General features: G+C 62.5%; 54 protein-coding genes, 1 pseudogene and 1 riboswitch (1 of these 56 cut by a window edge). Of the genes and pseudogenes, 30 read left to right on the top strand and 25 right to left on the bottom strand.

All coding sequences use genetic code 11. The features are described 5' to 3' along the window. Positions 1 to 95: 95 nt before the first annotated feature. The gene (gene ybgC, locus P3T20_RS07190; RefSeq protein ID WP_074265789.1) at positions 96 to 575 is read right to left on the bottom strand and encodes a tol-pal system-associated acyl-CoA thioesterase; all 480 of its coding nucleotides are present in this window, start codon (positions 573 to 575) and stop codon (positions 96 to 98) included. A 57-nt stretch (positions 576 to 632) separates the two neighbouring features. Next, entirely contained in the window at positions 633 to 1,379 is a 747-nt protein-coding gene (gene ydfG / locus P3T20_RS07185) for a bifunctional NADP-dependent 3-hydroxy acid dehydrogenase/3-hydroxypropionate dehydrogenase YdfG (protein ID WP_429286540.1), read from the bottom strand. Between the two features lie 286 nt (positions 1,380 to 1,665). Further along, a riboswitch (ZMP/ZTP riboswitch) is annotated at positions 1,666 to 1,765 on the top strand. Between the two features lie 175 nt (positions 1,766 to 1,940). Here ydfG and glyA point away from each other — a divergent pair. From glyA to P3T20_RS07150, 7 genes and pseudogenes are all read left to right on the top strand, one after another. Next, positions 1,941 to 3,188: a serine hydroxymethyltransferase gene (glyA, locus tag P3T20_RS07180; RefSeq protein ID WP_429286539.1), complete on the top strand. Its 1,248-nt coding sequence runs from the start codon at positions 1,941 to 1,943 to the stop codon at positions 3,186 to 3,188. Between the two features lie 3 nt (positions 3,189 to 3,191). After that, on the top strand, positions 3,192 to 3,674 hold the full coding sequence (nrdR, locus tag P3T20_RS07175) for a transcriptional regulator NrdR (protein ID WP_074265786.1): 483 nt from the start codon (positions 3,192 to 3,194) through the stop codon (positions 3,672 to 3,674). A gap of 150 nt (positions 3,675 to 3,824) precedes the next feature. After that, positions 3,825 to 4,390, top strand: a pseudogene (locus P3T20_RS07170) (GspH/FimT family pseudopilin). Then, on the top strand, positions 4,387 to 4,812 hold the full coding sequence (locus P3T20_RS07165) for a type IV pilus modification PilV family protein (RefSeq protein ID WP_429286538.1): 426 nt from the start codon (positions 4,387 to 4,389) through the stop codon (positions 4,810 to 4,812). The pseudogene P3T20_RS07170 and the gene P3T20_RS07165 overlap by 4 nt, the downstream one beginning before the upstream one ends. Then, positions 4,809 to 5,618, top strand: coding sequence for a PilW family protein (locus P3T20_RS07160; RefSeq protein ID WP_429286537.1), 810 nt, complete (start codon positions 4,809 to 4,811; stop codon positions 5,616 to 5,618). Before P3T20_RS07165 ends, P3T20_RS07160 begins: the two co-directional genes overlap by 4 nt. After that, on the top strand, positions 5,615 to 6,220 hold the full coding sequence (locus P3T20_RS07155) for a pilus assembly PilX family protein (RefSeq protein WP_429286536.1): 606 nt from the start codon (positions 5,615 to 5,617) through the stop codon (positions 6,218 to 6,220). Before P3T20_RS07160 ends, P3T20_RS07155 begins: the two co-directional genes overlap by 4 nt. Before the next feature lie 12 nt (positions 6,221 to 6,232). Beyond that, positions 6,233 to 6,715: a type IV pilin protein gene (locus P3T20_RS07150; protein ID WP_429286535.1), complete on the top strand. Its 483-nt coding sequence runs from the start codon at positions 6,233 to 6,235 to the stop codon at positions 6,713 to 6,715. A 72-nt stretch (positions 6,716 to 6,787) separates the two neighbouring features. On the opposite strand, the gene P3T20_RS07145 is transcribed toward P3T20_RS07150, so the two are convergent. From P3T20_RS07145 to P3T20_RS07135, 3 genes are all read right to left on the bottom strand, one after another. Further along, positions 6,788 to 7,249: a DUF3318 domain-containing protein gene (locus P3T20_RS07145; protein ID WP_429286534.1), complete on the bottom strand. Its 462-nt coding sequence runs from the start codon at positions 7,247 to 7,249 to the stop codon at positions 6,788 to 6,790. Between the two features lie 72 nt (positions 7,250 to 7,321). Beyond that, on the bottom strand, positions 7,322 to 7,708 hold the full coding sequence (locus P3T20_RS07140; RefSeq protein WP_429286676.1) for a phage holin family protein: 387 nt from the start codon (positions 7,706 to 7,708) through the stop codon (positions 7,322 to 7,324). A gap of 121 nt (positions 7,709 to 7,829) precedes the next feature. Further along, positions 7,830 to 8,132 carry a DUF883 family protein gene (locus tag P3T20_RS07135; RefSeq protein WP_008919742.1) on the bottom strand — a complete coding sequence of 101 codons (303 nt, stop codon included), beginning with the start codon at positions 8,130 to 8,132 and terminating at the stop codon, positions 7,830 to 7,832. Between the two features lie 346 nt (positions 8,133 to 8,478). Between P3T20_RS07135 and P3T20_RS07130 the strand changes: the two genes are divergently transcribed. Continuing rightward, positions 8,479 to 9,117: a peroxiredoxin gene (locus P3T20_RS07130; RefSeq protein ID WP_074265781.1), complete on the top strand. Its 639-nt coding sequence runs from the start codon at positions 8,479 to 8,481 to the stop codon at positions 9,115 to 9,117. A gap of 102 nt (positions 9,118 to 9,219) precedes the next feature. Here P3T20_RS07130 and P3T20_RS07125 read toward each other — a convergent pair whose 3' ends face one another. Next, on the bottom strand, positions 9,220 to 10,410 hold the full coding sequence (locus P3T20_RS07125; RefSeq protein WP_074265780.1) for an acyl-CoA dehydrogenase: 1,191 nt from the start codon (positions 10,408 to 10,410) through the stop codon (positions 9,220 to 9,222). 103 nt (positions 10,411 to 10,513) lie between these two features. Between P3T20_RS07125 and P3T20_RS07120 the strand changes: the two genes are divergently transcribed. Further along, entirely contained in the window at positions 10,514 to 11,299 is a 786-nt protein-coding gene (locus P3T20_RS07120) for an IclR family transcriptional regulator (RefSeq protein WP_429286675.1), read from the top strand. A 109-nt stretch (positions 11,300 to 11,408) separates the two neighbouring features. Here P3T20_RS07120 and P3T20_RS07115 read toward each other — a convergent pair whose 3' ends face one another. Continuing rightward, positions 11,409 to 12,242: an EAL domain-containing protein gene (locus P3T20_RS07115; RefSeq protein ID WP_429286533.1), complete on the bottom strand. Its 834-nt coding sequence runs from the start codon at positions 12,240 to 12,242 to the stop codon at positions 11,409 to 11,411. A 279-nt stretch (positions 12,243 to 12,521) separates the two neighbouring features. Here P3T20_RS07115 and P3T20_RS07110 point away from each other — a divergent pair, with 279 nt between their 5' ends. The 3 genes from P3T20_RS07110 to fahA all read left to right on the top strand — a co-directional run bounded on the left by P3T20_RS07110 (position 12,522) and on the right by fahA (position 16,697). Further along, a complete protein-coding gene (locus tag P3T20_RS07110; RefSeq protein WP_429286532.1) occupies positions 12,522 to 13,877 on the top strand; it encodes an MFS transporter in 1,356 nt (451 codons plus the stop codon). A 112-nt stretch (positions 13,878 to 13,989) separates the two neighbouring features. Beyond that, a complete protein-coding gene (gene hmgA, locus P3T20_RS07105) occupies positions 13,990 to 15,384 on the top strand; it encodes a homogentisate 1,2-dioxygenase (RefSeq protein WP_429286531.1) in 1,395 nt (464 codons plus the stop codon). Then, positions 15,381 to 16,697 carry a fumarylacetoacetase gene (gene fahA, locus P3T20_RS07100; protein ID WP_429286530.1) on the top strand — a complete coding sequence of 439 codons (1,317 nt, stop codon included), beginning with the start codon at positions 15,381 to 15,383 and terminating at the stop codon, positions 16,695 to 16,697. The genes hmgA and fahA overlap by 4 nt, the downstream gene beginning before the upstream one ends. Positions 16,698 to 16,718: 21 nt before the next feature. Here fahA and P3T20_RS07095 read toward each other — a convergent pair whose 3' ends face one another. Further along, positions 16,719 to 17,885 carry an MFS transporter gene (locus tag P3T20_RS07095; RefSeq protein ID WP_429286529.1) on the bottom strand — a complete coding sequence of 389 codons (1,167 nt, stop codon included), beginning with the start codon at positions 17,883 to 17,885 and terminating at the stop codon, positions 16,719 to 16,721. A gap of 186 nt (positions 17,886 to 18,071) precedes the next feature. Further along, positions 18,072 to 18,881, bottom strand: a complete 810-nt coding sequence (locus tag P3T20_RS07090; protein WP_429286528.1) for a crotonase/enoyl-CoA hydratase family protein — start codon at positions 18,879 to 18,881, stop codon at positions 18,072 to 18,074. Between the two features lie 205 nt (positions 18,882 to 19,086). Here P3T20_RS07090 and P3T20_RS07085 point away from each other — a divergent pair, with 205 nt between their 5' ends. After that, on the top strand, positions 19,087 to 19,578 hold the full coding sequence (locus P3T20_RS07085; RefSeq protein WP_367946958.1) for a plasmid fertility inhibition factor family protein: 492 nt from the start codon (positions 19,087 to 19,089) through the stop codon (positions 19,576 to 19,578). Here P3T20_RS07085 and P3T20_RS07080 read toward each other — a convergent pair. Next, complete coding sequence (locus P3T20_RS07080) at positions 19,575 to 20,573, bottom strand: 2-hydroxyacid dehydrogenase (protein WP_429286527.1); 999 nt, start codon at positions 20,571 to 20,573, stop codon at positions 19,575 to 19,577. The two genes, P3T20_RS07085 and P3T20_RS07080, sit on opposite strands and share 4 nt — an antisense overlap. A gap of 30 nt (positions 20,574 to 20,603) precedes the next feature. After that, complete coding sequence (locus P3T20_RS07075) at positions 20,604 to 21,680, bottom strand: LysR family transcriptional regulator (protein ID WP_429286526.1); 1,077 nt, start codon at positions 21,678 to 21,680, stop codon at positions 20,604 to 20,606. Positions 21,681 to 22,222: 542 nt separating this feature from the next. Between P3T20_RS07075 and aspT (P3T20_RS07070) the strand changes: the two genes are divergently transcribed. The 5 genes from aspT (P3T20_RS07070) (at position 22,223) to P3T20_RS07050 (ending at position 29,509) form a co-directional block, all read left to right on the top strand. After that, on the top strand, positions 22,223 to 23,905 hold the full coding sequence (gene aspT, locus P3T20_RS07070) for an aspartate-alanine antiporter (protein WP_429286525.1): 1,683 nt from the start codon (positions 22,223 to 22,225) through the stop codon (positions 23,903 to 23,905). Between the two features lie 213 nt (positions 23,906 to 24,118). Next, entirely contained in the window at positions 24,119 to 25,804 is a 1,686-nt protein-coding gene (aspT, locus tag P3T20_RS07065; RefSeq protein WP_429286524.1) for an aspartate-alanine antiporter, read from the top strand. A 121-nt stretch (positions 25,805 to 25,925) separates the two neighbouring features. Then, positions 25,926 to 27,575, top strand: coding sequence for a bifunctional aspartate transaminase/aspartate 4-decarboxylase (locus P3T20_RS07060; protein ID WP_074265770.1), 1,650 nt, complete (start codon positions 25,926 to 25,928; stop codon positions 27,573 to 27,575). Between the two features lie 233 nt (positions 27,576 to 27,808). Further along, complete coding sequence (locus P3T20_RS07055; protein ID WP_074265769.1) at positions 27,809 to 29,038, top strand: pyridoxal-phosphate-dependent aminotransferase family protein; 1,230 nt, start codon at positions 27,809 to 27,811, stop codon at positions 29,036 to 29,038. A gap of 231 nt (positions 29,039 to 29,269) precedes the next feature. Beyond that, positions 29,270 to 29,509, top strand: a complete 240-nt coding sequence (locus P3T20_RS07050) for a DUF6900 domain-containing protein (RefSeq protein ID WP_429286523.1) — start codon at positions 29,270 to 29,272, stop codon at positions 29,507 to 29,509. 48 nt (positions 29,510 to 29,557) lie between these two features. On the opposite strand, the gene P3T20_RS07045 is transcribed toward P3T20_RS07050, so the two are convergent. Then, on the bottom strand, positions 29,558 to 30,769 hold the full coding sequence (locus P3T20_RS07045) for an MFS transporter (protein ID WP_429286522.1): 1,212 nt from the start codon (positions 30,767 to 30,769) through the stop codon (positions 29,558 to 29,560). A 379-nt stretch (positions 30,770 to 31,148) separates the two neighbouring features. Between P3T20_RS07045 and xdhA the strand changes: the two genes are divergently transcribed. From xdhA to xdhC, 3 genes are read left to right on the top strand one after another with little or no spacing between them, the layout of a single operon-like run. Then, on the top strand, positions 31,149 to 32,666 hold the full coding sequence (gene xdhA / locus P3T20_RS07040; protein ID WP_429286521.1) for a xanthine dehydrogenase small subunit: 1,518 nt from the start codon (positions 31,149 to 31,151) through the stop codon (positions 32,664 to 32,666). A 31-nt stretch (positions 32,667 to 32,697) separates the two neighbouring features. Then, entirely contained in the window at positions 32,698 to 35,073 is a 2,376-nt protein-coding gene (gene xdhB, locus P3T20_RS07035; RefSeq protein ID WP_429286520.1) for a xanthine dehydrogenase molybdopterin binding subunit, read from the top strand. 15 nt (positions 35,074 to 35,088) lie between these two features. Next, on the top strand, positions 35,089 to 35,658 hold the full coding sequence (xdhC, locus tag P3T20_RS07030) for a xanthine dehydrogenase accessory protein XdhC (protein WP_429286519.1): 570 nt from the start codon (positions 35,089 to 35,091) through the stop codon (positions 35,656 to 35,658). A 27-nt stretch (positions 35,659 to 35,685) separates the two neighbouring features. On the opposite strand, the gene P3T20_RS07025 is transcribed toward xdhC, so the two are convergent. The 3 genes from P3T20_RS07025 to P3T20_RS07015 all read right to left on the bottom strand — a co-directional run bounded on the left by P3T20_RS07025 (position 35,686) and on the right by P3T20_RS07015 (position 39,078). Then, positions 35,686 to 36,672 (bottom strand): LysR substrate-binding domain-containing protein, encoded by a 987-nt coding sequence (locus P3T20_RS07025; RefSeq protein ID WP_429286518.1) that lies wholly within the window; start codon positions 36,670 to 36,672, stop codon positions 35,686 to 35,688. Positions 36,673 to 36,854: 182 nt separating this feature from the next. Then, on the bottom strand, positions 36,855 to 37,490 hold the full coding sequence (locus P3T20_RS07020; protein ID WP_074265762.1) for a 2-hydroxychromene-2-carboxylate isomerase: 636 nt from the start codon (positions 37,488 to 37,490) through the stop codon (positions 36,855 to 36,857). A gap of 145 nt (positions 37,491 to 37,635) precedes the next feature. Next, positions 37,636 to 39,078, bottom strand: a complete 1,443-nt coding sequence (locus P3T20_RS07015) for a TAXI family TRAP transporter solute-binding subunit (RefSeq protein WP_429286517.1) — start codon at positions 39,076 to 39,078, stop codon at positions 37,636 to 37,638. Between the two features lie 684 nt (positions 39,079 to 39,762). Here P3T20_RS07015 and P3T20_RS07010 point away from each other — a divergent pair. Further along, positions 39,763 to 40,116: a BON domain-containing protein gene (locus P3T20_RS07010; RefSeq protein WP_074265760.1), complete on the top strand. Its 354-nt coding sequence runs from the start codon at positions 39,763 to 39,765 to the stop codon at positions 40,114 to 40,116. A 363-nt stretch (positions 40,117 to 40,479) separates the two neighbouring features. Further along, positions 40,480 to 40,734: a hypothetical protein gene (locus tag P3T20_RS07005; protein ID WP_074265759.1), complete on the top strand. Its 255-nt coding sequence runs from the start codon at positions 40,480 to 40,482 to the stop codon at positions 40,732 to 40,734. 102 nt (positions 40,735 to 40,836) lie between these two features. On the opposite strand, the gene P3T20_RS07000 is transcribed toward P3T20_RS07005, so the two are convergent. The 3 genes from P3T20_RS07000 to P3T20_RS06990 form a co-directional block, all read right to left on the bottom strand. After that, positions 40,837 to 41,625, bottom strand: a complete 789-nt coding sequence (locus tag P3T20_RS07000) for a sulfite exporter TauE/SafE family protein (RefSeq protein ID WP_074265758.1) — start codon at positions 41,623 to 41,625, stop codon at positions 40,837 to 40,839. Between the two features lie 151 nt (positions 41,626 to 41,776). Continuing rightward, positions 41,777 to 42,409 (bottom strand): LysE family translocator, encoded by a 633-nt coding sequence (locus P3T20_RS06995; RefSeq protein ID WP_429286516.1) that lies wholly within the window; start codon positions 42,407 to 42,409, stop codon positions 41,777 to 41,779. A gap of 123 nt (positions 42,410 to 42,532) precedes the next feature. Next, positions 42,533 to 42,673, bottom strand: a complete 141-nt coding sequence (locus P3T20_RS06990) for a hypothetical protein (protein ID WP_166660659.1) — start codon at positions 42,671 to 42,673, stop codon at positions 42,533 to 42,535. 401 nt (positions 42,674 to 43,074) lie between these two features. On the opposite strand from P3T20_RS06990, the gene P3T20_RS06985 reads away from it, so the two are divergent. Further along, complete coding sequence (locus P3T20_RS06985) at positions 43,075 to 44,547, top strand: hypothetical protein (RefSeq protein ID WP_429286515.1); 1,473 nt, start codon at positions 43,075 to 43,077, stop codon at positions 44,545 to 44,547. Positions 44,548 to 44,644: 97 nt separating this feature from the next. On the opposite strand, the gene P3T20_RS06980 is transcribed toward P3T20_RS06985, so the two are convergent. The 4 genes from P3T20_RS06980 to P3T20_RS06965 form a co-directional block, all read right to left on the bottom strand. Next, positions 44,645 to 44,899: a hypothetical protein gene (locus tag P3T20_RS06980; RefSeq protein ID WP_429286514.1), complete on the bottom strand. Its 255-nt coding sequence runs from the start codon at positions 44,897 to 44,899 to the stop codon at positions 44,645 to 44,647. 129 nt (positions 44,900 to 45,028) lie between these two features. Further along, the gene (locus P3T20_RS06975; protein WP_429286674.1) at positions 45,029 to 45,538 is read right to left on the bottom strand and encodes a lytic transglycosylase domain-containing protein; all 510 of its coding nucleotides are present in this window, start codon (positions 45,536 to 45,538) and stop codon (positions 45,029 to 45,031) included. 174 nt (positions 45,539 to 45,712) lie between these two features. Next, entirely contained in the window at positions 45,713 to 46,060 is a 348-nt protein-coding gene (locus P3T20_RS06970) for a hypothetical protein (RefSeq protein WP_429286513.1), read from the bottom strand. 13 nt (positions 46,061 to 46,073) lie between these two features. Then, positions 46,074 to 46,442: a hypothetical protein gene (locus P3T20_RS06965; protein ID WP_429286512.1), complete on the bottom strand. Its 369-nt coding sequence runs from the start codon at positions 46,440 to 46,442 to the stop codon at positions 46,074 to 46,076. Positions 46,443 to 46,756: 314 nt separating this feature from the next. On the opposite strand from P3T20_RS06965, the gene P3T20_RS06960 reads away from it, so the two are divergent. The 3 genes from P3T20_RS06960 (at position 46,757) to P3T20_RS06950 (ending at position 50,026) form a co-directional block, all read left to right on the top strand. Next, positions 46,757 to 47,263 carry a cupin domain-containing protein gene (locus P3T20_RS06960; RefSeq protein WP_074265752.1) on the top strand — a complete coding sequence of 169 codons (507 nt, stop codon included), beginning with the start codon at positions 46,757 to 46,759 and terminating at the stop codon, positions 47,261 to 47,263. A gap of 204 nt (positions 47,264 to 47,467) precedes the next feature. Beyond that, on the top strand, positions 47,468 to 47,935 hold the full coding sequence (locus P3T20_RS06955) for an N-acetyltransferase family protein (protein WP_429286511.1): 468 nt from the start codon (positions 47,468 to 47,470) through the stop codon (positions 47,933 to 47,935). 30 nt (positions 47,936 to 47,965) lie between these two features. Continuing rightward, a complete protein-coding gene (locus P3T20_RS06950; RefSeq protein ID WP_429286510.1) occupies positions 47,966 to 50,026 on the top strand; it encodes a M3 family metallopeptidase in 2,061 nt (686 codons plus the stop codon). A 51-nt stretch (positions 50,027 to 50,077) separates the two neighbouring features. Here the strand turns inward: P3T20_RS06950 and P3T20_RS06945 are convergent, their stop codons facing one another. Then, the gene (locus P3T20_RS06945) at positions 50,078 to 50,812 is read right to left on the bottom strand and encodes an SDR family oxidoreductase (RefSeq protein ID WP_429286509.1); all 735 of its coding nucleotides are present in this window, start codon (positions 50,810 to 50,812) and stop codon (positions 50,078 to 50,080) included. Between the two features lie 74 nt (positions 50,813 to 50,886). On the opposite strand from P3T20_RS06945, the gene P3T20_RS06940 reads away from it, so the two are divergent. After that, positions 50,887 to 51,555: a TetR/AcrR family transcriptional regulator gene (locus tag P3T20_RS06940; protein ID WP_429286508.1), complete on the top strand. Its 669-nt coding sequence runs from the start codon at positions 50,887 to 50,889 to the stop codon at positions 51,553 to 51,555. A gap of 544 nt (positions 51,556 to 52,099) precedes the next feature. After that, the gene (locus P3T20_RS06935) at positions 52,100 to 54,328 is read left to right on the top strand and encodes an NADP-dependent isocitrate dehydrogenase (RefSeq protein WP_429286507.1); all 2,229 of its coding nucleotides are present in this window, start codon (positions 52,100 to 52,102) and stop codon (positions 54,326 to 54,328) included. Positions 54,329 to 54,521: 193 nt separating this feature from the next. Here P3T20_RS06935 and P3T20_RS06930 read toward each other — a convergent pair whose 3' ends face one another. After that, entirely contained in the window at positions 54,522 to 54,749 is a 228-nt protein-coding gene (locus P3T20_RS06930; protein WP_074265746.1) for a hypothetical protein, read from the bottom strand. Positions 54,750 to 55,251: 502 nt separating this feature from the next. Here P3T20_RS06930 and P3T20_RS06925 point away from each other — a divergent pair. Further along, positions 55,252 to 55,635 carry a hypothetical protein gene (locus P3T20_RS06925; RefSeq protein ID WP_429286506.1) on the top strand — a complete coding sequence of 128 codons (384 nt, stop codon included), beginning with the start codon at positions 55,252 to 55,254 and terminating at the stop codon, positions 55,633 to 55,635. 90 nt (positions 55,636 to 55,725) lie between these two features. On the opposite strand, the gene P3T20_RS06920 is transcribed toward P3T20_RS06925, so the two are convergent. Then, positions 55,726 to 55,784 carry the final stretch of a lanthionine synthetase C family protein gene (locus P3T20_RS06920; protein WP_429286505.1) on the bottom strand. 1,060 nt of this gene lie beyond the right edge of the window, so the window shows 59 of its 1,119 coding nt (coding positions 1,061-1,119); the start codon falls outside the window, past its right edge; its stop codon occupies positions 55,726 to 55,728.

Below are 55,784 nucleotides of genomic sequence, written 5' to 3'. Positions count from 1 at the left end.
CCGTGAGGAAACCGGAAGCTTCGGCAGACCGCGGGCCGAACCATGCTTTGTGTTGCTTGATCGATACGAGTTCACTGGCCCCGTAACAACGATGTTCAACCGTTGTCCGTTGACACGTTGCACATACTTACATCGGCCCCTCGACGCAATGCGGCGAGGACAGATGCAGGAATCGCGGCAGGGCGCAGCGTTACCCGGTCGACGCAGCCGACCCGAATGGTCCCCGTAGCAAGCAGCGTGCCCTCGCGCCAGGCCTCCTGGAAGAAATCGACCGACGCGCGGCCAATTCGTTCTGGGCGGCTAACAATTTTGACGAGATCGTCAAGCCGGGCGGGCGCGAGATAGTCGAGCGCGGTGCTGCGTACGATGAACAGGGCGCCCGTTTCCTGCACCAGGCGGTCCTGCTCGACGCCGCATGCTCGTAGCCATTCGGTACGTGCCCGCTCGAAAAACTTCAAATAATTCGCGTAGAACACGATGCCGCCAGCATCGGTATCTTCGTAGTACACGCGAATCGGCCAGATGAAGCCGATTCCCGCATCGGGCTCGCTGGGGGACATATTCATGCGGCGCATTTTACCCGGAACGCAAAACCCCACGTTATTTCGTGGGTCAGTCCGGATAAGGCAGCCTCAGCCGCGATGCACCGACAACCCCGCAAACGACTGCGCGACGGGCATCAGTTCGATCGTATTGACGTTGACGTGTGCCGGGCGCGTCGCGGTCCAGTAGATCGCATCGGCGATGTCTTCGGCGGTCAGCGGCTGCACGTTCTGGTAGACGTTGGCCGCCTTCTCGTCGTCGCCGCGAAAGCGCACGTTGGAAAACTCGGTACCCCCGCACAAGCCAGGCTCAACATCGGTTACGCGCAACGGCGTGCCGGCCAGATCGGCGCGCAGGTTCAGGCTGAACTGCCGTACGAACGCTTTAGTGGCGCCGTAGACGTTACCACCCGCATACGGCCAGTTTGCCGCCGCCGAACTTAGGTTAAACACATGGCCGCATTTGCGCTCGACCATCCCGGGTAGCAATGCATGCGTGACGTGCACGAGCCCGGAGCAGTTCGTGTCGATCATGGTTTGCCAGTCGTCGAGGTTCGCGCGTTGCGCAGGTTCAAGGCCAAGCGCGAGGCCCGCGTTGTTCACCAGCACGTCGATCGCCGCAAAGCTCTCCGGCAGCGCAGCGGGGACGGCGGCGACGGCGGCACGGTCGCGCACGTCGAGCTCGAGCGGCAGAAGCGCTTCACCAAGTTCGTCGGCAAGCGCCTGCAGACGGTCTTTACGGCGCGCGGTGGCGACGACGCGATGGCCGCCCTTGACGAAAGTACGGGCGATGGCAGCGCCGAATCCTGCGGACGCCCCGGTGACGAAGACGATCATTGCGTTTTCCTGATGGGGAGAGGGGAAAGTCGCCAAGCCTACTTGCAATGCGGCGCTGCGGCAAGAACGCCCTTGCCGCCAGTGGAGTGTCTCCAGACGCGCGGATGCGACGTGAGAGACCGGTGAGTCATTCACGGCCTGGCCGTCGGCCTCGGCGGGCGCTACGGATGGCGGGACGGCTCCTGCTCGTAGTGGAATTTCGTCTGATGTTTGCAGAGCGCTTGCCCTTGCGGCCCACGCGGCGGGCCGGTTGCCTATTCCAGGCGGTTCCAATAAACTAACGCGCTCATCCCTGCGTGACTGGCGATAGAACCAAACAGGTTCAAGGTGGAGCGTCCCACCGTGAAGCGCAGGGTGCCGTTTTGCCGTTCGCCTGGGCAGCCGTGATCCGCGCGCAGTCAATTGCGCCGCCGGTGGCTGTCCTGCCTCGCGTGTGCGGCTTATCTTCATCCGCCACGTCAGGGCTGGCACAGCCGCCAGCAGCGCCGCGTACCCACTACGCTTTCTGCACGAAATTCGGCGCACGATCCGGTCAACCTGAAAACACTCAACGGAACCCGTATGTTTGACAGAGCCCAAAGCACCATCGCCAACGTCGATCCTGAACTCTGGAAAGCGATCGAGCAGGAAAACCGCCGTCAGGAAGACCACATCGAACTGATCGCGTCGGAAAACTACACGAGCCCGGCTGTCATGGCTGCGCAAGGCTCGCAACTCACCAACAAGTACGCGGAAGGTTATCCGGGTAAGCGCTACTACGGCGGCTGCGAATATGTGGACATCGTCGAGCAGCTCGCTATCGACCGCGTCAAGGAACTGTTCGGCGCTGAAGCTGCGAACGTGCAGCCGAATTCCGGATCGCAGGCGAACCAGGGCGTGTTCTTCGCCATGCTCAAGCCGGGCGACACGATCATGGGCATGAGCCTCGCGCACGGCGGCCACCTCACGCACGGCTCGCCGGTCAACATGTCGGGCAAGTGGTTCAACGTCGTCAGCTACGGTTTGAACGAAGCGGAAGACATCGACTACGACGCGGCTGAGAAGCTCGCCCAGGAACACAAGCCGAAGCTGATCGTGGCCGGCGCCTCGGCCTTCGCGCTGCGCATCGACTTCGAGCGTCTGTCGAAGATCGCCAAATCGGTTGGCGCGTACCTGATGGTCGACATGGCGCACTACGCCGGTCTGATCGCCGCGGGTGTCTACCCGAACCCGGTGCCGCATTCGGACTTCGTCACCACCACGACTCACAAGAGCCTGCGCGGCCCGCGCGGCGGCGTGATCCTGATGAAGGCCGAGTTTGAAAAGGCGATCAACTCGGCAATCTTCCCGGGCATCCAGGGTGGTCCGCTGATGCACGTGATTGCCGGCAAGGCCGTTGCGTTCAAGGAAGCGCTGTCGCCGGAATTCAAGGAATACCAGCAGAAGGTCGTGGACAACGCCCGGGTGCTGGCCGAAACGCTCGTGAAGCGCGGTCTGCGCATCGTCTCGGGCCGTACGGAAAGCCACGTCATGCTGGTCGACCTGCGTGCGAAGCACACCACGGGCAAGGCAGCGGAAGCGGCGCTCGGCGCGGCGCATATTACCGTCAACAAGAACGCAATTCCGAACGATCCGGAAAAGCCGTTCGTGACGAGCGGTATCCGTCTCGGTTCGCCTGCCATGACCACGCGCGGTTTTGGCGTGAAGGAAGCGGAGCAGGTGGGTAACCTGATCGCTGATCTGCTGGACAACCCGGAAGACGTGGCGACGATCGAACGCGTTCGCACGCAGGTCGCCGAGTTGACCAAGCGCTTCCCGGTCTACAAGTAAGCGATGCGCTGCCCCTTCTGCCGGCATGACGATACGCAGGTCGTGGACTCGCGCGTATCCGAGGACGGCGCCGCGATTCGCCGGCGCCGCCGCTGCCCGGCCTGCGACAAACGTTTTACGACGTATGAGCGGGTTGAGCTGGCGTTGCCCTCGGTCGTCAAGAAGGATGGCAGCCGCACCGAATTCGATCGCCGCAAGATCGTCGCGAGCATGCAACTGGCGCTGCGCAAGCGCCCGGTTGCGGCGGACGCGGTCGACGCGGCTGTCGCCCGCATTGAATACCAACTGCTGGGCAGTGGCGAGCGCGAAGTGCGCAGCGAGCGTCTTGGCGAACTCGTGATGAACGAGTTGCGCGCGCTCGACACGATTGCTTACGTGCGCTTTGCTTCTGTCTACCGGCGTTTCGAGGATGTGTCTGAATTCGAAGACGTCATCGAAGAGTTTCGCCGCGCGGCGACGCCGCCTAAGCCTACCCGCAAGCGCTGATTGTTCGCGCAATAGCATCTTTTATTCCCCCTGTAGCCGTCACACCGACATTGTTGCGGGTGACGCCGCTCGTCCGCTACCTGGCCGTTCGGCAGATTGTCGACGCACTCCTGCTTGCGTAAATTGATCGCATTCTTTTGAAGTTGAGGAATGCAGATGAAGCAGGATGCAGATTTACCGCGCGTGGCCCGCGGTTTTACGTTGATCGAAACATTGGTCGTGGTTGCCGTGCTGGCGGTCATCGCGGTTATGACGACACCGTCGTTCGTCGCGTGGCATACGCGAGACCAGGTCGATGCGCGTGCGCGAGCCCTCCTTTCGACGTTGTCATACGCGCGCAGCGAAGCTGTCAGGCGCGGTGTGCGTGTGACTGTGTGCCGGGTCGACGCGGCAAGGCACTGTCTTGCCTCCGGGCAAGCTTGCCGCACCGGATTAGCCGACTGGTCATGCGGTTGGGCAGTGATGGTCGAGCGCGCTGGAACGCCATCGGTGTTACGTGCGCAGGCCGAACTGGCAGCGGTGAGTATTGCCGGGACCGAGACGAATCTCACATTCACGCCGCCCTCCGGTCAGTTGATCGGCAGCTTCCGTAGCTTCGACATCGCACCGCACGCCCCTTCGCGGGCGACACAAGGGCAGTCGTGGCGGCGCTGCATCCGTATCGCTGCGGGTGGACGGCGCGCATCGTCGACGGCGCTTGCGGAGCGACGTCATGATCGCTGCACAGGCCAGATGGTCGCGCGGCGCATCGCTGATCGAGGTCATGCTTGCGGTTGCGCTGACAGCAGTCACGGCCCTCGGCCTGATTGCGACGCAGTTATGGATTGCGCGAGACACACGTGCTGCAGCACTGCGGGAACGCGCCGCGCTTCTGTCGGACGCCTTGGCGGAGGCGGCACGCGCACCGGCAGGTGGCGACACCGCCTTGCGACAGTGGAGCGATCGCACTGCGAGTCTGCTGCCGAAGGGCGACGCGTCGATTAGCGAGCACGGCCAGGGAGTCTCGTTCGCGCGCGTCATATGGTCGGCTGTGGCCAAGACGCCCGCATCGGTGCAGGTGATAGACAAGCCCGATTCGTGCGGCGATCTGCCGGTTGCCGCTGGACTGTCGTGTTCTGCCGTGGCGTTTGTCAAATGAAACTACGTGCCATTTTTCCGCGCGGCCATACGCTCGTCGAAGTGACGATTGCCCTGGCGCTGGGGCTCGTCGTGACCGCTGGCGCCGTTTCGCTGTATCGCTCGCAACGGGCAGCGTTTGGCGAAGCCGGCGACGCGCTACAGATGCGCGAAGCGGGTCTGGCAGCGCTTACGGTGATCGGTCAGCAACTCCAGATGACCGGGTTCATACCCGGGGACGCACCTTTGCCGCAACTCCGACCGACTCTGTTCGGATGTTCGTCTGCGAGGCCCACAGGCACCGACGACAACCCCACGTGCGAAGCGCTGGCCAGTCGGTCGGACGGTATTGCGGTTCGGTATGTCGGCGATAACGTTTCGACGTGGCCGTCGTCGACCGGGCAGTCGACCGATTGTCTCGGCCAGGCGGTGAGCATCGGCGACGCAACGTTCGGTGCGGGACGCGTGTTGATCGTCAATCGGTTCTATGCGAAGCAAAGCGGCTCGACGAGCGAATTCGAGCTGTATTGCGACGGCAACGGCAAATCCGGCTCGGCGCAGCCGCTGGTGGAGGGCGTCGAGCGGCTACGGATCCGGTATTGGCTTGCGGGGGCACAAAGCGCGCTGGACGCGTCCGCAGTCGCAACAGCCCAATGGGCGAACGTCGTTGCCGTAGACCTCTGCGTGCTGGTGCGCGGTGCACCGCAGGGCCGGCGCGTGCGTTACGTCGATTGCGATGGTGCGAGTGTCATCGGAACGGACATGCGCGCGCGGCAGGCCTTCTGGCGGCGTGTGGCGCTTCGGAACAACGAAGGCGACGCGTTATGACGGCCTGCCAGTCAAACGACCCGGCGCCGGTGGAGCGGCCGCTGGCGCAAGCGTCACTGCGCGTTCCCGGTCTACGCCGCGCCTCGCATACGCCCGATCACGGCGCGTCCACCCAACGCGTGCGCGGCGCAGCCTTGCCAATCGTCCTGTTGATCTCATCGATGATGCTGGTGACGTCGGCCGCCTGGTTCGAAGCCTCATTGGCGGCGTCGCGCTCCACGAACAACCTTCGGGAGACCTTGCAAGCCTTCCACGCCGCCGATTCGGCGCTTACCTTATGCGCCCGGGCGGTTCTGTCGGGCGCGGCGCCCGTCGTCGGTGGAATCGCAATCGCCGCCGAGCCAGCCGGATGGAAGCTCGAGCCGACCTTCTCCGCCGGAGCTTTTACACCAATTTCACAGTGGTCCGGCTCAGCCGCTCCCCCGCAATGCCTGGTGGAAGCCTGGCAACTGACAACGCGTCCCGAGGCAAAGGCGTATCTGCTAACCGCACGGGGATTCGGCCGCACCCAGGAGACGCAGACGTGGCTGCAACTGGAACTGGTCGTGGACGGCGAGAAGATCGAGCGGCACTGGCGGCGGGTCGCTGCACGCCCGTTTTAGAGAAGTAACGGTATGAATGAGCACTATTCACATGCGAACTCGAAAGCGCATCGTTCGGCCTTCAGGGCCTTCAATGCCTCCAGGGCTTTCACGCTGCTCGAACTGATCATTGCGCTCGCAATCGCCGCAATACTGGTGGTCTACGCTGTGCCGTCGTATCGCGGACATGTCGCCCGTTCGCATCGGGTCGACGCAGCATCGGCGCTTTATCGGGCCGCGCAGTTTATCGAAGCCGGCGCCCCCGGCGAGGTGAGTCCGCTGCCGGCCGGTCTGGATCAGGCGCCGCCTTTCGGGACAGCGGTCTACCGCTTGCGCACGCTTCCAGCAGACGAAACAAACGGTGGCTACGCGGTGGAGGCTAACCCCACAGAGACAGGGCCGATGAGCGACGACCCGTGCGGGAGTTTCATACTCGATGCAACCGGCTCACGGGCCAATCGCACAGCCGAGAGGGTGGCAACGGCAGACTCAGACGTCTGCTGGAATACGAGATAAGTCCATCGTCCTGAGAGCCCGCTATCCGGATCCAGCCAGTCACGAGCCGCCCGCGCCCGCCAGACGCAAGACTCAATCCACACGCTCGCCCACGACATCGCCCGTCGTCCGGCGCGACTCGTTCTTCATCTGTTGCCAGATGCGATACGCTTCCCACGCCGCCAGCCCAAGACTGCCCCACTTGAGCACCGGCTTCGCGCTCGCCACGACCGTTGCCCGCAACGGCTTGGCAAGCAGCATCGAAGCAATCGAGCTGATCAGCGGATATTCCTTCAGCAGCGAGCCGATCCCCGCGCTGGCGGTCCGGGCTTTACCCCAGCGCATGCCGGCAAAGCCCGGCACGATGAACTTGAGCCAACTGAAGTGCGTCACCGCCTGACGCAAGTCGACCGTGGCCTGCGCGAGCTCCATGCGCTCGACGTCCGCGCGTACCAGCAGCAGTTCCTTGCGCAACGCGCGCAGATGCGGCGCGCTCAGATCGCGGGCGGCCGGGCGTTTGCTGCGAAAGGCGGTATCGGGGTGGCTGGGGCTCATGATGTCTGGCAGCAGGGGTGGTCGGGAAGGCCAACGGCGCTGGCGCGCCGTCGCCGGGCCTGGATCAGGATGTCACGGTTTGCGAAATATCTCGCGGTCCTTTTCGAACTCGGCGAGCGTGGCTTCGAACACCAACGGTGCATTGTGCAAACCGCTGCGCGCCTTTAGTGCACAGGCGATCGCCGCGATTGCATAGACGGCTGTAATGCCGGCCAGCGCCTGCCACCGGTAAGTGTCCCAAAAGGCGATCGCAATCAGCGCCGTGAGCGCGATCAATGCCATGGTGGCGAGCATCATGGCGGCGAGTCCGAGAAACAGCACGCCCAGAAGGCGGTCTTTTTCCTCGGCGAGTTCGATGCCGATCAGTTCGAGCCGCGTCTGCAAAATCGCAAACACGGAACTGAGGATGCGGCGCAGTGGACTGTGCTCCACGCGCTGCGATTGATTGTCGATCGTCATGGCTTGAGCGCGTTGCCTGAGATGCGTGAGATGCGCCAGAAGAAGCGGACCGGCCATGGCTGCGCCGGTCAACCTGAGTCAGCGGCATGCGGGCAAAATCGCCCGGCAATACCGACTGTTTTTACTTGCGGTTGATCAGTAGGCCGACCAGAACACCAACGCCCGCGGCGATGCCGATCGAAGCCCAAGGATGCTCGTGCACGTAGTCATCCGTTGCTCGGGCAGCCTTCTTGCCTTTTTCGACCACCACGACCTGCACGTCAGCGGCCTTTTCCTTGGCCTGTTTCAGGCGCGTCAGCGCCGTTTCACGCAGTTCGGAAGCGCGTTCGCCGGTGGCGCTCGCGGCCTGTTTCAGCAGGTCTTCAGCGTCCGCGAGGACGGTTTTGATATCCGACATCAATCTCTCCTTGTTGACTTCCGACATTTACAGCTCCCATCTTGGTATGTCATGCGTGAATCGTAACCAAAGAAACGTCAGGTGGCGAGCGCAGCAGGCATATGCCGACTATCGCACGAACCATTCCCGGTTGATCCGCGGGCCGTCGAGCACGATTTTTTTGCTTCGTGCACGCGCATGGCTGGCCTCAGATCATGATGGAGTTGATCTGTCCCGCAAAGTTTCCTCTATTCCAGCGGAAATTACAAAAACTCATAAAGTTGTGACGCGATGTTCGTTCGTGGTGTACGCGCGCTCCCGTATGCTCTAAATTTGCGGAGTACCGCAGGCGTAAGCCTGAACGGACCGTCCAACAAACTAAGGAGCATGCATCATGAGTCTACGTCTTGGCGACATCGCACCGGACTTCGAACAGGAATCGAGCCTGGGCCGTATCAAGTTCCACGAATGGCTGGGCGATAGCTGGGGCGTGCTGTTTTCCCACCCGGCAGACTTCACGCCTGTTTGCACCACCGAGCTTGGGTTGACGGCAAAGCTTGCCAGCGAATTTGAAAAACGCAATGTAAAGACCATCGCGCTCTCCGTCGACAACGCGGAGTCGCACAAGGAATGGATCAAGGACATTAACGAGACGCAGGCCGCCAGCGTCGGCTTTCCGATTCTTGCCGATGGCGACCGCAAGGTCTCCGAGCTGTACGACATGATCCATCCGAACGCAAACGAGACGCTCACGGTCCGTTCTCTTTTCGTGATCGATCCGAAGAAGAAGGTGCGTCTGATCATTACGTACCCGGCTAGCACCGGCCGTAACTTTGACGAAGTGCTGCGCGTGATCGACTCGTTGCAGCTTACCGACAGCCATCAGGTGGCGACACCGGGTAACTGGAAGCAGGGCGATGACGTAGTGATCGTGCCGTCGCTGAAGGACGAGGAAGTGATCAAACAGAAATTTCCGAAGGGCTACAAGGCACTGCGTCCGTATCTGCGTTTGACGCCGCAGCCGAACAAGTAAGTCGCGTAAGTTCTACGGCAATGTAAAAGGCCAACCGCTTGCGGTTGGCCTTTTACGTTTGGAGATCAACTGGGCTGAACTCGCCTCTCCGCCGCAAGACGGTCAGAAGAACGCCTGTATCCCCGTCTGCGCGCGACCGAGAATCAACGCATGGATGTCATGCGTACCTTCGTAGGTATTTACAACTTCGAGGTTCACCAGATGCCGTGCGATGCCAAATTCATCGGAGATACCGTTGCCGCCCAGCATGTCGCGGGCGAGCCGCGCGATCTCAAGCGATTTGCCGCATGAGTTGCGCTTCATGATCGAGGTGATTTCGACAGCCGCGGTCCCTTCGTCCTTCATACGACCGAGGCGCAGCACGCCTTGCAGCCCGAGTGTGATTTCGGTCTGCATGTCGGCAAGCTTCTTCTGGATCAACTGGTTAGCGGCGAGCGGCCGGCCGAACTGCTTGCGGTCCAGCACATATTGGCGCGCGGTATGCCAGCAGGCTTCGGCAGCACCGAGCGCACCCCAGGCAATGCCGTAGCGCGCCGAGTTCAGGCAAGTAAACGGACCCTTGAGGCCGCTCACCTTCGGCAGCATGTTTTCTTCCGGCACAAACACTTCGTCCATGACGATCTCGCCGGTGATCGAGGCGCGCAAGCCGACCTTGCTGTGAATCGTCGGCGCGGACAGGCCTTTCCAGCCCTTCTCCAGAATGAAGCCGCGAATCGCGTCCTTGCCGTTCTCTTCGAGTTTGGCCCACACGACGAACACGTCGGCGATCGGCGAGTTGGTGATCCACATCTTTGCGCCCGAGAGCGAGAAGCCGCCGTCGACCTTCTTCGCCCGCGTGACCATGCTGCCCGGATCGGAGCCGTGATTCGGTTCGGTCAAGCCAAAACAGCCGATCCACTCGCCGGTGGCGAGCTTCGGCAGGTACTTGGCCTTCTGCGCATCCGAGCCGAATTCGTAGATGGGCACCATCACCAGCGACGACTGCACCGACATCATCGAGCGGTAGCCGGAATCGACGCGCTCCACTTCACGCGCGATCAGCCCGTAGCTCACGTAGTTGAGGCCCGGGCCGCCGTATTCCTCGGGAATGGTCGGTCCGAGCAGCCCGAGTTCGCCCATTTCACGGAAGATTTCGATGTCGGTCTTCTCATGCCGGAACGCTTCCAGCACGCGCGGCTGCAGCCGGTCTTGCGCATAGGCTGCGGCGGCTTCGCGCACCATGCGTTCTTCTTCGGTGAGCTGCTGATCGAGCAACAGCGGGTCTTCCCAGTGAAACTGCGCGGCGTCGGCCATGATGCGTATCTCCTGAATCGAATCTTGAGTGACTTGAAACGCTTGACTTGAGTTCCGCTATGCGAAACAATGTTTTGCAAATGAGCCCTGAGTGTATCATCCACTGATGCCTGCATCTACTCCCCTCGATCCCCTGGACGAGCGAAAATTTGTCGCCGCACTCGCTCGCGGCCTTGATCTCTTGCGCGCGTTCCGGCCCGGCGAAACGATGCTCGGCAACCGCGATTTCGTCGAACGCACGGGCTTGCCGAAGGCCACCGTCAATCGTCTGGCTTACACGTTGACGGTGCTGGGCTATCTGCGTCTCGACGAGACGTTAGGCAAATATGCGCTCGACGCCGGGGTGCTGTCACTTGGCTTCGCGCTGCTTTCGGGTACCGACACGCTCGAACTTGCCCGGCCGCACATGCGCACATTCGCTCGCGAGGTGGGGGCGGCGGTGTCGCTGGGATGTCGCGACGGCCTCGACATGATCTATCTGGAAACGATCCGCAGCGAGACAGCGCTCACGCTTGGCCTCGCGTCCGGGTCGAAGCTGTCGATGCTGACCAGTTCGATGGGGCGCGCGTATCTCGCGGTCCAACCGCTCGATATGCGCACGGCTTTGCTGGCGGAGTTGAAGAATGCGGCCGGCGAGGAGGGCGCCGCGCTGGTGGCGGATGCGGAGAAGGAGATTGAAGCCTTCTCCCGTGAACGCTGCTGCTACTCGTTTCGCGACTGGCACGACGATGTCAATGCGGTCGCGGTGCCGTTTCGCGAGCCGCGCGAGGGTCGCTGGATGGTGCTGAGTTGCAGCGGGCCGGCTTCGTCGATGGGGGAAGAGGTGTTTCGCGAGACGGTCGGGCCGCGTCTGAAGGCGCTGGCGCGCCGGCTGGGAGACACGGGCTGATGAGGCATCGCGGCATCGCCGCATGAAGTGTCATTTCATGGCATCGCGAAAGGCGCTTCCTTCGCCTCGTACCAAGGCCTCGCAGCAGGAGGACACGTTCCGCCGAACCTCAAACCGCCCCATCATGACTGTGCACCGCAAAGAGCGGTCCCTGCACGAAGCGCACGTCATACTGTTGCAGCAGATCGAACTGAGCTTCGGTTGCCACCCGGTTGAAGATCAACGGTATCCGCAGCCGGTTCGCATAACCCACTAGCGGCTTCACCATCGCATCGCGCAACGCGAGGCCCGCATCCATCTTGATGAAGTCGAGCCGCGCCATGTCGGACACAGAGAGAATCTGACCGGCATTCGGCAGATTGCCCGCCACCTTGAACCCATACCGCTGATAACTCTTCGTCAGATAGCCGAGGAAGGTGCGGTGCGCGACCGCTGCCGCCGGCAACTCGATGACAATCCGCGATGGATTAAGCCCAAACGAAACCAGCACCGTCGAGAAGTGACGGCCGTGGTCGTACTTCACGCTCTTCAGCAGACGTTCGTGGACGCGCAGAAACAGCAGCCCGTGACGTTGTGCACCGAAGAAATTGATCGCGTGCAGCGCGCGCGACATGCGATCGAGTGTGACCAGTTGCGGGTCGTCTTCGATCCGGTCGAAAGGGGCGAGCGGGTCGAAGGGCTCGCCGTCGAGCCTTCGCGTGACGGCCTGGAATCCGAGTTCGTCGCCGAACCGGTCCACGCTCTCCGGCGCGGAAGAGAGCGACTGGGCCAGCGCGTGCACGCTGATATCGAAGATCGGCTCATAGGCGCTTGCGAGTTCGAGCCCGTCGAAATGAGCGACCGCGGTGTCGTGATGGATGCCCTCGCCCAGCGCCAGATACTCGCCGAGAAACGGATGTTCGGCGGCACGTGCGACGAGTTGGGGGACAGTCTGCGGAATCATGAGTGGTTGTGGTGGCGCATCGTTGGCGCGTCGAAGCGCGGCCCTGGGCCGCATCTATTGATGGTAGCAGTCCGCACAACGGCGTCATGAACTAATTGCTGATAACCATATGGGGTTCGTATGGAAATTCAGGGTTAACGTTAATTTCACTATTCGTAATTAGTTTTACCATTCGTAAATTGCGGGATAGCCGCGATGGTGAAGCCATGTGCGCCCGAGATTGCGGAGCCGTACGCGCCACTAAACAGTCCGATGCAATCAGGACGAGGAGACGACTCGATGAACGCCCAACCAGGGTCTGCCAACGTAATCGAAGTGGAGCGCGTGCTCGGGGAAACGCATCACCCGGCATTTCAGTTGATGTTGCTCGTGTTGTGCGGCTTGTGTCTCGTGATCGACGGTTTTGACGCGCAGGCGATGGGCTATGTGGCGCCCAGCGTGATTGGCGAATGGCACGTGTCGAAGGCGGCGCTCGGCCCGGTGTTCAGTGCGAGCCTGTTCGGGATGCTGCTGGGGGCGCTAGCGCTGTCGGTGCTGGCTGACCGCATTGGAAGGCGGCCGGTGCTGATTGGCGCGACGCTGTTCTTCGCACTGGCGATGCTGGCGACACCACTCGTGACGACGATCCCCGCCTTGCTTGCGCTGCGCTTCGTCACGGGCCTCGGGCTTGGCTGCATCATGCCGAACGCGATGGCGCTGGTCGGCGAATTCTCGAGCACCGCTCACCGCGTCAAACGGATGATGCTGGTTTCGTGCGGCTTCACGCTTGGCGCGGCGCTGGGTGGCTTCATCAGCGCGGCGTTGATCCCGTCGTACGGCTGGCGTGCGGTGTTCTGGGTGGGCGGCTCGGTGCCGTTGCTGCTTGCCTTCGCGATGCTGGCGGCGTTGCCGGAATCGCTGCAATTTCTGGTGCTCAAGGGACGTCATGAACGCGCCTTGCGCTGGCTCAGCCGGTTCGATCCGAGTCTGCCCATCGGCGCTGATACGCGCCTCGTCGTGCGCGAAAAGGCCGCGAGCGGCGCGCCCGTTGCGGAACTGTTTCGCGTCGGCCGCACGCCGGTGACGCTGATCCTGTGGGCCATCAGCTTCATGAACCTGATCGATCTGTACTTCCTGTCGAACTGGTTGCCTACCGTCATGCACGAGGCCGGCTATACGCCTGCCACAGCGGTGATCGTCGGGACCGTGCTGCAGACCGGGGGCGTGGTGGGGACGCTACTGCTCGGCTGGTTTATCGAACGCTTTGGCTTTGTACGCGTGCTGTTCGTCTGTTTTGTCGCTGCCACTTTGACGGTCGGCATGATCGGCATGGTCGCTCATGCGCTGCCGTGGCTGCTGGTCGTGGTGTTCGCCGGCGGCTTCTGCGTGGTCGGCGGCCAGCCTGCCGTCAATGCGCTCGCGGGGCATTTCTACCCGACCTCGTTACGCTCGACGGGCATCGGCTGGAGTCTGGGCATCGGACGAATCGGCTCGGTGATCGGGCCGCTCGTCGGCGGTCAACTGATTGCGCTTAACTGGTCGAACGCGGCGCTGTTTCATGCGGCCGCCGTGCCGGTGCTGTGCTCGGCGCTACTGGTAATTGCCTTGGCCGGTGCGACGCGGCAACGCAATGGCGCAGCGGCGCAAGCGTTCTAAAGACAAGCCGAAGAGGGCATCAACGTGGCCTGATAAAGGCAAGTGCGATCTGGAAGCGGTCTAAAAGCGGCTTGCGGCTTGCCACAGGCCGGAGTTTTAACGGAGAACCTGCATGAACAACCCCACAGACAAGGCTTCGAGCGTGGCTCTCAATGGCCATACGAGCGGGCACGCCGCCCAGCGGGTCGACCACAGCGCGCGCCCTGACATCGTGCCGGGCTATCAATCGGGCTTTGCCAACGAGTTCGCCACCGAAGCGCTGCCGGGAGCGTTACCGCAAGGCCGCAATTCGCCGCAGCGGGCGCCCTACGGTTTGTACGCCGAGCAACTGTCGGGCACCGCCTTTACCGCGCCTCGTAGCCACAACCGTCGCTCGTGGCTGTACCGGATCCGTCCGGCGGCGGTGCATCAGCCCTTTACCGCGCTGCCTTCGCACCGTCTGGTCGCGAATTTCCACGACGTGCCGCCAACGCCGCCCAACCAGTTGCGCTGGGACCCGCTGCCAATGCCTGCCGAGCCGAGCGATTTCACCGACGGCTGGGTGACGATGGCCGGCAACGGCTCGGCCGAAGCGATGAGCGGCTGCGCGATTCATCTGTATGCGGCCAACCGTTCGATGCAGGACCGCTTCTTCTATAGCGCCGACGGCGAGCTGCTGATCGTGCCGCAGGAAGGGCGTCTGCACATCGCAACCGAGCTGGGGCTGATCGACGTCGAACCTTTCGAGATCGCCGTGATTCCGCGTGGCGTGCGCTTTGCTGTTTCGCTGCCTGACGGCACAGCGCGCGGCTATATCTGCGAGAACTTCGGCGCCTTGTTGCGTCTGCCGGACCTGGGGCCGATCGGTTCGAACGGTCTCGCCAACCCGCGCGACTTTCTCACACCGCGAGCGGCATATGAAGATCGCGAAGGCGCCTTCGAACTCGTGGCGAAGCTCAACGGCAACCTGTGGCGTGCGGACATCGGCCACTCGCCGCTCGACGTGGTCGCGTGGCACGGCAACTACGCGCCGTACAAATACGATCTGCGCCGCTTCAACACGATCGGCTCGATCAGCTTCGATCATCCCGACCCGTCGATCTTCCTGGTGCTGCATTCACCGAGCGATACGCCCGGCGTCGACACGATCGACTTCGTGATTTTCCCGCCCCGCTGGCTCGCTGCGGAAGATACCTTCCGCCCGCCCTGGTTCCACCGCAATGTGGCGAGCGAATTCATGGGGCTGGTGCACGGCGTCTATGACGCAAAGGCCGAGGGCTTTGTGCCGGGCGGCGCGAGTCTGCACAACTGCATGTCGGGTCATGGTCCGGATGCGGATACCTTCGAGAAAGCTTCGCATGGCGACACCTCGAAGCCGCATAGGGTTGGCGACACGATGGCCTTCATGTTCGAAACCCGCACGCTGATCAAGCCGACTCGTTTCGCGCTGGAAACGGCGCAACTGCAGGCGCATTACTACGAGTGCTGGCAAGGTCTTAAGAAACACTTCAACCCGGAGCAGCGATGAACGTGTCGAGCGATCTTCAGGCGACGCTCGATGCGTCGCGCAAAAGCTGGATCGAAGCAGCGAACGAGCCCGCGTGCGACTTCCCGATCCAGAATCTGCCGTTTGGGATTTTCAGCGACGCGCACGAGGGCGCGCCGCGCGCAGGTGTGGCGATCGGCGAGACGATTGTCGACCTGGCGGTGCTGCAAGCGGCAGGTTTGCTGCGTCTGCGGGGTACGGCAGCAGGTCAGGACGTTTTCTCTCGCGACACGCTCAACGATTTCATTGCCCTCGGCCGCGACGCGTGGCGCAGCGTGCGGATCCAGTTGAGCAGCCTGCTCGCCCGCGAGACCGCTACGCTGCGCGACGACGCTGGCTTGCGCGAACGAGCGCTGGTGCCGCGGGCCGACGCCACGCTGCATCTGCCGGTACAGATTCCTGGCTACACCGATTTCTACTCGTCGAAGGAGCACGCGACCAACGTCGGTTCGATGTTCCGTGATCCTAAGAATGCGTTGCTGCCGAACTGGTCGGAAATGCCGATCGGCTACAACGGGCGCGCTTCATCGGTGGTGGTGAGCGACACGCCGGTACGGCGTCCGAACGGTCAGCTCAAACTGCCCGACCAGGAGCGCCCGGTATTCGGTGCGTGCCGCAAGCTGGATATCGAACTGGAAACCGGCTTTATCGTCGGTCGCGGCAATACGCTTGGCGAGCCGATTGCGTGTGCCGACGCGGAGGACCACATCTTCGGCATGGTGCTGCTCAATGACTGGAGCGCACGCGACATCCAGCAATGGGAATATGTGCCGCTCGGACCGTTCAACGCCAAGACTTTCGCCACAACCATTTCGCCATGGATCGTCACGCTCGACGCGCTCGAGCCGTTCCGTGTTTCACAACCGACGCAGGAACCTCAACCGCTGGAGTATCTGCGGCATGACGGTGCGCACGCGTTCGATATTGCGCTCGAAGTCACGCTACGTCCTCAGCAGGCGCAACAGGCGACCACCATCTCGCGCACCAATTTCCGTCACATGTACTGGACGATGGCGCAGCAGCTGGCGCACCACACCGTATCCGGCTGCAACGCGCGGGTGGGCGACCTGATGGGCTCGGGCACGATCAGCGGACCGGCCGAAGACGCTTATGGCAGCCTGCTGGAGCTGACGTGGAACGGCAAGAATCCACTAGAGCTGAAGGAAGGCGGCAGCCGTGCGTTCATCGAGGACGGCGACGAACTGACGCTCGCCGGATGGTGCCAGGGCGATGGTTACCGGGTGGGTTTCGGCAAGTGCGTCGGGGAAATTCTGCCGGCGCACACGCACAAGTAGAAGCAGGAAGCGCGCTGCGGGTTAACCGGCCACCGCAGCAGGCGGAGTACGCCGCTCCAGCGAAGCCGACCACAGCGTCAACCCGAGCGCGCCGACCGCAGCGGCGACGCCGACCCACGGCAGCGTGGTCAATGGCGCGCCCGCGCCAATCGCCATGCCGCCGAGCCATGCGCCGGTGGCATTGCCCAGATTGAAGGCACCCTGATTCAGCGTGGAAGCGAGGTTCGGCGCATGACTCGCACGATCGACAATCAGCATCTGCAGCGGCGGCACGATTGCAAAGGCGAGCACACCCCACATGAAGATCGTGGCCATCGCGGGCACGGCCGAGTGCATCGTGCCGGCGAAGATCGTCAGGATCACTACGATGGCGAGCAGGAACGCCACCAGCGAAGGCATCAGGCGCCAGTCGGCGAGCTTGCCACCGAGCGTGCTGCCCACCGTCAGCCCGAGGCCAAACAACAGCAGCACCAGTGTGACGGCATGCGGCGTCAAACCGGTGACGTCTTCGAGGATCGGCGTGATGTAGGTGAAGGTGGAAAAGAGGCTTGTCGAGGCCAGCACGCTGATGCCAAGCACCATCACCACTTGAGGGTTTTTCAACACGCTGAACTCGCGCAGAAGGCTCGCCTTCTGCATCTCGATCTTTGCGGGCAGGCACACGGCCAACGCTGCGGCGGCCAGCATGCCGATGACGGTTACAGCCCAGAACGTGGCCCGCCAGCCGACGGCCTGACCTAGCGCGGTGCCAAGCGGCACGCCGAGCACGTTGGCGAGCGTAAGACCGGTGAACATCAGGGCGATCGCCTGGGCCCGCCGGTTCGGCGCCACCAGGCCGGCTGCGACCACCGAGCCGATCCCGAAGAAGGCGCCATGGCAAAACGCCGTCACGATGCGCGCGACCATCAGGACACCGTAGTTGGGCGCCATGGCACATAGCAGGTTGCCGACGATGAACACGCCGATCAGGCTCATCAGGGCTTTTTTGCGCGGCATATTGGCGACCGCGATGGCGACGATCGGGGCGCCGATCGTCACGCCGAGCGCATAGGCCGACACCAGCATGCCGGCTGCGGGGATCGAGACGGCGAGGTCGCGTGCCACGTCGGGCAGCAAGCCCATGATGACGAATTCCGTGGTACCGATTCCAAACGCGGCAACAGCAAGGGCGAGCAGAGGCAAAGGCATGATGTGGAGATCGGTACGAAGGCTGCGCATTCCACGCATTGCCGGCGCGCGTTTTCGAAGTGAGAGCGCGAGCGCAGGCAGGGCAAACAAGTAAGGGATTGTACCTAAGCCAAAACGGCGTAGGTGGGGCGCGATCAAGTTGTTGTTTTTCGTTGAAGGCGTTGCCCCGCAGGGCTGCCGGCGAGGTTAGCCGCCGCCAGGTTCAAGTGCGTCGCCATGTCGTCCAGCGCCCTCGGCAAAGCGCAGCGCGCCTGCTACTCCCTCCGCGAATACCGCTTGATATCCTCCCTCGCCCTCGCGGCGGAAGGCCTCGGACAGATCGTCGAGGGCGCTGCTTTCGAGAGCCGAGCGGCGGTCCGCCAACAATGCGGCCTGGGGAAGTGTCGCCAGTTCTGCGGCAAGCTTTTCGGCAGCGGTGCGCGCGGTGCCGGTTGCCACTACCCGATTCGCAAGCCCGAACGCCAGCGCTTCCTGCGACCCGACTGCGCGCCCCGTCAGGATCAGATCCAGCGCGCGCGACAAGCCAATCAGCCGCGGCAGCCGGATCGTGCCACCGTCGATTAGCGGAATGCCGACCCGTCTGCAGAAGACGCCCAGCACCGCATCCTCTTCGACCACCCGCAGGTCGCACATGGCCGCGAGTTCGAGGCCGCCCGCGACGGCGTATCCGGCAATCGCGGCGATCACGGGCTTGGTGAATACCATGCGGGTCGGACCCATCGGCCCGGGACCGCTGCCGTCGGCGTGCAGTTCGTTGCGACGGGTCTCGTCGCCGAGCGCGGTGAGGTCGGCGCCCGCGCAGAAGGTGCCGCCCGCGCCGAACAGGACCGCCGCCCGCCACGCCGACTCGGCTTCGAAACGCTCGAACGCCGCTCGCAACGCGTCCGCAGTTGGACGGTCCACCGCGTTGCGGCGCGCGGGCCGCTCGAGCACGATCGTGGCAACCGCATCGTTTGCTTCGATCCGCACGTGGGCACCGAAGTGTTCTGAAGTCATCGCCGTCTCCACTGTTATTCGTCTTCGCCACATACGCCATATACGCCACATGCTGACTGATTAATGCAGGGCGTTGTCACATATACTTCACAGGGCACCCGTAGCGTAAGCGCTTTTTTAGCGTGCCGCGTGCTGGTGCACCGGCCCATTGAGTCTGCACCTGTTATTGTCCATGTCATCACCCACGCCGACTCTCGAATCCTCCATGGCGGAACCCATCTGGATCGTTCCGCTGTCTGAACATGCGTGGTACGACCACGTCCGTCTCAAGCGTGTGTTCGTCGCCGACGGCACCCGTCACCAGGTGGTGCTCGTCGATGCGCGCAAGCTGCTCGAATGCGCCGATCGCGACAATACCGACTACGTGCTGAAACCTGTCAACGAATGGCATACCGGTAAGGTGCGTGGCATTCGCGAGTTTCTCGATCCCGCCAATCCGCGCATTCCGCAGATGCCATATGTGACCATCTCGAAGCGCCGCGCGCCGGGCCTGATGGGTTGGCTCGGACTCGAACACGAGGGAGTGGTGGCGTTCCGCAATGGCCAGCATCGCGCGCGCTATCTGGCCGAAGCGGGCGCACGCTGGTTTCCGGTAGAAGTCCACGAGCGCGAAGTCGCGTTGCTGCGTGAAGTATGCGGCGCCGCGGACGACGCGCGCACGGCGGTTCGCACTGCGATGGATGGGCGAGGGCGCTAGCCGCGCACCTGCACCACGTTGCGCGGCGTACCGGCGAGCCATGCGGCCACGTTGCCGAGTGTCGTCTGCGCGATCTCGTTCATCGCCTCGCGGGTGAAGAACGCCTGGTGAGCCGTGACGATCACGTTCGGAAACATCAGGAGGCGCGCCAGCACGTCGTCCTGCAGCGGCCGGTTGGAATGGTCCTCGAAGAACAGGCCGCCTTCTTCCTCGTAGACGTCGAGCCCCAGGTTGCCGAGCTGGCCGCTCTTGAGCGCGCCGACCAGCGCATTGCTTTCAACGAGGCCGCCCCGGCCCGTGTTGATCAGCATCGAGCCGCGCTTCATTTTGGCAAGCGCGCCATCGTCGATCAGATGGTAAGTGTCTGGCACCAGCGGACAGTGCAGGCTGACGACATCGCTTTCGGCAAGCAGCGTATCGAGCGGCACGTAGCGCGCGTCAAGCGCCAGCAGATCCTCTGCGGGTGTGCCGGGGTCGTATGCGAGGATCTGCATGCCGAAGCCGGCCATGATGCGCCCGAACACCCGGCCGATCATGCCGGTGCCGACCACGCCGACCGTCTTGCCATGCAGGTCGAAACCGAGCAACCCATGCAGCGAAAAGTCGCCTTCGCGGGTTCGCGCTGCGGCGCGCGGCAGGCGCCTGTTGAGGGCGAGAATCAGCCCCACCGCGTGTTCGGCGACGGCATACGGCGAATAGGCCGGTACGCGCACCACGGTGATGCCCAGGCGTTCAGCCGCAGCCAGGTCGACGTGATTGAAGCCTGCCGAACGCAGTGCGATCAGGCGCGTGCCGCCGGCATGCAGCCGCTCCAGAACCGCTGCGTCGGCACAGTCGTTGACGAACGGGCAGACCACCTCGAAGCCGTCTGCCAGCACGGCGGTTTCCGCGTCGAGATGCGACTCCTGAAAGTGCAGATCGTAGCCATGCGCGGTGTTCGCTTCGCGAAATGTCTCGCTGTCGTACTGACGGCTACTGAACAGGATCATGCGCATGGGAGACTCCACCGACGGGATGCCGATAGTTTAAGCCCCCCGCGGCGCATGCAGACCGGTGCGCATTTCTTTCGCCATGGGTGGTGGCGTCTGTGCTGGCGGTTCCGGCATGGATACGCCATTCGTGTCCGGCATGCGTGAGGCGTCGACGGCGGCGTCCGCAATACCTGCGATGTCTGCGGCGTCGGATGCGTCCCACGGGCCTGCCGCCACACGGCTGAAATGCTCGAGCGTATGCTCCACGAACGAGCGTGTCCTCGCCGGCAGGAACTGCCGGTTCGGATACACGATCGACACCTTGAGGTCCGGATCGTCCACGCGATGATCCGCCATGATTCGCTTCAAGGTACCGGCGGCGAGATCATCGGCCACCATCTGCCATGGCAGGATCGCAATGCCCATGCCGGCCAGCACCCCAAGCCGCACCATCTGCGCGTTGTTGACGGAATACACCGGTTGAAGTGTGATCTCTTCGGTGCGATGCGAAGGCCCGCTGAAATGCCAGGTGATGCTGCCTTGCTCCGATGGCAGCGCGACAAACGCTTGCAATGCCAGTTGTTCGGGCAGTTGCGGCTCGCCGTGCTCGGCGAGATACGCAGGCGCCGCGCAGACCACCAGCGAATGCGTGCCGATTGGCCGTTCGACCAGATCGTGGCTTGGTGCCGTGAAGCCGGTGACGATACCGACGTCGTACCCATCTTCAATCAGGTCGACGCGCCGGTCGGTCAGCGTGAGCCGCACCTTGATCTTCGGATACAGCCTGCGAAAGCTGTCGAGCAAGGGTGTCAGCGAAAGCAGCGAGAGCGCACCGGAAGCGACGAGGCGCAACGTACCCCCAGGCTCGGCCTGGGTATCGCCCAATGCGGTTTCCAGACGGTCCAGTTCTTCCAGCAGCCCACGGCATCCTTCGAGGTAGCGCGTGCCGGCCTCGGTCAGGGCGACGTTGCGGGTGGTCCGGTTGATGAGCCTGGTTTTCAGATGAGCTTCGAGCGTGGCGATGGCGCGCGTGACGAGCGCGTTCGACACCTCGAGTTGCTGGGCGGCGCGGCGGAAGCTCTCAGTCTCGGCCACCCTGACGAAAACGCGCATTGCATGAATCTGGTTCATTGGAAACCGCCCTCGTGTATTTGTTGGAGGCCACGTTATGAGCCACGTAGCGGCAGCGGGCCAGCTCGGAATCGCCCGGATCCTGTCTTGCGTCTTCTGTTGAAAATAATATTGACTATTCCAAAAAATTACAATATTTATTGATAAGGCATGCTGAATTTGAAAGTGTGTACATTCCGCCAACTGTCTGTAATGAATCAGGGATTGGCGGAATTATCCTGAATTAGTCAAACAATTCCACGGTGCAATCATGCCCATAACCCTTTGCATAAGGTGTGGGGCCACTTCACGAGGCAATCGATGCGTGTCGTCAATGTGAGCTGTACTGTATGTCTTCACCGCACTGCCGCATGACGGCGTTAAACGTCTTCATGGCCCGTCACGAAGGTGCAATAAAACCTGAATCGAATGGTGGATGTTGCGCCCCTTTGATGTAGTAGCTCGTCCTGGCTCAAAAATATCCCGAAATAGGCTTTTGAAAATTTCAAGGCTATTTTTTCTCATAAATATTCTGAATTCACCGTAAAGAGACGAACCGGAACATGATCGGCGAATTGCTCAGGTCGCAGCCGGAAATCGCGTTGTTCGCGAGCCTTGCGCTTGGATATTTCATTGGCTCATTCAAGATCGGACCCATTCAGCTTGGCGGTGTCTGCGGTACGTTGATCGTGGCGCTACTGTTGGGTCAAACCGGCGCCCGCCTCGCGCCCGATCTGAAAAATATCGCTTTTGCACTGTTCATCTTCGCGCTGGGCTTCACCGGCGGTCCGCAGTTTTTCGCCAACATCGGACGTGGCTGGCGCTATGGACTGCTGTCGATCGTCGAAATCGTTTCCGTGCTGATCCTCATCATGCTCGCGGTGTTCGCGCTGCGTCTCGATGCGGGTACCGCCGCCGGGTTACTGGCGGGCGCTGCCACGGAGTCGGCAGTGATCGGCACGGCTTCCGAGGCGATCTCCAAACTTGGTTTTGCCGACGCCGAGACGGCGCGTCTGCAGGCCAACATCGTGACCGCCTATAGCGTCAGCTACCTGTTTGGCCTGATCACAATCGTGCTGTTTACGAGCCAGTTTGCGCCACTGCTGCTGCGCGTCAATTTGCGCGAAGAAGCGGAACGCGTGTGGCACAAGCTCGGCGGTGACGGTGCGCTAGACGAAGGACAACGGATGGGTGCGCCTGCTTTGGTGGGGCGGGCGTTTCGCGTCGGTCCCGCAGCGGGATTGTCGATCGGGCTGCTCGAACAGCGTTACGGTTCCAATCTGACAGTCGAACAGGTCGACCGGAACGGCGCGAGTGTGGCCATCGCCCCTGGTGTGCTGCTGGCAACCGACGATCTCGTGCTGGTAGCCGGCCGCCGTGAGGCGCTGGTCGCGGCGGCTGCGGTAATCGGCACGGAGGTCGCTGATGCGCGCTTTGGCGCGCTGCCGGTCGAGCGCGTGGACGTGGTGTTGACGCGGCGCGAGGTGCACGGGCAAAGCGTTGCCCAACTGCGCGAACAGGCGGGACCGGAGCAAGTGCGAGGCGTCTACATCGCCGCGGTAACACGTCTCGAAACGCGGATTCCTGCCCTACCCGGTACCGAACTGAACCGCGGCGACGTGCTGACCCTGGTTGGCGCGAAGGCGGATGTGGCGCGCGGTGCGCGTCAGCTCGGCTATGTGCTGCCGCCTACCCAGAAAACGGATTTCGTCTATCTCGGACTGGGCGTGCTGGCCGGCATGGCGATCGGACATCTGGGCGGCCGGGTCGGCGGTGTTTCGGTCGCATTGGGTACAGGAGGCGGCTGCCTGCTGTCCGGTTTGCTGTTCGGCTGGATCCGCTCGCGCTATCCGCTGATCGGCTCGTTGCCGTCCGCCGCCGCGCAGATCCTGAAGGACTTCGGTCTTGCCACCTTTATTGCTGCGGTCGGTCTTTCAGCTGGGCCGGATGCGATCAAGCTGGTTCGCGAATACGGCGTCGCGTTGCCGTTCGTAGGGATCCTGATGGTGCTGATTCCTGGGCTGCTGTCGCTGTGGATCGGTCGCATGTTTCTCAAACTGGATGCCCCCATGTTGCTCGGTGCGATTGCCGGGCAGCAGTGCAGCACGCCGGCCATCAGCGCGCTGGTCGGCGTCACCGGTAATTCGACGCCGGTGATCGGCTACACGATCACCTACGCACTTTCCAACATTCTGCTGCCGTTGATGGGGCCGGTGGTCGTCGGCCTTGCGGGCAAGTTCGGATAAGCACAGTGACAGCAATCGCAGCACAGACGCCGCGCGTCGAACTGATGCCGCGCGGTGCACGAAAGCGCATCGCACGAATGCGCGGTGTATGACGCGCGGGGCAGGTTTGGCGCATGGCTAGCGCAATCAAGGGCGCAGATGGGAGTGCCGCAACGTTGACTTCCATCGGCCATCACACCGGGCAGTCCGGTCAATATTTATTGCGAGGGCAAGATGGACTGGCTACACAACATCTTTCATAAGTCACCTGAGATCGCGTTGTTTCTTTCTCTGGCAGTGGGCTACTACATCGGCCAGATCAATTTCGGCAAGTTCCAGTTGGGCGGTGTGGGCGGTTCGCTGCTTGCCGCGGTGGTGATCAGTCAGGCCGGGGTCACGATCGACAATGGGGTGAAGTCCGTGATGTTCGCCGTGTTCATTTATGCGGTCGGCTACGACTCGGGACCGGGCTTCTTCAACTCGCTCAATCGCAAGACGCTGCGCGAGATCGCGATGGCGATTTTCCTGGCCGTATCGGCGCTGATCACGGTCATTGTGTGTGCGAAGCTTTTTCACCTCAACAAGGGGCTCGCGGCAGGGCTCGCGGGCGGTGCGTTGACCCAGTCGGCCATCATCGGCACAGCGGGTGACGCGATCGCGCGGCTTGATTTACCGCTCGATCAGATCAAGTCGCTGCAATCCGACGTGGCAATTGCCTATGCCGTCACGTATGTGTTCGGCTCGTTGGGGGCGATCATCGTCTGCGTGAATATCTTGCCGAAGTTCATGGGGCAGGGCTTGCGCGAGGCGTCGATCGAGGCCGAAAAGGAGTTGGCGGGCAATGCGCCGGCACAGGCAGCCGGTCAACTGTCAGCGTTGCCAGAGGTCGTAGGACGCGCGTACCGGGTGGGAACGGGTGCGGGTCGCAAGGTCTCCGAGATCGAACTGGCGCAGAAAGACATGATCACGATCGAGCGCATCCGACGTGGCGGCAAGGCGCTCGAGCCGGCTGCGGATCTCATGCTCGAAGCGGATGACGTGGTGCTGGTAGTAGGGCGCCGCGAAGGCGTGGTCGGCCTGTGGAATCTGATCGGCGACGAACTCGCGGAAACCGATGGCGTCAGCATCGTGATGCAGACCCGTCAGGGCGTGTTCACACGCAAGGGCATGAATCACACCACGATCGCGGAAGTGCGCCAGAACGTGGATCGCGATCTGCGTCACGGCGTCTATATCGAGGGCGCGACGCGTGCCGGCCAGCCGCTGCCCATCCTGCCGGAGACCCGGCTTGAACACGGCGATGTGATCACGTTTTACGGCTCGCCGAAAGACACCAAACGTGCGGTCGATGCTGCCGGCTACGAACTGCCGTACAGCAACAAGACTGACTTTATCTACATGGGCGTGGGCCTCGTACTCGGTTTGCTGATTGGTCTGGTTGTGCTCGATGTGGGCGGCATTCCGCTGACGCTTGGCTCGGGTGGCGGTTGCCTGCTGGCCGGCCTGCTGTTCGGCTGGATGCGCGGCAAGCATCCGATGTACGGCGTGCTGCCCTCGGCCGCCTCGCAATTGCTGAAGGACTTCGGCCTCGCCGCGTTCGTCGCGGTAGTGGGCCTGAACTCCGGTTTGCAGGCAGTGGTCACGGTCAAGCAGAGCGGCATGACCATCTTCCTGCTCGGCGTGTTCGTCACGCTATTCCCGCTGCTGCTGACGATGCTGTTCGGCCGCTACGTGCTTGGTTACCGGAACGCCGCGATTCTGGCCGGTGCACTGTCCGGCTCGCGCAGTGCGAACCCCGCGTTCGGCGGTGTGCTCGACAAGGCGGAGAGCGCCGTGCCCACCGTGCCGTTCGCTATCACTTATGCGATCGCCAATGTGGCGCTGACCCTGCTTGGGCCGCTTGTCGTGGGTCTCGTCTGACGCTGGCTCACTCTCACAAGGTTCGATCAAGGCTTGATTCGCAACCCTTAATTCCTTCACGCCGGCGCTGCCGCAGGAGCGCGCCCGCCGGCGCATCCCACCCTTGAATGGAGAATGCATCATGGCAAAAGGCAAAGGCGAAACCGAACAGGACAAGCTGGCAGCACTCAGCCCGTTCGAACTGAAGGATGAACTGATCAAGGCCGCCGGCGGCGGCGCGGTAGAGCGTCCCGCAAACGTCTCGATGCTCAATGCCGGCCGCGGCAACCCGAACTTTCTGGCAACCATTCCGCGCCACGGCTTCTGGCAACTCGGTCTCTTCGCGATGCGCGAATCGGAGCGCTCGTTCGCGTATATGCCCGAGGGTGTGGGCGGCTTTCCGCGCCGCGAAGGACTGACCGAGCGTTTCGATCTGTTCCTGCGCGAAAACAAAGGTGTGCCAGGGATCGATTTTCTGAGAGGCGCGGTTTCGTATGTACGCGATCAACTCGGTCTTTCCGCTGGGGACTTCCTGTACGAAATGTGCGAAGGCATCCTTGCCTCGAACTATCCGGTGCCGGACCGCATGCTGAAGCTTTCCGAGGTGATTGTCGGCCAGTACCTGCGGCGCGAGATGATCGGCAAGCATCCGTTTGTCGGCGAGTTCGACATTTTCGCGGTGGAGGGCGGCACCGCGGCGATGACGTACATCTTCAACACGATGCGCGAAAACCATCTGATCAAGGCTGGCGATACGATCGCGCTCGGCATGCCGATCTTCACGCCGTACATCGAGATTCCGCGTCTGAACGACTACCAGCTCAATGTCGTGAATCTCGAGGCTACGGTGGAAAGCGGCTGGCAGTACTCGAACAAGGAGCTCGACAAGCTGCGCGATCCGAAGGTGAAGGCGTTCTTCCTCGTCAATCCGAGCAATCCGCCTTCGGTGAAGATCAGTGACGAGAGCCTTCAATACATCGCCGAGATCGTCAAGGAACGCCCGGACCTGATCCTGCTCACGGACGATGTCTACGGCACCTTCGCCGACGACTTCGTGTCGCTGTTTGCGCTGGCGCCGAAAAACACGATCCTCGTGTATTCGTACTCGAAGTACTTCGGGGCGACCGGCTGGCGTCTCGGCACGATCGCGACGCATCGCGACAATGTGCTCGACAGACTGCTCGCAGAATTGCCGAAGGACGTGAAGAAGGAACTGCATACGCGCTACGAATCGATCACGACCGAGCCGGACAAGCTCAAGTTCATCGACCGGCTGGTCGCCGACAGCCGCACCGTCGCGCTGAATCACACGGCCGGTCTGTCGACGCCGCAGCAGGTGCAGATGGTGCTGTTCTCGCTGTTCTCGTTGATGGATACGCCGGACGCATACAAGAACGCGCTGAAGCGCCTGATCCGCAGCCGCAAGGAGGCGCTGTACGAAGAGGTCGGCATCTCGTTCAAGGACGACGATCCGAACCAGGTCGACTACTACACGATTCTCGATATCGAGTTCCTCGGGGAACGGATGTTCGGGCGCAAATTCGTTGAGTGGCTGCTCAAGAATACCGAGCCGAGCGAATTGCTGTTCCGGCTCGCGCGCGAGGCGCGGGTGGTGCTCCTGCCGGGTAAGGGCTTCGGCACGCAGCATCCGTCGGGGCGGGTGTCGCTCGCGAACCTCAACGAGTCGGACTATCGCCAGATCGGCCGGGCGATGCGCAGGCTGATCGAGGAGTATGTCGAACGGTACAACAAGGACACGGGCGGCAAGCTCGACAAGCATGCGGTGAAATAAGCACAAGCGCGGGCAATCCGTCCCGTGCTGGCGGGCGACTAGCACTGTCAAAAAACTTGCACAATCGCCCGGATCGGTTAATGATCGTCGTTCAGGATGTGAGCGGCCTCGCCAGCGTCAAGATTGGTGAGGCCGTTTGCATCTGGGCAGCCTGACGTGTTCATGCGTCGCTTCACGATCATGAGCGCGTTCAGCCTCTGCCGCACTTTGAAATCCTCCGTACCGATCAGATCATGCCGACCACATCTTCCACGCCCGTCCCCTGTCCCGACGTCGAATCGCTCGACGCCATCCTCCCCGAAGAACCGTTGCTGATGATGGGCGCCGGCCCTGTGCCGATTCCCGCCGCCGTCGCCAAGGCCAATACGGTGGTGATCAATCACCTCGGCAGCACGATGGTGAAGGTGATCGGGCAGGTGAAGACCATGGCGCGCTACGTGTTCCAGACGCATTCGAAGTGGGTGCTGGGTGTGGCGGGTCCGGGCTCGGCCGCGATGGAAATGGCTATCTCGAACCTGGCCTGGACTGGCACGCGCGTGCTCAGTATCAAGAATGGTTTTTTCAGCGAACGGATGGCGGAGATGGGCCGGCGCGTCGGCGCCGAGGTATCGATGCTCGACGTAGCGGACCGCACGGTCGCGAGTCTCGATCAGGTCGCCGAAGCGATCCGCCGCGAGCGGCCCGAGATCGTCACGATCGTGCAGGGCGAGACCTCCAACACGGTCGTGAATCATCATCTTAAGGACATCGCCGCGCTGGCGAAGGCGGCCGGTGCGCTGGTGATCGTCGACGCCGTCTGCACGCTGAGCACCATGCCGCTCGAGATGGACGCGTGGGGCATCGACGCGGTGATTACCGGTGGGCAAAAAGGGCTTTCGTCGATTCCGGGCGTCTCGCTGATTGCTTTCTCGGACGCGGCGTGGGCGCGCGTGAAGGGTCGCAAGGCGCCGAACGCCCATTGGTGCCTCGATGCCTCGCTCGCGGAAAACTTCTGGCACAACGCTGGCTATCACTACACCGCGCCGGTTTCGGGCGTGCTGGCCTTGCATGAGGCGCTGCGTCTGGTGTGCGCAGAGACGCTTGAGAAGCGGTTTGCGCGACATCTGAAGTGTTCGGTGGCGCTGCAGGAAGGCATTACGGCGCTAGGTTTGCAGCTCTATGCGCCGCAGGAATGCCGTCTGAATTCCGTGGTCGGCATCGAGGTGCCCGGTACCTTGAGCCCGGCGGATATCTGCGGCCACATCTCGCGTCAGCATCAGGTGGAAATCTCCGGCTCATTCGGCTTACCGATTGTGCGGATCGGGCAGATGGGCGAGCAATGCCGCGAGCACAATCTCTTCCGCACGTTGCATGCGCTCGGCCGCACGGTGCTGGATCTGGGCGTCGCGGTCGATTTGCCGGCGGGTGTGGCGGCGTTGGAGAAGTCGCTGTCCGGCGGCGCACGTGGAGCGGCGGCGCGCTAGATCACTTCATTGTGCGGGCGGGCTGGCGAGTTGCCCGCTTTTGCGCGTCAGATCGCCACAGATGGCGTCAGCTTTTTTGGAATAGAGCCTCAAACTGCGACTGCAGGTCACGTGCCAGGTTTGCGTTTCCTTACTATTATTACAACTCAACGATGACGCAAATCAAGGCTAACAGGGCAACAGTGATTTCTCATGTGAGGTGTCACGCCCCGCCTGTAAAGGGGGTACCAAATGAGCAAGACCATCCATCACGAACGTCTCGCGTTACTGGAGACTATCGCCACCGAAGTACTCGGCATCGACACGCTTGAGCAGACCGGAAAGTTGACGAAGGATCTGCATGTCATCCATATCGAGGATCTCGCCCATGTGCTCGAGGCTGCCTACGATGCAGGATTGGTGGTCGGGCATCGCGTAGCCCGCGGCGGCGACGCCGGTCCGCAAACATCGCAAGAAGTTTTCTTTCCTTGAACGTCTGAACCCCAGCAGGCTCGCCCCAAACGGGGCTAAGCCTGTCAGTCAGGTCGCAGCCGGCGCGTTCGGTACGCGGGCGTTCCGCAGGTACAGCATGGTCGACAGCGCCACGGCTGCAGCCGCGGCCACCGCGGCAAACAGGAACACCGAGCCGTAGCCAAATTCACCCGCAATGTACCCGGCGAGCGGTCCGGTGATCCCCAGCGACAGGTCGAGGAACACCGAGTAAGCGGACAACGCCGCGCCGCGGCTAGCCGGCGGCACGAGGCCCACGGCTTCGACGCCCAGCGCCGGAAACACGAGCGCAAAACCAAAACCGGTCAGAGCGGCCCCAGCCAGCGCGAAATGGGGCTCGGGCGCGAGCCACAGCATCAGCAGGCCAACGCATTCGAACGAGAACGACGCAATCGCCACCCGAAAGCCGCCATACGTCTTGATGGTATTGGCGAACAACAGGCGTGCGCCGATGAAAAGCGTGCCGAACACGGTTAGTGACAACGCCGCATTCGGCCAATGCCGCGCCGCATAGAACAGTGTGATGAAGGTCGCGATCGAACCGAAGCCGGCCGAGCCGAGCGCGAGCCCGATCCCATGCGGCAGCACGCGCATGAACACGCTTCGGTACGACATCCGTTCGCCGTGCACGACCGGTACGGGCGCGATCAGCCGCGCCAGATAGTAGCCAAGCGCAGCCAGCGCGATGACCACGATACCGAGCGCCGTATAGCCGACCGTATGCGCAATCGCCACGCCGAGCGGCGCGCCGATGGCCAGCGCTCCGTAGGTAGCGATGCCGTTCCACGAGATCACGCGGGCGTTGTGCGACACGCCGACTCGCCCGATCCCCCACAGAATCGCCCCCGTCCCACACAGGCTTTCGCCGAAGCCGAGTACCAATCGGCTCAGCACCAGCAGCGCGAGGCTCACGCCGGGCCAGCGGCCGCACAGCACGGCGAGCAGCAGCATGATGCCGCTCGTGCCGCAGCCGATCAGTCCGATTGCCACGGTCCGCTTCGGGCCGAGCGTGTCCGCAGAGCGGCCAGCGAGTGCACGCGAGGCCAGCGTGGCCAGATACTGCACGCTGATCGCCGCCCCGGCGATGATCGCGCTAAAACCGAGGTCGTCGTGGACGTAGCCAGGTAGCACCGCCAGCGGAATCCCGATGGTCAGGTAGCAAATAAACGTGAAAAAGACGACCGGAATGATCTGCAGAGTGGTCGCAAATTCGCTGCGCGATGTGGCTGTGTCGGCGGACATGGGGAAAACGAGACTTGAAAACGGCGGAAAGCCGTGATTTTCCCATGGAACCGATTCCCTTGCAGGATTTGCTTAATATTTTTCGCGTCAAAAATACGGCGGCGGATCGATATAGAGGTGCGATTTTGAAGGCTGACGGGCGGCTAGGCCCGATCTAAGAACTGGCGATATGGCTGAAATAACGTATTTAGCATGAAAATACGGCAATCAACCACGCTAGATATAAGTCCGATTCGCTCAAAACCTATCTCCTTATCGTCCAAACGATATGTCCCGCATGTGCTCCTCGCTATGGGTTGCAGATATTGACGGTGATAGCGTTCGAATCATCAATGCAGCACTGTCCCCGCGGACATAGAACAATCCCCGAGTAAGAGACATGACCCAGCCGATCCGCTTCTACCACCGCAACGCGATCCGTGAGATTACGAACGCTCCCGTCACCCGCACTGTGCTTCAGTACCTGCGCGAAGATGCGCACTGCACCGGCACCAAGGAAGGGTGCGCCGAAGGCGACTGCGGCGCGTGCACGGTCGTGGTCGGCGAGCGCGACGAAGCGGGCGGTGTCAACTTCAAGGCAGTCAACGCCTGTATCCAGTTCCTGCCCACGCTCGACGGCAAGGCGCTCTTCACGGTCGAAGACCTGCGCCAGCCGGACGGGTCGCTCCATCCGGTGCAGGAAGCGATGGTCGAATGCCACGGCTCGCAGTGCGGCTTCTGCACGCCGGGTTTCGTGATGTCGATGTGGTCGCTGTACGAAAAGCACGGCCACGAACACAGCTGCGCCAACAAGACGGTGCCCTCGCGCGATGACATCAGCAACGCGCTGACCGGCAACCTGTGCCGCTGCACCGGCTACCGGCCGATCGTCGACGCAGCCGTGCGCATGTTCGAAGCTCCCGCGCCGAAGGCACCGGTCGACGTCGCCGCGCTGTCGGCTAAACTCGCCACGCTCAAGCGCGGTGAGACGTTCCATTACGAATTCGCCGGCCAGCAGTTCGACGCGCCACGCACCGTCGAAGCGCTCGCGCAGATCAAGGCCGCGCAACCGGCGACGCGCATCCTTGCCGGCAGCACCGACATCGGTCTTTGGGTCACCAAGCTGATGCGCGAACTGGGCAATATCGTCTACGTCGGCCAGATCGAAGCGCTGCGCCGCATCGAGGTGTCGAACGACTGGATCGAGATCGGCGCGGGTGTGACCGTCGAAACCGCGTACGCCGAACTCGCGAAGCACTATCCAGAACTCACGGAAATGTGGAAGCGCTTCGCCTCGCTGCCGATCCGCAATGCCGGCACGCTCGGCGGCAACATTGCAAACGGCTCGCCGATTGGTGATTCGATGCCCGGTCTGATCGCGCTGGGTGCCCACGTGGTGGTGCGCGGCGGCGAGATTGAGCGCGAGATGCCGCTCGAAGATCTGTACCTCGCGTACCAGAAGAAGGACATGGCCGAGCATGAGTTCGTGGTCGGCCTGAAGGTGCCGACCCGCACCGGCGTGCGCCAGAACCTGCAGTTCCGTACCTATAAGCTCTCCAAGCGTTTCGACTCCGACATCTCGGCGGTGTGCGCCGCGTTCTCGTTTATCGCGGATGGCGATACGATCCGCGAGCCACGCATTGCGTTCGGCGGCATGGCCGCGACCTCGAAGCGTGCGACCCACGCCGAAGCAGTGCTGCGCGACGCCGAATGGCACGAGGCCACCGCGCAGGCAGCGATGATCGCGCTCGGCAACGACTACGCGCCGCTCTCCGACATGCGCGCCACCAGCAACTACCGCCTCGACGCCGCGAAAAACACGCTTTACCGGTTCTGGCTCGAAACCCGTCCGCATAACCCGCTGCCCAAGTCTGCGCTCGACGTGCGCGCGGTCCTTGCAGCCGGCGCGAACGCCTGAACCAGTCCTACGGATACGGAGAACGACTCGAATGAATCAGCAAGCAGAACCGTTCCTGAAAGACATTCAGGACCTCGACAATTTCGCCCAGGTGCATGTCTCGCGCCCGCATGAATCCGCACATCTGCACGTGAGTGGCCGCGCCACCTATACCGACGACATCCCTGTGCTGGCCGGCACGCTGCATGCCGCGCTCGGCCTGTCGCCGAAAGCGCATGCGAAGATCGTCTCGATGTCGCTCGACAAGGTGCGCGCCACGCCGGGCGTGGTCGCCGTCTTCACGGCCGAAGATATCCCCGGCGTCAACGACGTGGGCCCGATCATCCACGGCGACGATCCGATTCTCGCTGATGGCGTGGTGCAGTATGTCGGCCAGCCGATGTTTATCGTGGTTGCGGTTTCGCACGATGTGGCCCGCCTCGCCGCACGCCGCGCCGAGGTTGTCTACGAAGAGTTGCCGGCGGTTCTCACCGCGCAGCAGGCGCGCGCCGCCAATCAATATGTGCTGCCGCCGATGAAGCTCGCGCGCGGCGAAGCCGGTGCGAAGATCGCACGTGCTGCGCACCATGACGCGGGCGAAATGCTGCTAGGCGGTCAGGAACAGTTCTATCTGGAAGGCCAGATTTCGTACGCAGTGCCGAAGGACGACGACGGCATGCACGTCTATTGTTCGACGCAGCACCCCACCGAAATGCAGCACCTGGTGGCGCACGCGCTGCACGTGCCGTCGCACAACGTGCTGATCGAATGCCGCCGGATGGGCGGCGGTTTCGGCGGCAAGGAATCGCAATCCGGCCTGTTCGCCTGCTGCGCGGCGATTGCCGCGTGGAAGCTGCTGTGTCCGGTCAAGCTGCGTCCGGACCGCGACGACGACATGATGGTCACCGGCAAGCGCCACGACTTCCACTACACCTACGAAGTCGGCTACGACGACAAGGGTGTAATCGAAGGCGTGACGGTCGACATGACCTCACGCTGCGGTTTCTCCGCTGACCTGTCCGGCCCGGTGATGACGCGCGCGCTGTGCCACTTCGACAACGCCTACTGGCTGTCCGATGTGACGATCGACGGTTTCTGCGGCAAGACCAACACGCAGTCGAACACGGCGTTCCGCGGCTTCGGCGGTCCGCAAGGCGCGTTTGCGATCGAATACATCATGGACAACGTCGCGCGTTCGCTGGGCGAGGATTCTCTCGATGTGCGCCGCCGCAATCTGTACGGCAAGACCGACCGTAACCAGACGCCGTATGGCCAGGTGGTCGAAGACAACGTGATTCACGAACTGATCGACGAACTCGAAGCCACCAGCGACTACCGTGCGCGCCGCGCCGAGATCCGCGAGTTCAATGCCAGCAACGAAGTGTTGAAGAAGGGCCTGGCGCTCACGCCGGTGAAGTTCGGCATTGCGTTCAACGTGACGCACTTCAACCAGGCCGGCGCGCTGGTGCATATCTACACGGACGGCTCGGTGCTGGTGAATCACGGCGGCACGGAGATGGGGCAGGGCCTCAACACGAAGGTCGCGCAGGTGGTCGCGCATGAACTCGGCATCAGCTTTAACCGCGTGCGCGTCACGGCGACCGACACCAGCAAGGTGGCGAACACGTCGGCTACGGCCGCTTCGACCGGCTCCGATCTGAACGGCAAGGCGGCTCAGGACGCCGCTCGCCAGTTGCGCGAGCGCCTCGCTGCGTTTGCCGCCGAGCGTTTCGGCGCCGGCGAGGTGAGCGCGGCGAGCGTGCGCTTTGGCCATGACCGCGTGAAGGTGGGCGACGCCGTGCTGCCGTTCGAAGAGATCATCGCGAAGGCCTACCTGGCCCGGGTGCAGCTCTGGTCGGACGGCTTCTACGCGACGCCGAAGCTGTACTGGGATCAGTCGAAGCTGCAGGGCCGCCCGTTCTACTACTACTCGTACGGCGCCGCGGTTTCGGAAGTCGTGATCGACACGCTCACTGGCGAAATGCGTGTGCTGCGCGCCGACGCGCTGCATGACGTGGGCGCTTCGCTGAATCCGGCGCTCGACGTCGGTCAGGTGGAAGGCGCCTTCATCCAGGGCATGGGCTGGCTGACGACGGAAGAGCTCTGGTGGAACCCAGGTGGCAAGCTGATGACGCACGCACCGTCCACGTACAAGATTCCGACGGTGAACGACACGCCGCCCATCTTTGACGTGAGGCTCTTCAAGAACCGGAATCTGGAGGACAGCATTCACCGTTCGAAGGCAACCGGCGAGCCGCCGTTGTTGCTGCCGTTCTCGGTGTTCTTCGCAGTCCGTGACGCCGTGGCGGCTGTGGGTGACTACAAGGTCAATCCGCCGCTCAACGCGCCTGCGACGAGCGAAGAGATCCTCAAGGCAGTCGTCGCCGTGCGCGCAGCAACAGCTGCCGCGCCCGCGGTCCGACAATAAGCGGAGCTAACGGGAATGCTTGCGATCAACGCACCTTCTTTCATTCAGATCGGCCGTCGCAGCAGCCATGCTGCGACGCGCCGGGCGCCGATGCATATCGTGCTGTTCGGCGCCGGCCATGTTGGGCATGCGCTGATCACGCTGCTGGGAAGTCTGCCGTGCGTCGTGCAGTGGGTGGACGAGCGCGACGAGCTGTTTCCCGATGAAGTGCCCGCCAATGTGCAGGTGGAGGCAACCGACTCGCCTGATGCGATCGTCGACAGCGCGCCCGCCGGCGCCTACTTCCTCGTGATGACGCACAATCACGCGCTCGATTTCTCGCTCGCTGCACGCATCATGCGGCGGCGCGATTTCACCTACTTCGGGATGATTGGCTCGAAGACCAAACGGGTAAAATTCGAGCGGCGTTTGATCGAGCGTGGCGTCGATCCGGAACGAATGGGGGCGATGACCTGCCCGATCGGCGTGTCCGGGATCGTCGACAAGGCGCCGACCTCGATCGCGATTGCAGTATGCGCGGAGCTGTTGCAGGTGCGTTCAAGCGAAACAGCGCGCGTGCCACGCGAACTCTGCGTCAGCGTCTGAACCCTCGTCCCCAGCGCCGGGAACTCTCTACCGCCCCGCTTCCGACGCTTCCCGCTGCACCGCAGGCGCGCGCTTCACGCGCCGCGCCTTCTGCGACACCAGTCGCTCCGACACGTCCGACATCAACGTCCGCAGCCAGCCGATATCGCTTGGCCTGTCCGGCTGCGGATGCCACAACTGATAGCACTTGATGCGTGGAAACGGAATCGGCACGTCCACGACCGCGAGCGGCAGCATGTTTGCGTAGTGCATCGCAAAGCGGCGCGTCGTGGTGAAGATCAGGTCGGACTGCAGCAGCACCTGTGGTACCAGGCCGAAGTAGGGCAGTGTCGTGACGATGCGGCGCTCGGCACGTGCCCGCGCAAAGCCGGTATCGACGGCGCCGCCCCGCGCGCCGCTATACGGCGTGGGTGCGAGATGCGGAGCGGCGAGATAGGTTTCGCGCGTCATCGGCTGCTGCGCCAGCGGATGATCGGCGCGCATCAGGCACACCACCGTATCCGAGAACAGATCGCTTTTCTCGAAGCGAGGATCGGGCTTTGGCCAGTTGCCGATCACCAGATCCAGTTCGCCGGCCTCTAGCGCGGCAGCGTGGTCGAGCGTGGGGTTCAGCGAATCGATTTCCAGACGCGCGTGCGGTGCCGCCTCGCGAAACTGTGCGATGACGGTCGGCATGAAAAAGTCGTTCAGATAGTCCGGGGCCGCGACCCGGAAGGTGCGTCGCGAGCGGCCCGGATCGAAATCTCCATGCGGGGTCGCGACAAAATCCACTTCACGCAGCACCCGTTGCGCGGACGGCAGCAACGACGCGCCGTATTCCGTCGGCACCATGCCGGATTTACCGCGTACGAGGATCGGGTCGTTCAGCGTTTCGCGCAGCCTGCGCAGCGCGGTGCTGATGGCAGGCTGGGTCTGGTTCAGGCGCTGCGCCGTCAGCGTGACGCTTCGCTCGACGAGCAGCGTACGCAGCACGCGTACGAGCCAGATATCGAGGGAGGCAGCGGTGTCGTCCATGGATCAGGTGGGCGGATCAGACTCTGTGAGTGCGCCGTTTGGAGCCCCAGCCGAAGAGCTCGCGAAGCGGGGCGCGAAGTCTATAACCTTAGGCCTGTTTGCCGTGCGCCCGCCATAGCGGGCGCGGTATGGCCGGGATCACACACCGCGAGCCCGGCAGTACCTGCGGCGAGCTCGCAAGCCTACATCCCGGAGGGCAGCGAACTGATGCGCTTCACTTCCTTCGATTCAAGCCAGTTCGGCGTGCGCGCGCTGTACAGCACCATCGGCAGGGCATCCTCTCCCCAGAACAACTGGTCGTTAAGCCAGAAGGTCGGCACGCCGAAGACACCGAGCTGGATCGCATCCGCCGTGTTGCGGCGCAGTTGCGCCTTGATCTCTTCGTCCTGGATCAACTGGGGACCGTCAGGCAGGCCAACCCGTTCGCACAGCGCGGCAAAACCTTCCTCGCTTGACGGATCGCGCCCTTCGCGCCAGATAAAGCGAAAGATCTCGCGTGCGCAATGGATGTCGGCCTTGGCGGCGACGGCGAGCAGCAGCGGTTTGGTCGAATCGAACGGATGGGCGGGCGGCATCTTGAACGGAATGCCGAGCTGATCCGCGCGAAACAGCGCGTGACGATACATGTACACGCGCTTGGTGGGCACGCCGTAGGCGGGACGCTGGCCCCAGTGCTGGTACAAATCGTTCAGTACAACCGGCGTGAAGACGAACGGAAATCCCGGCCACTTGTCATGTTGCTCGAGCAACAGATACGTAAACGGCGAGACGAAGTCGTAAAACCACAACGGTTGCCTGGCGTCGATGCCATTGGTCATAGGTGTCTCCCGGATTGCTCGGATCTGGACGGAACTCGCAGGTTTTATAAGCGTCCGCTACGCGTGTCTGCTAAACCATCCAGTCTGCTGTGATCTTACGCGGAGCCGGGGCCGAGTGCAGCGCTCGTTGCACCGGCCAGACATCTCACGCGGTCTGAGGCGGCGCAGCGGACGGCCCACCCGAAGCGCCCGGCGCGTCGGAATCGTCCTCGCCGCCGGAGGCACGCGCCGCTTCCTGCGCAGCCTCGTGCTCCTGCTGCAGCGTCAGCCGTTGGCGTACGAAGCCAATATGCTCGCGCAGCACGTAGAACTGGTCCGCATAGGCGAGCGGCATCTTCAGTCCGTTGACCGATCCCTCGATCTCGTCGAGCTTTTCGATCAACTGTTGACGCTCTTCGGGCGAGGTGTAGTTGAGCGCGCCGCGTTCGAGGGCGATCAGCGCGCCATACCAGCGGTAGATTCGTGACTTGACCCGCCATGCGTACAGCGCCGGCACCAGCCGCAGCGCCGGCACCAGCAACACGATCAGCGGCACCACGACGACCAGCAGGCGGTCGGCCAGACTCGCGATCCAGAACGGCAGTATCCGGTACAGGAAGCTTTTGCCGGACTTGTAGTAGCGCGCGGCGTCGTCGCTGATCGGGAAGTCGTGCGCGAGCGGTGCCGGGAATTCCCCCGCACGCTGCATGACGTTAGCGCGGCCGTGCACTTCGCGGGCCGCTTCGATCAGCAGATCGGATAGCGCCGGGTGCAACGAGTCGCGCGCCACCAGTTCCTCGGTCGGCGCGACCATCTGGATCGGCGCCGGCGGCAGGTTCTTGCCGAGGTCGAAGGCGCCCATCGGCAGATGGATCTCCGTCAGGTAAGGAAAGCGCCGCGCATACGCTTCAGCCTGCGTGAAATTGTAGAACTGCACATTAGGTGTGCGATACAGCTTGCCCATCACCGGCGGTTGCGCGGAATCGCCCGTCAGGAAGGCCGCGTCGATCTGACCGGAGACCAGCGCCTGGGCGGCGTCGTCGCCAGACAGCGGCAGCAGGGTGGTGGGGCCGCCCGGCTCGATGCCGTTCGCCTTCAGCAGGGCCAGCGCCAGTTCGCGCGTACCGCTGCCCTCGGCGCCGATCGCGAGGCGCAAGCCCTTGAATTCCGACAGCCGCGTGGCGGTGCGGCCGTGATAGAAGATCGCGAGCGGCACGTAGGCCACGCTGCCGAGCGACATCAGCCCGTCAGGCACCGGTCCGGGGGCGACACCGTCCTGCACGAAACCCACGTCGACCTTGCTGTCCGGATTGGCGAGGCGCATGAGGTTCTGGGCCGAACCCTCGGAGGTCAGGACGTTGAGGGTGATGCCGTTGCGCGCGAGGATGGTCTTGTACTTCTGCGCGGCATTCCAGAACGAACTGCCCTTGGGACCGGCGGTGATGGTCAGCGTGTGGGGCGGCGCGGGCTGGATCAGGCGCACGGCTACCCAGATGGCGACGGCGGCGATCAACACAATCGGACCGAACGACACCGCGAGATCGCGCCAGGAGATGGCCACGAAACGGGCGACCAGGCGGGGCGGTTTGCGGCCGGAGGAAGACTTCATGGGCTGACGTGAGGGCTACGGATCGTTCGATGAATGCGGTGGCTATAGGCACGCAGGGGGCACGCAGGGCACGTGGCGGCTCGCGGCAAAGCCCGCTGCGGCATGTTCGCGCCGATGGTACATGAGATTGTCGCGGCTTCGGCGCATGAGCGGTGGGGATGGGCTGACAAACCCGTAACAAAACGTGAGATGCGCGTGAGATGCGCGTGAGATGCGCGTGAAACTTGCGTTAACTGCCATTGAATCTCGCTCGAGATAGCGGCAAAACCCGCATAACACCGGCCTGCAACCGGCACGCAATTGACGTAAAACCCAGGAGAAACCCACCTGAAATGGGGTCCACGATGCCTCCGAACCTTACGCGCCGGGCCGCGGACCTTCGCTAAACCCTTTGCGCTTCTCGCGCGCGTAGATTAAATTGTGCATCGCTGCCGCGTTTCAACGTTTGCGCAGCGCGACCCGGCGCGACAAAGTAGAACCGGGCGCGTTGGCGGACCTCACGGCATGCTGGCTTGTGCATCGCGATGCGATCGCCGGGCCGGCCACTCTCGCCTCTCGCAACTCCGTGTCGAAGCCCAATCGGCCGTGGCCCAGCCGTGCCTTGTCGCGCGCTGTCATGGCAGTCCGGAGTCGTAACGAAGCCGCTTGGTAGATGCGGTCATAACCGAAGTAAAAGGAGAAATCATGAAATCGGTCGATTTTCTGAAGGCGCTGGGTGGTGTGGTGGCGGTGGTGATAGCGTGCAACACGTATGCGCAATCAAGCGATGCAATGGCTGCGTCGGGCGCGATGGCTGCCCCGAGTGCCAAGGCCGTCAAGAAAGAAAACCGCACACTGGGCCGCAAAGTGCGCAGCGCGCTCGCCAAGGCTCAGGGTATCGACGTGTCGAGCATCTCTGTGCGCGCTCGTGGCGGCGCAGTGACGCTGACGGGTTCGGTGCCTGACCAAGGCCAGATCGACAAGGCTGGTGACGTCGCCAAGGGTGTCGACGGCGTGACCTCGGTGTCGAACAAGCTGACGGTGGTGCTGCCGAACTGATGGAGGCCGCGGGCGTGATCGCCGCGGCCGGATGATCGGCCGTGGCTCGCGCGCCGTTGCAAGCGGCGCCGGCCTGCAGGCCCGTGAGGCTCCTGCAGGTTCGGCCTGCACAGGTTTCCTGATGATGACCAGCGCCTGAGCGCGTCGCGCTCGGCTATACCCAGAACGGGCCCCGATGAATCGCCGGGGCCCGTTCTGCTTTTGGCGAGGCGATGCGCCGTGGGTAGCGCGGCATGGCGTTCCGGTGCTGGCCGACGCGAGCTATATCCGTCGTGCGCTGTGACACACAAATTTCGCTGGTTGAAGCGTACTGTTGAGGTTGGGAGCCGGCCTGCACCCGGAACACACCCGGAGCGAACCAAAATGGACGCTATGCTTCAGCGCTACACGGACCTGCCAATCGGCGAACGGGCAGCCTTTGAACTGGTGTGCGCACGGCACGGCTTCGCGCCGGCGCATTTTGAAATCACCGGGTCAGCCGATCCGGACGACGTTGCTCATCACCGGCGCCTCGTGACCGTGCGGCGCGGCGGCTGGGCGCAGTCGTATCGCGTCGATGACGCCGGCCATTGGGTGCGCCAGTTCGAAACCGATCTGACCTGCCGGTTCTTCAAGTAGAAGTCGAGCGGCAGCGGTGAACCGGCGTTTGCCCGGGTGTACCGGGCATATACGGCGAGGTAAGGCGAGGGTCTTCGCAGAGCCCTCTGCTGGTGGCGTGCGTCAGGAAAGCACCAGCCTTACGCCCACCAGCGTCAGCGTGGCGGCGAGGACATTGCGCAGCAGCGCATCCGGCGCTCGAGCAGACAGATAGCTGCCGATCGCGATACCAGGCAGCGAACCCACGAGTAGCGACAGCAGCATCGACCAGTCGATCGAGCCGAGCAGCCAATGCCCGGCACCGGCGAGCAGCGTGAGCGGCACGGCATGCGCGATGTCCGAGCCGACGATCCGCGTAGTGGGCAGGCGCGGATACAGCAGCAACAGCACCGTGACACCGATCGCCCCGGCGCCCACCGAGGTCAATGACACCAGAACCCCCAGCACCGCCCCGGTCAGCACGGTCAAACCGAGCGTGCGGCCTTGCGTGAGTGAGCTCTGGCGGCCTGCGCCGAGTTTCGCCAGTTGCGGCCTGAACACCAGCGCCACCGAGGTAATCAGCAACGCCGCACCGAGCACGATCTGGATCAGCCGGCTCGCGCCCGGCGTGTCCATGCCGTAGCGGTGCAGGAGGATCAAGGTGACGGTTGCGGCGGGGACGCTGCCGGCGGCGAGCCGGGTTGTCACCTGCCAGTCCACCGAACCCTTCAGGCCGTGCACGAGTGTGCCGGTTGCCTTGGTGGCGGCTGCGTAGAGCAGATCGGTGCCCACCGCGGTAGCGGGATGGACCTTGAACAGCAGGACCAGGATCGGCGTCATCAGCGAGCCGCCGCCGACGCCGGTCAGCCCGACGAGAAAGCCGACAAACAGGCCGGAAAAGGAATACAGCAGTTCGATATGCGGGAGTGACATGGAGCGGACCGCTGGCGGCCGTGTGGGGTTGCGAACCGCATCCGAACGCCGGCGCGCCTCACGGCAAACGTGGACGCGGCGGCGCGAACTGGCGCGGCAAAGGCGCTATTGTCGCAAAACTGGAACGCGAGCGTGTCGGGTGCGTGAACGCTCAGAGCGCGCGGCGAATCTCGACCACGCCGAATACCGCCAGCGCCATCCCCACGCCGCGATCGATCCACCTCCGCAGTTTGCTGCCGAGGGCATGACGGGCCAGCGTAACGGCCGTGACGAGGCAACACCACCATGCAATCGAACCGCAGAACACACCAGATACTGTTGTCAGCGCAACGGTCGTCGAGAACGGGCCGCGTGGCGCAAGCGTCGTGAATAGCGCGGCGAACATGATGACGGTCTGTGGGTTTGTCAGCGTGAGAAGCAGTGCGCTCGCATAGGCTCGCGCCGTGCCGGCGTAGCTGTTGCGGGCGGAGCTGCCGTCGTTTGCGGCGTCAGCGGGCGTTTTCTGCAGCAGCGCGCGCATTCCGAGGTAAAGCAGGAACAGGCCGGCGGCGAAATGCAGTGGCCGGTCGTAGGCGAGCATGAAGTGCGATAACCCGACCAGTCCGAGTGCCGCGACGAGACCATAGACGGCATCGCCGCTGGCGATTCCAATGCCGATGGCGAGTCCCGCTTGCGGGCCTTCGGTGAGCGTGCGACGGATGCACAGCATGCCCATCGGTCCGACGGGTGCCGCAACCGCCAATCCGACGCCCGCAGCGGTGAAGAACAGAGCGGTACTCGACATATGAGTTCCTTGCTGGTTGACCAGAAACTAAAACGGCGAGCCGCGGGGACTTTCGTCCCCGGCTCGCCGTAAGCAGCGCTGCACCGTTAGGTGCGGCGCATGCCGGCGTTGATTAGCTCAAGCTTAATGCTTCTTCGTTGTCGACGACGAAGCGGGCGCTACCCGAATGGGCGGCGAGCCTGACGGCAGGGTGGTGGGCGTCGGCTTTTTGGCCTGCTTCGGTTTCTTGACTTCGCGATTGCTGCGCATCTGACCTTTTGCCATGACAGGACTCCCTTTTGCGTGTGTGCTCGTCGAAATTGTTCGAGCCTCCACTCAGTGTGCGCTGAATTGCGCGCGCTGTCGCGCAACATTTGCGCCGGCTGGGTGCCGTCGTTTCAGACAGGAAGCCACCCGCGCTGGCTGTTGCGCTCAGGCGACGCAAAACAGGTGATATAACGCACTTTATTTAGCGTTATTTCGCCTCTAACGCGTGTGAATATCATCCATCCGCCAAATGTCTGAAATCGCCGATTGATCTTTGTGCACCGGCAGATCATATTGCGCTAAACCTGCTGACCTGTAAGCAGGATCTGCCTGTTATCGCAACGTAGGTAGCGGTTCGGACAATGCTTAGTGATATAACCTCCGATCAGCGCGATTCGACACAGTGCCGGCACTGTGGTGTGACACTAGCCACCAATCTGCTGTCCTGTCCGTCTTGCGGGGCCAATCAGCTCGATCCGCTCGGCTGGTATTCGCCGTCTGCCGCTTCTGCCAGCGTCCGTCTTCCCCCTCCCGCTTCCTCGATCGCGCCGCAACTGGCGGCGCCTGCGGCGTGGAACACGCCGGCGGGTGTGGAGGACGACCGGTTTCACGCCAAATATGATCCGTGGTGTGCGCCCAGGCGATCTCCGTTTGTCTGGGTCATAGCGGGACTTGTGGTGTTGTTCCTCGTGGCGGCGGTGGCCGGATATGTTGCCTTGCGGCCCAGTAGCCCGGTGGTTGCCGTGGTGCCAAAGGCGGTGTCCGGCACGGTGTTGACGCAGCAGGCCGTGCCGCGTACCGCGGTTCCTGCGCCGCCCGCGGCGAGTTCTGTGGTGACGACGGCGCCGTCTGCGCCTGCGTCCCTTGCGGCGAAGCCCGCTTCGCCCGCGACGCTCGTAGCGAAGCCCCCTGCTTCTGTGCCGCTTGCAGCGAGGCCGGCAATGCCTGCGCCGCTCGCAGTAAATCCTTCGCTTGCGGCTAATCCCTCTGCCTCCGTGCCGCTTGCAGCTAAATCGAATGCTCCCGCGTCACTCGCGACGAAACCCGCTGCGTCCGCAACGCTCGCAGCCAAACCCGCCGCGCCCGCGTCGCTTGCGTCAAAACTGCCTGAAGCCGAGACTGCCGCACCTAAAGCAGCGGCTCCGAAGCCGGCGTCTCAGTTCGCGAACTTGCCGCCTGCGGTAGCGCCGAGTCGGACCATCACTCAGGCTGCGGTCTCACCGGCTCCGGTTGCGCAGAATCCGGCTGCGCACGTCGCAACGGCACAGAGTTCGGCCGCCCGAAGCGCAGCCGTGCAGAGTTCAACGGCACCGCGCCCGATTGCGCAAACGCCTCCCGTGTCGAAGCCTGCCTCGTCCACATCTGCCATTGCAACCGCCTCCAGGCCATCGACCGTCGTGCCCAAGCCGGCGCAAAAGACACTGGCCGCGGCGCCGCATCCCGCGACGTCGTCAACGCCTGACGTCAAGCGCGATGCCATCACGAAGTCCAATGTCAATGGCAAGCCAGATCAGGTGCGTCCAGAGGTAACGAGGAATCTTCAGATCGCTCGGGCGATGCTGCAAAAGGACAACCTGAGCGCAGCCGAGTCGCATCTCTCAGCCGCCCTCGCTACGCAACCGAAGAATCAGGAGGCGCTCGATATGCGCACGGATCTGACCGGCCGCGAACAGCAGCGCGACGCCGCGCTCGATGTCGCTCGGGGCTGTATGTATATGGAGCGTTGGAACTGTGCCTGGCACAACGCCGGCAACGCTCTGGTCGTCGATTCGGGTAGCGCGGAGGCGAAGAGCATCATCGCGCAGGCCATGAATGAGGCGCAGCCGCCCGCGAAATCAGCGGCGACCCCGCCGCAGCCTATCCAGTCGCATGAGCCGCCCGACCACCATTGAGCGCGGGCTGCTGGCGCGATGGTTCGAGCCGGGCGGATGCGGACGTAAGCGAAACCCCGCGCCCGACAACGACGCGAGACAATTTCCATCGCAGCAGCTAAGCGAAGTCCGACGGACCAGGTTCTGGCACACCCGGCGGCGTGTCGGTATCGCCAATCAAGCCGGCGCTCGCATTGCCTTTATTCTTCTCTTTCTCCTCGGGCTCATCCGCTGGCTTTTCGGGCAGCGGCTGATCTAGGCCAGGTTCGACAGGCGTTGGGAGGGCGTCGCCAATGGGTCTCGAAACGTCAATCGGAGGGCCATCAGCGGGCTGCTTCGTGTCCTTCTCTACATCGGGAGAATGGCTCGTCACGTGGATCTCCGGGCAGGAATGGGGATAGTTTACAAGCCAGCAATCCCCGTACCACTTCCTCTCCTAAACCTGCCAGCCCAGACTGACATCGACCTGCCCAGGCATGCGCAAACACCCACGCAGACCCGCTTATTGGGAATTCGAAGCAACCTGCAGTTCACCCCACATCACGAGGATTTTCTGAATGCTGCGCGCGTAAGCGTCGCGCAGCTTCGGCGATTCCGAGTGGTACGCGCCGATCGCGCGCCATGTGTTGCCGTACTTGACCATCTTCTGCTTCAGCAGCCACGCGGCCACGTAGACGTTCACGCAAGGATCGGTGAGCGCGCGATGGGGCACCCCCTCGCGGGCCAGGTCGCCGAAGTGGATGGAATTGATCTGCAGCTGGCCGACATCGATCGAGCCGTTCGCGTTGCGGTTGATCGCGCTCGCGTCGCCTTTCGATTCGAACCAGGCGACCGCGCGCAGCACGGACGGGTTGACGCCCTGATACGCGGCGGCCTGATTGAAGCAGTCTTCCTGCGCGTGCACTGCGCCGCACAACAGCGAAACGGCGAGTGCTGCGTACGCATGCCGCAGCAGGTTGTGGCGGGAGCGGCGGCGCAGTGGCGCCGCGGCGATAGGTAAATGGTTGGACAACACGGGTCATGCCTCCGCGTGCTTGCGATACGTAATGAAGCCCGGTGTTAAGTGGGCGTTCGCGGTTGAACAGGAATTGCGCGACTTACGGGACTTGCGAGACTTAGCGAAATTGCGGGAACTGCACGAACGACGGGAATTACGTGGGTTGCTACGACTGTGGGTAGTAGGGCGTTATTTGGCCAGGGCGAGATCGAGTTGCTTTTCGATGTTGCCGAGGTACGCGTGCGATGCATCCGACACAACCATGTGCGGGACCGGCGCGATGCTCTTGCGGTCCGGTATGCGGATTTTCTTTTTCCGCTGCTGCGAGAGTTTGGGCTGCGGATCGTCTTCGTCGTCGCTGTTCGGCGGCAGCATCGCCAGGGTCGGCAACGGCGGATAGACCTTGTCTGATGCGGCGGGTGCGCCTGGCATGAAGAGCGCGCTCGCAGCGGCGGGTGGCGCTGCGCTGGCGGGCTGGCCCGCAAACGCGGATGTCGCCAGCAGCAGACTCGTTGCCATTACGGATAGGCGATACATAAACCCAGCTTCCTTATGGCGTTGGCTTGATCGACACGCTGTACGGCTGGTTCGCGCCTGCCGTCAGGTTGTCGAGATTCAGTTTCACCGCATGTTGCGCGGGCACGCCTCGCCAGATGGCCTGGTTGAGGTACGGCAAGTCCTGCCCGAGCGCGGTCACGAGAATCGTCGTCGGCTGTTTCTGTGCCGCCGCCAGCGTGCCCACTTTGGCGAGCACGGCGGTCAGTTGCGGATCGCGAGCGCCGAGCGCATCCGGCGGGATCGTGAAATTCATGATATCGGTCGAGACAGGCGCCTTCTCTGGCTGCGTGGCGGTAACCGGGGGCACTTGCGCGCATCCGGCCAAAGCGAGAAGGGCCACGAAAATCAGTAGCGGCTTCACAAGATGCTCCCTCAAGTGGCATTGACGCTATAAACGCGTTTTCGGCAGCCTGGGCGGTGAACTTGATATGCAATTCGCAAACGTTTGGCAAAAAAGAAAACGTGACTCAATAATGAGGGCCAGGCGTGCGTCTATGGCTTCGCAGTGCGCGTCCGGAAGTGAAGTTGCCCTGCCTGTTAAACAGGCAGGAAAGCTGCTTTTTGTCGGATGAAAGGCGGTGGGCGCGGAATAACAAAGATCAGACAAGAACCGTCGCTCCGGACGTTACGACGGCGGAGCGTAACGGTTCGATCCATCCTCGGAGCGAAAAAGATATGAGCGGTAAGGTCAAGGAGCTTGCAGCACAGCTCATCAGAAACTTCAACGATGCCGAACTGGGTGCGGAGGTTCGGCCGCCACTGTATGAAACGCTGTGTACGCGTCTCGCGATGGGTACGGCGGCGCAGAAACTCGGCGCGTCGATCGATATCGTGGCCCCGGGCAAACGCTCGTGTCCCTATCATTTTCATTACGCGCAGGAAGAGATGTTTGTGATTCTCGAGGGCGAGGGCACGCTACGGGTGGCAGGAGAAATGTTGCCGATCCGCGGTGGCGATGTCATTTTCATTCCGCCGGGTCCTCAGTACCCGCATCAGATCATCAACTCGTCTGCCGCACCCTTGAAATACCTTTCGATCAGCACGCGCGACGATCCGGAAGTAGTCGAGTATCCCGACTCCGGCAAGTACCAGGCAATAGTGCGCGGCGCGGGAGCGAGCCGCGCGTTCGTCGGCATTCAACGCAAGGAAAATTCGCTCGATTACTGGGACTCCGAGCCCTGAGCCCTGAGCCCTGAGCCCTGAGCCCTGAGCGTGGAGCGAACTGAACGCGCAGCGAGCGAGTTGGAGCAGTTAGAGCGCGAGCAGGATTATGCGAGCGCACCGCGGTATTTTGGAGGCAGCGACGCGCCCCGAAGATTGCAGATAGAATGCGGCCTCCGCGCGATCCAGGCGGTTGATCTCGATCTTGCGCGAAGGAGTGCGGTTGTGAATCCCAGCCATACCGTCAGAAAAGCACGGCCTACCGATCTCCCGATGGTCTACAAGGGTGAGCTGAACTACATCCAGACGATCGAACCCGAGCACGAGCAGCGTTGGAAAGATGCGATGCATGCGCATCTGCGGCAGTGGACCGGTGCGCTCGAGCGCATGTCCGTCGTCGAGCAGGATGGCGTGCCGGTTGGATACTGCTTCTGGGAGATCATCGACGGTGCGGCGTGTCTCGCATCGATCCACGTGGTGCCCGAATTGCGGCAACGCGGACTGGGCCGGCTGCTCCTCGATCACTACATGAACGACGCGCGCACGCAGGGCTTTGCGAAACTGACGTTAAGCGTGTTCCGCGGCAATGCGGCCCAGTTTCTGTATGAGTCAGCCGGATTTCAATGCGTAAGGAAGGGCGAGGAGTACCTCGACTACGTCTATCCGGATGTCACGGCGTCAACCGAGGACTAGAATAGGGACCCCGCGTTAAGGAAACCATCCATGTCCCTCTCGCAAGAAGCCAATCCTCTACTCGAAGAATGGCAAACACCGTACGGCTTACCTCCGTTCGACCGCATTCTCCCCGAGCATTTTCCCGCCGCCTTCGACGCCGCGATGCTTCAGCACAAGCGCGAAATCGAAGCCATTGCCACGGCCGCGCAGGCCCCCACCTTTGAGAACACCGTAGCCGCGCTCGACGCGTGCGGCCAATTGCTACTCCGCGTCGAACTGGTGTTCGACAATCTCTCGTCGAGCGAAACCTCGCCCGCGTTGCAGGCCATTGAGCTTGAGTATTCGCCGCGTCTGGCGGTGCATGCAAGCGCGATTTACCAGAACGAAGGTTTGTTCACGCGACTGCACGCTCTTTACGAGCGGCGCAGCAGTCTCGGCTTGTCGACCGAGCAACAGCGCCTGCTCGAACGCTTTCATCTGGACTTCGAGCGCGCAGGCGCCAAGCTCGGCAAAGACGACAAGGCCCGCTTCGCTGCGATTGCCGAAGAACTGGCGATACTTACCACGCAATTTTCCCAGAACGTGCTCGCCGATGAGTCGTCGTTCGCCTTGACGGTTGCAGATGACGAGCTCGCTGGCTTGCCATCGTTCGTGCTTGCCGCCGCATCGCAGGCGGCGCGTGAGCGCGGGTTGCCCGAGGGCGCTCACGTCATCACGCTGTCGCCTTCGCTTGCCGAGCCGTTCCTGACGTTTTCCGAGCGCCGTGATCTGCGCGAACAGGTCTGGCATGCACGTCGCCAACGCGGTGCCTATGCGGGCGATCACGATAACCGCCCGTTGACTGCGAAGATCGTTGCGCTGCGGCAGGAGCAGGCCGCGCTGCTCGGTTACGCGACGTTTGCCGACTACAAGCTGGCCGATCGCATGGCGCCTTCGGTGGCGGCTGTGGATGAACTGCTGCAGCGTGCGTGGAAGCCTGCTATCGCCAAGGCGCAGCATGATCGCGAACAACTGACGGCGCTGGCTACTGAACTGGGGCAGCCGACACCGATTGCCGCGTGGGACTGGCGTTATCTGTCCGAGAAGGTGCGGCAGAAAAGCTTTGCCATCGACGATGCCCAGGTCAAGCCATATTTCTCGCTCGATGCAATGCAGGCTGCGATGTTCGATTGCGCGTCGCGGCTCTTTGGCGTGCGCTTCCAGGAACGCCACGGCATCCCGCTCTATCATCCCGATGTCCGCCTGTGGGAAGTGACGGACTCCGAAGGAAAGATGATCGGCGTGTTCATCGGCGACAACTTCGCGCGGCAGACCAAGCGAAGCGGCGCGTGGATGAGCATCCTGCGCTCCCAGTCGGGCCGCAACGGCGGTACGCTGCCGATCGTGCTGAACAACAACAACTTCGCGAAGGGCTCGCCGACGCTGCTCGGCTTCGACGACATCCGCACGCTGTTTCACGAGTTTGGACACGGCCTGCATGGACTGCTGTCGAACGTGCAGTATGAGCGGCTCGCGGGCACGCGAGTACTCGCGGACTTCGTGGAACTGCCGTCGCAACTGTTCGAGAACTGGGCCCAGGAGCGCGAGGTGCTATTGCGTCACGCCCGGCACGTTGAAACCGGTGAACCAATTCCCGCGGAACTGCTTGAGCGTCTGCAGGCTGCGAGCCGCTTCAACCAGGCCTTCACGACCGTGCAGTATGTTGGCCCGGCGTTGATGGACATGGCCTTGCATGCGCGGACCGATACCACGCCGGTGGATATCACGCAGTTCGAAGCGGAGCAGGCTGAAAAGCTCGGCATTCCTGAAGATATCGGCATGCGTCACTATCTGCCTCATTTCAAGCACCTGTTTTCCGGGGACCAGTACGCGGCGGGCTACTACGTCTATATGTGGGCCGAGGTGCTCGAGGCCGACGGCTACGCGGCGTTCGAAGAGACGGGCGATCCGTTCGATCGCGCGACTGCGGAGCGTTTGCTGAAGTGGATCTACAGCGTGGGCAATTCGATCGATCCGGGTACAGCGTTCAGGACGTTCCGTGGGCGCGAGCCGGCGGTCGAGCCGATGCTGGAAAAGCGTGGTCTGCTCGACGCGGCTGTGCCGGGTTGATCTGTCGAGTGGCGAACCCTTCGCCACTCGCTCACTTACTCAACTCCTCACTCACCACGGGTTCGCCCCGCTCGAATCGAAGAACCCGCCGGTGGGTCCATCTTCCGGTAGCAATGCAAGACGAATCGCTTCGGCCGCGCCTTGTTCAATGGTTTGATAGCCGCGATGCTGATTGAGATCGGTCGCGGTAAAGCCGGGGTTCGCGGAATTGACCTTGATCGGCGTGTCGCGGAGTTCGGCGGCGAGTTGCACTGTGAGCATGTTCAGCGCGGCCTTGGATGCGTTGTAGCCCAGAAACTTGACGCTCGCAAACTCCCAGGCGGGATCGCCATTCAACGTGATCGAACCGAGCCCGCTGGACACGTTGACGATGCGCCCGGCTTCCGACTTTCGCACAAGCGGTAGCATGGCCTGCGTAACCGCAAGCGTGCCGAAGAAGTTGGTCTCGAAGACGCGCCGTACGGTATCGATATCCGCTTTGGTCGGCGGACCGTCGCCTGCAACGGCGATGCCCGCATTGTTCACAAGCACGTCGAGCTTGCCGGCATGCTTTTCGATCCACGCGGCCGCGTCCCGCAGAGTCTCGGGGCGGCCGAGATCGAGTTCGATGAATTGCACATCCAAACCCTCTTCCTTCAACTGCGCAGCGGCTGCGCCGCCCAGTTTGGCGTTGCGTGCGCCGAGCAGCACGCGCATGCCTTTGCGCGCCAGCGTCCCCACGATTTCCAGTCCGATTCCCTTGTTGGCGCCTGTGACCAGCGCGATTTGTGACGATGAACTTTGCATTGCGATCCGTCCGTACTTGAAGAATGGTTTAGGATTCCAGTTTATGAAGGATTCTTCAGCTTTACCATTCGCATATGGATAGCAAGCACGCCCGGGCGCTCACGCCAAGAAAGACGCCACGTCAGGCCCGTTCAACGGTCACCGTCGACGCAGTATTCGAAGCCACCATTCAGGTTTTGCTGAGCGAGGGCGCGCAGCGTCTGACCACCACCCGCGTGGCGGAGCGGGCCGGCGTCTCGGTGGGCACGCTGTACCAGTACTACCCGAACAAGCAGGCGCTTCTCTATGCGGTGATGCAGCGTCACCTCGAGCACGTCGCCACAGCCGTCGAGCAGGCCTGCGAGCGGCATCATCACGTACCGCTCGGTACGATGGTGCAGGGGCTCGTGCATGCATTCGTCGCGGCCAAGACGGCTCGCGTGGACGAAGCCCGGGCGCTGTACCTCGTGGCCGCCGAGCTGAACGCCGCCGAACTGGTGCTCGAGATCTCCGGACGGACGCGGCGCGCGACCTCGGCGATGCTGACAACGGCGACCGACGCCTCGTTCGAGGATCTGCCAACCGTGACCTTCATGGTCAACAGCGCCATGGTCGGGGCGACCCGTGCGGTGCTCGAGGGCCGCGCGCCGCCGAAAATGCTCCGGGTGCTGCGCGAACAGCTGATCACGCTATGCGAGGCTTATCTGAAGCGCGTGGCGCTGCCCGTGACGGCGCGAGGCGAGAAAGCGCGCAAGACTGCGTGAAAGGACAGGGTGAACAGCTCGTTTCCGATGAAAAGAGCGCGTCGTCAGCCTCGCCTGCCGAAATTTGGCGTGGTCAAATTGCGTCCCCATTGGCTGTTTGTACTTTTTGTTGTACGGCGTGCGCCTGATTGTTGGCGTGACGAGCAAGGATGTGTTTCCCCGCTTTGACGAAGCGTTGCCATTTCGGGCCCGCTGGCCCCGCGAAGCGCCCGCGCCTTGAGGGTAGCGGAAGCAAGGCCGGCAGCGCGGAAAGCGTTGCCACGCGGTGCTTTTGCCCGCCTGACAAGGCAGATCGCAGGCGCAGCGAGTGACCCCCGAATCCACCGGATCAGCACGGCCGAGGCAGCCCGAAAGCCGACCATTATGTCAAGGTCTGGAAGCGTATTCTGGTAAACACGCCTATACTCACGGGCGCGCCCTAAAAGTAGTCCGTGGGCCGCGTCGGAGTCCGGTGCGCATTCGTCTGCAGTTCCCGACGGTGCAATCCAGCTGGCTCAGCGCGACCGACGCTCTGTTTACCAATTCACCAAGCACCACCTCAGATATGTCTACATCGCCGAAGATCATCTACACCCTTACCGACGAAGCGCCAGCTCTGGCGACCTACTCGCTGCTGCCGATTGTGAAGGCTTTCACGCGCTCATCGAACGTTGCTGTGGAAACACGCGACATCTCGCTGGCCGGCCGCATCATCGCCGTGTTTCCGGACTATCTGACTGCGGAACAGAAAGGGTCCGACGATCTCGCCGAACTCGGCGCGCTGACCACCCGTCCCGAAGCGAACATCATCAAGCTGCCGAACATCAGCGCTTCGGTGCCGCAACTGAAGGCCGCGATCGCCGAACTGCGCGATCAGGGCTACAAGCTGCCGTCCTATCCGGACGTCGCCACGACCGACGAAGAGAAAGACGTCAAGGCCCGCTACGACAAGATCAAGGGCTCGGCCGTGAACCCGGTGCTGCGCGAAGGCAATTCGGATCGCCGGGCGCCGTTGTCGGTCAAGAACTACGCCCGCAAGCATCCGCACAAGATGGGTGCATGGAGCGCGGACTCGAAGTCGCACGTCGCGCACATGAACAACGGCGATTTCTACGGCAGCGAAAAATCCGCGTTGATCGGCGCAGCCGGCAACGTGAAGATCGAACTGACTGCCGCTGATGGCAGCAAGACGGTTCTGAAAGAAAAGACCGCGGTGAAGGCTGGCGAAATCATCGACGCGTCGGTGCTGAGCAAGAAAGCGCTGAGCAGCTTCATCGAAGCGCAGATCGCCGACGCGAAGGCCAACAACGTGCTGTTCTCGGTGCACCTGAAGGCCACCATGATGAAGGTCTCGGACCCGATCATCTTCGGCATCGTGGTCTCGGTGTTCTACAAGGACGTGCTGGCCAAACACGCGGATGCGCTGGCGAAGGTCGGCTTCAATCCGAACAACGGTATCGGCGACCTGTACGCACGCCTGAAGGATCTGCCGGAGCAAACGCGCGACGCGATCGAAGCCGACATCAAGGCGCAATACGAACAACGTCCGCATCTGGCGATGGTCAACTCGGACAAGGGCATCACGAGCCTGCATGTACCGAGCGACGTGATCGTCGACGCGTCGATGCCTGCCATGATCCGCGAGTCGGGCAAGATGTGGGGCGCCGATGGCGCGCTGCACGACGCCAAGGCAGTGATCCCGGACCGTTGCTATGCCGACGTGTATCAGGCTGTGATCGAAGACTGCAAGAAGCATGGCGCGTTCGATCCGGTCACGATGGGCAGCGTGCCCAACGTCGGCCTGATGGCGCAAGCGGCGGAAGAATACGGCTCACACGACAAGACATTCCAGATCAAGGCGAACGGTGTGGTCCGCGTGACCGACGAAGCCGGCACTGTCCTGCTCGAGCAGACGGTTGAGGAAGGCGACATCTTCCGCATGTGCCAGACCAAGGACGCGCCGATCCAGGATTGGGTCAAGCTGGCGGTGAACCGCGCCCGCGCGAGCAACACGCCAGCCGTGTTCTGGCTGGACGCAGCACGCGCGCACGATGCGCAGATCATCAAGAAGGTCGAGACGTACCTGAAGGACCACGACACGAGCGGTCTGGATATCCGTATCCTGACGCCGGTCGAAGCCACGAAGTTCTCGATCGATCGCATTCGTGCCGGCAAGGACACGATCTCGGTCACCGGCAACGTGCTGCGTGACTACCTGACCGACCTGTTCCCGATCATGGAGCTGGGCACGAGCGCGAAGATGCTGTCGATCGTGCCGCTGATGGAAGGTGGCGGCCTGTTCGAAACAGGCGCTGGCGGTTCGGCGCCGAAGCACGTTCAGCAGCTCGTCGAAGAAGGCTTCCTGCGTTGGGACTCGCTCGGCGAATTCCTGGCGCTCGCCGCTTCGCTCGAACATCTGAGCAACGCGTATCACAACCCGAAGGCGCAGGTTCTGGCGAAGACGCTCGACCAGGCTACCGGCAAGTTCCTCGACAACGACAAGTCGCCGGCACGCAAGGTTGGCGGTATCGACAACCGTGGCAGCCACTTCTACCTGGCCTTGTATTGGGCCGAGGCGCTGGCTGCGCAAACGGAAGACGCTCAGTTGCAGGCTCAGTTCGCTGGTGTGGCGAAAGAACTGGCTGCGAACGAAGCGAAGATCGTTGAGGAACTGGCTGCAGTGCAAGGCAAGCCGGCAGACATCGGCGGTTACTATCGTCCGAATACCGACCTGACGAGCAAGGCCATGCGTCCGAGCGCGACGCTCAACGCGATCGTGGATGCGGTTGCGTAAGGTTCGGCTTCGGTTGTAGCTGGCTGGACGTTAGAGCTGGAGGCAGTAGAAAGAAAATGGCGCCCTCGGGCGCCATTTTCGTTGTGGCGGGGCGTGCCTCGCCGTGATCTGTTCAACTGTCGTAGGCGGCCCCACCTAAGCGGTCCCACCTAAGCGGCCCTACTACCTAGGCGGCCCTACCTAGGCGGCCCCATCAAACGTGAACGATTTCCCAGTCGCCGATCTTCTCCGGTATCTCGAGCATCGAAGTATCAGCCTCGGAGAGATGCGGACAGCACACACCATTGGCGAGGTCGTCGGCGGCCTGCTGAGGGCTGGCAAATGCGCCAAGCGTCTCGTTGCCGAACGAAGCTTCCCAGCCGTCCTTGCCGGGCAAAATGTAGAACGATCCTTCCGTCGAACCAAAGCGAAAGCCTTTCATTTTTCGTCTCCCGATCATCGTAAAAAAATGCATTTGCCTGGCTGACCTGCGTGCGGGACGCGGGCCGATCCTGGGATGGTCTTCGCGGGTCGGCTACCGTGGCCCGCTAAAACCAGTCGTCCAGAACGCCGGCTCATGTAAAAGAGTCTACGTGAGCGAGTCGCCAGGACAGCACGGATAGTGAGATCGGCATATAAAAAATTATCTATAAAAAACAATAACTTATTGTATTTGTTCCGGATTGTGGAATGTGGGACGGCATTGCGAAACGGCTGGTTTGTGCCATGCACCACGATTTTTTGTAGTGCAATGGATCGTTCCACATCGTGAAATTTCCCGATATTTGGTCGTTCGGTGCGGCGCTTCGGGATGGACCGTTAAGGGAGCGCTTCCTCCTTCGTCCCGTCCTGATCGGCGGAGGAAGCAACAACGCCCCGGCAAATGCGTTGGGAATACCCGTTCGGGCATAATGCGCCGATGTTGATGACCTGGTGAAGCTGACATGCTTTATGACCAATCGTGGATGGGTTACGGCATCGTCGGCGGTATGGAAGCGGGAGCGATTGCGGCGGTGATCGGATTCTTTGTGCTGCTGCTGCTGCACTGGCTGACGCGCAAGCAACCGTGGAGCCATGGCCGCGAGCTCGCCGTGGCTTATCTGCTGTCCGTGCTGCCCAGTTCCAGCGGCGATTTGTGGAACATGTTCTATTTCAACTACGCTGACCTCCAGTCGCCGGCTCTGATGCGCGCGTCCCTTGCCGGAATTCACGATCCGGACGGCATCGGCACACGCGTGCTATGCGAGTTCCTGGGTGTGGCGGTGGGAGTATCGTTGGCTTGGGCTTTGATGTTTTGGCGCGATCGTTCGCGCGCCGGCAGCGCATGACATCGCTTCATGCGATAGGTAGATAACCCGGTCGTTCAGCGGAAAACCCGCATGCCGCCTGGCGCACGGGCATCCGCTTGAGCGAGGGCTCTACGTGGCGCTGCCGTAGAAAACATCCAGCGTCGGAAACGCAGCCTGCCCGCGCAGGC

Origin of the sequence: Paraburkholderia sp. GAS206C (genome assembly GCF_050435645.1) — a bacterium.
Lineage (GTDB): Bacteria > Pseudomonadota > Gammaproteobacteria > Burkholderiales > Burkholderiaceae > Paraburkholderia > Paraburkholderia phenazinium_B.
The sequence above is the reverse complement of the archived record's forward strand: the minus strand, read 5'-3'. Positions and strand labels throughout refer to the sequence as shown.

Bases quoted from the DNA above. Each gene is read 5' to 3' on its own strand.
- ybgC (WP_074265789.1), bottom strand. From the start codon at position 575: ATGCGCCGCATGAATATGTCCCCCAGCGAGCCCGATGCGGGAATCGGC.
- ydfG (WP_429286540.1), bottom strand. From the start codon at position 1,379: ATGATCGTCTTCGTCACCGGGGCGTCCGCAGGATTCGGCGCTGCCATC.
- glyA (WP_429286539.1), top strand. From the start codon at position 1,941: ATGTTTGACAGAGCCCAAAGCACCATCGCCAACGTCGATCCTGAACTC.
- nrdR (WP_074265786.1), top strand. From the start codon at position 3,192: ATGCGCTGCCCCTTCTGCCGGCATGACGATACGCAGGTCGTGGACTCG.
- P3T20_RS07165 (WP_429286538.1), top strand. From the start codon at position 4,387: ATGATCGCTGCACAGGCCAGATGGTCGCGCGGCGCATCGCTGATCGAG.
- P3T20_RS07160 (WP_429286537.1), top strand. From the start codon at position 4,809: ATGAAACTACGTGCCATTTTTCCGCGCGGCCATACGCTCGTCGAAGTG.
- P3T20_RS07155 (WP_429286536.1), top strand. From the start codon at position 5,615: ATGACGGCCTGCCAGTCAAACGACCCGGCGCCGGTGGAGCGGCCGCTG.
- P3T20_RS07150 (WP_429286535.1), top strand. From the start codon at position 6,233: ATGAATGAGCACTATTCACATGCGAACTCGAAAGCGCATCGTTCGGCC.
- P3T20_RS07145 (WP_429286534.1), bottom strand. From the start codon at position 7,249: ATGAGCCCCAGCCACCCCGATACCGCCTTTCGCAGCAAACGCCCGGCC.
- P3T20_RS07140 (WP_429286676.1), bottom strand. From the start codon at position 7,708: ATGACGATCGACAATCAATCGCAGCGCGTGGAGCACAGTCCACTGCGC.
- P3T20_RS07135 (WP_008919742.1), bottom strand. From the start codon at position 8,132: ATGTCGGAAGTCAACAAGGAGAGATTGATGTCGGATATCAAAACCGTC.
- P3T20_RS07130 (WP_074265781.1), top strand. From the start codon at position 8,479: ATGAGTCTACGTCTTGGCGACATCGCACCGGACTTCGAACAGGAATCG.
- P3T20_RS07125 (WP_074265780.1), bottom strand. From the start codon at position 10,410: ATGGCCGACGCCGCGCAGTTTCACTGGGAAGACCCGCTGTTGCTCGAT.
- P3T20_RS07115 (WP_429286533.1), bottom strand. From the start codon at position 12,242: ATGATTCCGCAGACTGTCCCCCAACTCGTCGCACGTGCCGCCGAACAT.
- P3T20_RS07110 (WP_429286532.1), top strand. From the start codon at position 12,522: ATGAACGCCCAACCAGGGTCTGCCAACGTAATCGAAGTGGAGCGCGTG.
- hmgA (WP_429286531.1), top strand. From the start codon at position 13,990: ATGAACAACCCCACAGACAAGGCTTCGAGCGTGGCTCTCAATGGCCAT.
- fahA (WP_429286530.1), top strand. From the start codon at position 15,381: ATGAACGTGTCGAGCGATCTTCAGGCGACGCTCGATGCGTCGCGCAAA.
- P3T20_RS07095 (WP_429286529.1), bottom strand. From the start codon at position 17,885: ATGCCTTTGCCTCTGCTCGCCCTTGCTGTTGCCGCGTTTGGAATCGGT.
- P3T20_RS07090 (WP_429286528.1), bottom strand. From the start codon at position 18,881: ATGACTTCAGAACACTTCGGTGCCCACGTGCGGATCGAAGCAAACGAT.
- P3T20_RS07085 (WP_367946958.1), top strand. From the start codon at position 19,087: ATGGCGGAACCCATCTGGATCGTTCCGCTGTCTGAACATGCGTGGTAC.
- P3T20_RS07080 (WP_429286527.1), bottom strand. From the start codon at position 20,573: ATGCGCATGATCCTGTTCAGTAGCCGTCAGTACGACAGCGAGACATTT.
- P3T20_RS07075 (WP_429286526.1), bottom strand. From the start codon at position 21,680: ATGAACCAGATTCATGCAATGCGCGTTTTCGTCAGGGTGGCCGAGACT.
- aspT (WP_429286525.1), top strand. From the start codon at position 22,223: ATGATCGGCGAATTGCTCAGGTCGCAGCCGGAAATCGCGTTGTTCGCG.
- aspT (WP_429286524.1), top strand. From the start codon at position 24,119: ATGGACTGGCTACACAACATCTTTCATAAGTCACCTGAGATCGCGTTG.
- P3T20_RS07060 (WP_074265770.1), top strand. From the start codon at position 25,926: ATGGCAAAAGGCAAAGGCGAAACCGAACAGGACAAGCTGGCAGCACTC.
- P3T20_RS07055 (WP_074265769.1), top strand. From the start codon at position 27,809: ATGCCGACCACATCTTCCACGCCCGTCCCCTGTCCCGACGTCGAATCG.
- P3T20_RS07050 (WP_429286523.1), top strand. From the start codon at position 29,270: ATGAGCAAGACCATCCATCACGAACGTCTCGCGTTACTGGAGACTATC.
- P3T20_RS07045 (WP_429286522.1), bottom strand. From the start codon at position 30,769: ATGTCCGCCGACACAGCCACATCGCGCAGCGAATTTGCGACCACTCTG.
- xdhA (WP_429286521.1), top strand. From the start codon at position 31,149: ATGACCCAGCCGATCCGCTTCTACCACCGCAACGCGATCCGTGAGATT.
- xdhB (WP_429286520.1), top strand. From the start codon at position 32,698: ATGAATCAGCAAGCAGAACCGTTCCTGAAAGACATTCAGGACCTCGAC.
- xdhC (WP_429286519.1), top strand. From the start codon at position 35,089: ATGCTTGCGATCAACGCACCTTCTTTCATTCAGATCGGCCGTCGCAGC.
- P3T20_RS07025 (WP_429286518.1), bottom strand. From the start codon at position 36,672: ATGGACGACACCGCTGCCTCCCTCGATATCTGGCTCGTACGCGTGCTG.
- P3T20_RS07020 (WP_074265762.1), bottom strand. From the start codon at position 37,490: ATGACCAATGGCATCGACGCCAGGCAACCGTTGTGGTTTTACGACTTC.
- P3T20_RS07015 (WP_429286517.1), bottom strand. From the start codon at position 39,078: ATGAAGTCTTCCTCCGGCCGCAAACCGCCCCGCCTGGTCGCCCGTTTC.
- P3T20_RS07010 (WP_074265760.1), top strand. From the start codon at position 39,763: ATGAAATCGGTCGATTTTCTGAAGGCGCTGGGTGGTGTGGTGGCGGTG.
- P3T20_RS07005 (WP_074265759.1), top strand. From the start codon at position 40,480: ATGGACGCTATGCTTCAGCGCTACACGGACCTGCCAATCGGCGAACGG.
- P3T20_RS07000 (WP_074265758.1), bottom strand. From the start codon at position 41,625: ATGTCACTCCCGCATATCGAACTGCTGTATTCCTTTTCCGGCCTGTTT.
- P3T20_RS06995 (WP_429286516.1), bottom strand. From the start codon at position 42,409: ATGTCGAGTACCGCTCTGTTCTTCACCGCTGCGGGCGTCGGATTGGCG.
- P3T20_RS06990 (WP_166660659.1), bottom strand. From the start codon at position 42,673: ATGGCAAAAGGTCAGATGCGCAGCAATCGCGAAGTCAAGAAACCGAAG.
- P3T20_RS06970 (WP_429286513.1), bottom strand. From the start codon at position 46,060: ATGTATCGCCTATCCGTAATGGCAACGAGTCTGCTGCTGGCGACATCC.
- P3T20_RS06960 (WP_074265752.1), top strand. From the start codon at position 46,757: ATGAGCGGTAAGGTCAAGGAGCTTGCAGCACAGCTCATCAGAAACTTC.
- P3T20_RS06950 (WP_429286510.1), top strand. From the start codon at position 47,966: ATGTCCCTCTCGCAAGAAGCCAATCCTCTACTCGAAGAATGGCAAACA.
- P3T20_RS06945 (WP_429286509.1), bottom strand. From the start codon at position 50,812: ATGCAAAGTTCATCGTCACAAATCGCGCTGGTCACAGGCGCCAACAAG.
- P3T20_RS06940 (WP_429286508.1), top strand. From the start codon at position 50,887: ATGGATAGCAAGCACGCCCGGGCGCTCACGCCAAGAAAGACGCCACGT.
- P3T20_RS06935 (WP_429286507.1), top strand. From the start codon at position 52,100: ATGTCTACATCGCCGAAGATCATCTACACCCTTACCGACGAAGCGCCA.
- P3T20_RS06930 (WP_074265746.1), bottom strand. From the start codon at position 54,749: ATGAAAGGCTTTCGCTTTGGTTCGACGGAAGGATCGTTCTACATTTTG.
- P3T20_RS06925 (WP_429286506.1), top strand. From the start codon at position 55,252: ATGCTTTATGACCAATCGTGGATGGGTTACGGCATCGTCGGCGGTATG.